The sequence below is a fragment of the Vulcanococcus limneticus LL genome (assembly GCF_943369875.1).
Lineage (GTDB): Bacteria > Cyanobacteriota > Cyanobacteriia > PCC-6307 > Cyanobiaceae > Vulcanococcus > Vulcanococcus limneticus_A.
Genome location: NZ_CALROT020000010.1, coordinates 1 through 53,502 on the forward strand (window position 1 = coordinate 1; position 53,502 = coordinate 53,502).

Below are 53,502 nucleotides of genomic sequence, written 5' to 3' on the forward strand. Positions count from 1 at the left end.
GACGCAGTGAAAGCGTCAGTTCCTAAACTTTTCGGTTGTCCAGGTGCTCCTTCCGCCCTCTCGGGCTTCCGGTTTCAGCGGCCTCGCGACCGCCTCTTGAACTTACAACACCGGTGGCTCGCGCCTCCTTCGTCGTAAGTCACCTCAGAATTCCGCTCGGGTTCCCCCGGTGGCTCCTTGGCGCTGCACGCTCGCCTCTCGGCTCCCGCGCAGTCCAAAACCATAACACCCCACTCCCCGATCCAGCAAACGGGGTGGGCGAGGTGGGCAGACAGCTGACGCAACCCCTTGCCCTGCCTAGCGTTGGCCCGAAGGCCCAGGGGTCTGGAGCCCGCCATGGCGCAGCAGTTCAGCCAGGAGCGCCTGCGGGTTCGCCCCAGTTCCCGGGAAGACGCCGTGGTGGCTCGCGCCCGGGAGTACTTCGAGCGCACCCTGATCCAGGTGGGCGGCAAGCCGGTGGGCTCCATGGCCGCCCTGAAACACCCGGGTCGGGACGGCGCCCTCAACTACGACGAGGTGTTCCTGCGGGACAACGTGCCCGTGATGCTCTACCTGCTGCTGCAGGGGCGTCACGAGATCGTGCGCCATTTCCTGGAGGTGTGCCTCGACCTGCAGAGCAGCGCCTACCAGACCCGCGGCGTGTTCCCCACCAGCTTCGTGGAACAGGACGGCAAGGTGCTCGCCGACTACGGCCAGCGCTCGATCGGCCGCATCACCTCAGTGGACGCCAGCCTGTGGTGGCCGGTGCTCTGCTGGCTCTACGTGCGCCGAAGCCGCGACTGGGAATTCGGCGTGAGTCAGAAGGTGCAGCGCGGTGTGCAGCTGCTGCTGGATCTGGTGCTGCACCCCACCTTCGAGGGCACACCGGTGCTGTTCGTGCCCGACTGCGCCTTCATGATCGATCGCCCCATGGACGTGTGGGGGGCACCGCTGGAGGTGGAGGTGCTGCTGTTCGGCTGCCTGCGCAGCTGCTGCCAGCTGATGGAGCTGGCCCAGAAGGGCAACACCAGCCGCCTTCTGGATCAGCGCCTGCTGCTGACCCGGGCCTGGCAGCACGACCTGCGCCTGTTCCTGCTCAAGCACTACTGGGTGACCAGCAAGACCCTGCAGGTGCTGCGGCGCCGACCCACGGAGCAGTACGGCGAGCATCAGTACCAGAACGAATTCAACGTGCAGCCCCAGGTGATCCCTCCCTGGCTGCAGAACTGGCTGGAGGAACGGGGCGGCTACCTGATCGGCAACATGCGCACCGGCCGACCGGACTTCCGCTTCTACAGCCTGGGCAATGCCCTGGCCTGTCTGTTCGGCCTGGTGTCGGCGCCGCAGCAGCGGGCCCTGTTCCGGCTGGTGCTCCACAACCGCGAACACCTGATGGCCCAGATGCCGATGCGGATCTGCCATCCGCCGATGGAGGGGGATGAATGGCGTGACAAGACCGGCTCCGATCCCAAGAACTGGCCCTGGAGCTACCACAACGGCGGCCACTGGCCCAGCCTGCTCTGGTTCCTCGGTGGCGCGATCCTGCTGCACGAGCAGCGCCACCCCTCAGCGGACGTGCTGCTGATGGGACAGATGAAGGCGATGCTCGAGGAGTGTTACTGGAGCCAGCTCAACCAGCTGCCGCGCCAGCAGTGGGCCGAGTACTTCGACGGACCCACCGGCACCTGGGTGGGACAGCAGGCCCGCACCTACCAGACCTGGACGATCGTGGGCTTCCTGCTGCTGCACCACCTGCTGCGGGTGAACCCCCGCGACGTGACCCTGCTGGACATCAACACCCCCTGAACGCCTCCCCGTACTGAGGCACAAAAAAACCCCTGGCCAGGGCCAGGGGTTGTGGGGATGGAGCCGAAGCGTGGATCCGCAAGGCGATCAGGCAGGACGCGCTGCGCTCAGAACAGACCCAGGGTGAGGGACTTGTCGATGGGCAGGGCAGCGCCGATGCCGAGGTAGATGGTGAACACCGTGCCGAAGAGGAAGGCGGCCATGGCCACCGGACGACGGAAGGGGTTCTGGAACTTATTGAAGCTCTCGATGAAGGGCACCAGCATCAGGCCCAGGGGAACCATCGTCTGCAGGACGATGCCGAGCAGCTTGTTGGGAACGACCCGCAGGATCTGGAACACCGGGTAGAGGTACCACTCCGGCAGGATTTCCAGGGGGGTGGCGAAGGGATCGGCCTTGTCACCCAGCATGGCGGGGTCGAGCACGGCCAGACCCACCAGGCAGCCGATCGTCCCGAGGATCACCACCGGGAAGATGTAGAGCAGGTCGTTGGGCCAGGCGGGCTCACCGTAATAGTTGTGGCCCATGCCCTTGGCCAGCTTGGCCCGCAGCTTGGGATCGCTCAGGTCGGGCTTCTTGAGGATGTGCATGGCGAAGGCCTGAAGAGGGACCGGGTTGAAGAGCCGGCGAGCCGGCGGAAACCGAGTGAAGGAAGGCTAGGAACCGGGACGGAGCTGGCGCTGGTCCCGGAGGGGAGGCGGGGCGGGGATTGCAGCATTTCGCAATCCCAGCAGATCCCCGGCAGAACCTGGATTCAGAGGGGACCGGAGATGCCCTGCTTCCGGATCATCAGGAAGTGCATGAGCATGAACACGGCCAGCAGCCAGGGCATCACGAAGGTGTGCAGGCTGTAGAAGCGCGTGAGGGTTGCCTGGCCGACGCTCTCGCCGCCGCGCAGGAGCTCCACCATGAAGTTGCCCACCACGGGCACGGCGGCAGGAACACCGCTCACGATCTTCACGGCCCAGTAGCCGACCTGGTCCCAGGGCAGGGAGTAGCCGGTGACGCCGAAGGAGACCGTGATCACGGCCATGGTGACGCCGGTGATCCAGGTGAGCTCCCGGGGACGCTTGAAGCCGCCGGTGAGGTACACGCGGAACACGTGCAGGATCAGCATCAGCACCATCATCGAGGCGCTCCAGCGGTGCACCGAGCGGATCAGCCAGCCGAAGCTGACGTCGGTCATCAGGTACTGCACCGAGGCGTAGGCCTCAGCCACGGTGGGCTTGTAATAGAAGGTCATCGCAAACCCGGTCGCAAACTGGACCAGGAAGCAGACCAGGGTGATGCCACCCAGGCAATAGAAGATGTTGACGTGAGGGGGGACGTACTTCGACGCGATGTCGTCGGCGATGTCCTGGATCTCGAGCCGCTCCTGGAACCAGTCGTAGACCGGCGAGGACTTTCCGCCAGCGGCGGGAGAGGAGTTCGCCATGCAGCGAGAGGGTTTGGTTGGCAGAGTCTACCGATCGCCCCGGACCGGACGTGAGCGCCCCGCCATCCCAGCCCCGACGCCTGCCGCCCTCGCCAGCGGGGCCCGGCCGGAGGCTGGCGCCCCTGACCAGCACGCTGGTCAGCGCGCTGCTGACGGCGGTTCTGCTGCTGCAGCCCGCCGCGGCCTGGGCCCTGAACGACGCCCAGCAGCTGGTGGTGGAGAGCTGGCGGCTCGTGAACCAGAGCTACGTGGATCCGGCCCGCTTCGAGGCGATCGGCTGGAAGCGGCTGCGCCAGAAGGCCCTGGAACGCCCGATCCAGACCAGTGGCGACGCCTACGACGCCATCGAGGCGCTGCTCGCCCCCATCGGCGACCCCTACACCCGCCTGCTGCGGCCGGCCGAATACGCCAGCCTGCGCTCCAACACCCAGGGCAGCGTCAGCGGCGTGGGACTGCAGCTGGGGCTGAGCGGCAGCGCGGCGGGGAGCGACGCCGGGATCGTGGTGATCGCCCCCCTGGAGGATTCCCCCGCCGATGAGGCCGGCATCAGCAGCGGCACGGCCGTGCTGCAGGTGGATGGCCTCGAGACGCAGGCCCTTGGCCTGGAGGGCACCGCAGCGCGGCTGCGGGGCGCGTCGGGCACGCGGGTGCTGCTGACGCTGCAGTCCCCCGGCGGGCGGCCGCGGGAGCTGGAGCTGCAGCGGCGCACGGTGGACCTGCATCCCGTGCGCAGCCGGCTGATCGAGGCCGGCGGCCACCGCCTCGGTTATCTGCGCATCAGCCAGTTCGCCGAACCCGTGCCCCAGCAGGTGCAGGACGCCCTGGAGCAGCTGCAGCGGGATGGGGCCGAAGGGCTGGTTCTGGACCTGCGCAACAACTCGGGCGGCCTGGTGGCAGCCGGCCTGGCCGTGGCCGATGCGCTGCTGGATGGCGAGCCGATCGTGGAGACCCGCAACCGTGAGGGCTTCGCCGATGCCCAGCAGGCCCACCGGGGACTGCTCTACGGGGGTCCGATGGTGACCCTGGTGAACGCGGGCACCGCCAGCGCCAGCGAGATCCTGGCCGGCGCCCTCCAGGACGACGGCCGCTCGCCCCTGCTGGGCAGCCGCACCTTCGGCAAGGGCCTGATCCAGACCCTGATCGGACTGGGCAGCGACGGCAGCGGCCTTGCGGTGACCGTGGCCCGCTACGTGACCCCCAGCGGCCGCGACATCCAGAACCTCGGCATCGAACCGGACCAGCTGCTGCCCGGCCCCGAGCCGCTGGACCCCGGTGGGGCCGACGACCACTGGCTGGAGGCGGCGGCCGCCCAGCTGGCGCACCAGCTCGATGGCCCGGCGGCAGGGCAGGCCAGGGCCGGCCAGGGGGCCAGCTGATGGGTCCGCGCACCTACCACGACCCGCTGCACGGGGCGATCCGCCTGGACCCGCGCCATCCGGCCGAGGCCCTGGCGATCGATCTGATCGACACGGCTCCCTTCCAGCGGCTGCGGCGCATCCGCCAGCTCGGCCCGGCCTTCCTCACCTTCCACGGGGCCGAATCCAGCCGCTTCACCCACTCCCTGGGGGTGCTGCACCTGGCGCGCCAGGCCCTCGATGGGCTGGCCGCCCAGGCTCCCCCGCTGGAGGAGCACCGCGGCGTGCTGCTGGCGGCGGCACTGCTGCACGACGTGGGGCACGCCCCCCTGAGCCACTCGGGCGAGGAGATGTATGGCCTGCGCCACGAGAGCTGGTCGGGGCGGCTGATCCGCGAGCACCCCGCCCTGCGGCAGCGGCTCGAGGCCTACGCCCCCGGCACGGCCGATGCGGTGGCCGACCTGCTGGAGCACGGCCGCTACGACCAGCCCGCCATCAAGGCCCTGGTGAGCAGCCAGCTGGACTGCGACCGGCTCGACTACCTGCTGCGCGACAGCTACAGCACCGGCACCCGCTACGGCCAGCTGGATCTGGAGCGGATCCTGGCGGCCCTCACCCTGGCGCCCGATGGCCAGCTGGCCCTGCACCCCAAGGGGCTGATGGCCGTGGAGCACTACCTGGTGGTGCGCAACCTGATGTACCGCAGCGTCTACAACCACCGGCTCAACGTGGTGTGCAACTGGCTGCTGAGCCAGGTGATCGCCACGGCGCGGCGGCTGGGGCCCAGCCAGCTGGAGGCCGATGCGGTGATGGCCCGCTGGCTGTGGCAGCCGGACGCCATCGACCTGGAGACCTACCTGGCCAACGACGACCTGCGCACCGGCTACCACCTGCTGCGCTGGCGGGAGCAGGGTCCGGAGCCGCTGCGGGGTCTCTGCGCCCGGCTGCTGGATCGGCGCCTGCTCAAGGCGACGGCGGTGACGGAGCTGCGCCCCGAGCGGCGGCTGGAGTTCCTGGCCCGGGCCCGGGCCCTGAGCGGCGCGGCGGGCCTGGATCCCGAGAGCTGCTGCGGGCTGCAGCAGCGGGAGAGCCGCGGCTACCACCCCTACAAAGGAGGGCTGCGCCTGTGGGACGGCCAGCGCCTGGCGGCCCTGGAGGCCAGTTCGGCCCTGGTGACCAGCCTCAGCCAGCCGGTCCAGACGGCCTGGCTGATCCACCCGGCCGAGGTGAGCCCGGTGCTGCGCGAGGAGCTGGCCCTGGCCCTGGCCGATGGCCGGTAGTGGGATGCTGGCCCAGCTGAGATGTCCGCCCCGGTGAGATGGCCGCCCTGCTGACACCGGCCCAGGCCCCTGGCCTGCCCCACCAGCTGCAGCTGCCGATCAGCCGCAGCGCCGGCAACGGCGCCCTGGCGGAGGTGCGCCACGGCCTCGGCAGCCGGCCCCCCTCCGGTCCGCTGGTGCTGCACAGCCGCGACTGGCCGCTGACCCTGCCGGACCTGCGGGCGCTGCAGCAGCTGCTGGCGGGCGTGGGCCTGACGCTGGAGCGGGTGGAGGGCAGCCGGGCCGAGACCCTGGTGGCCGCCGCGGCCCTGGGGCTGGCCACCGGGCTGCAGAGCGAACCGGAGCTGGAGGCCGGGGGGGAGCCGGATCGCCCCGCAGCGGCGCTCACCATTCACCAGGGCACCCTGCGCTCCGGCGACCACCTGCAGGCCGAGGGGTCGGTGCTGCTGCTGGGGGACGTGAACCCCGGCGCCCGCATCTCGGCCGTGGGCGATGTGCGGGTGTGGGGGCGGCTGCGGGGCGTGGCCCATGCCGGCTGCCGCGGCGATGGCAGCGCCCGGATCGTGGCCCTGCAGCTGCGGCCGCTGCAGCTGCGCATCGCCGCAGCCGTGGCCCGGGGGCCCGAGGATCAGCCCCCCGCCGGCTTCACCGAAGAGGCGGTGCTGGAGGACGGGGCGATCGCGATCCGACCGGCCGAGCCGATCTGGCCCCTCAACGGTTGATCAGCCCCAGACCGCCCAGCACCCCCGCCACCGCCATGAACCACAGGGGCGAGACGCGGGTGCGCAGCATCAGCGCGCACACCAGCAGCGACACCAGCAGGGCGGGCAGATCGTGGTCTGCGGTGCGCAGGATCTTGACCCCCACGCCGAACAGGATGCCGAGGGTGACCGGGCCCAGGCCCCGCTCGAAGGCCACGCGGATCGGCGAATCCTTGAAGCGATTCCAGCCCAGGGCCGCCGCCACCATCAGCAGGGTGGAGGGCAACAGGATGGCCGCCTCCGCCACCACGCCGCTGAGCAGGGCCCAGAACGGGCCCTCCCGCCAGGCCGCCCCCATTCCCAGCAGCCCCACGATCATCGAACTGGGCCCTGGCGCCGCTTCCGCCAGGGCGTAGATGTCGGCGAACTGGCGGGAGGTGAGCCAGCAGTACTGGTCGACGCTGAGGTGGTGGTACTCGGCCAGCAGGGTGTTGCCGCCGCCCAGGGAGAACAGCGACAGGCTGAGGAAATCCCAGAGCACCGCCGCCAGGTTGGCGAGGTCGGTGAGGCTGGCCGGCTGGCAGGCGGCCGCACTCATGGCTCAGGCCCGGCGGCAGGGGCCGGCTGGCGGGGCGAGCGCGGCCAGTAGAGGGCCATGGCGATCGGCCCCAGCACCAGCACCAGCGGGATCAGCCGCACGTGGAACACGTCCATGGCCAGGAAGCTGGCCACCGCCAGCAGCAGGGCCAGGGGGTCGCGGCGGTACTCGCCCAGGATCTTGAAGCCCATCGAGAGGGCCATGCCGGCCGCCGCGGCCACCACCCCGGCCAGCACCCGGTCCACCGCCATCACCAGGTGGAGGTAGAAGTAGGCGAGCCCGATCAGCAGCAGCACGCTGAAGGGCAGCAGCAGCATTCCGGCCAGGGCCGCCAGGGCCCCGGCCAGGCCGTGGAAGCGGGCCCCGATGTAGACGGCCATGTTGATCTGGTTGGGCCCCGGGAACAGGCGGGCCACGGTGAGGCCCGTGATGAACTCCTCGTTGCTCATCCAGCGGCGGTTCTCCACCACGATCCGCTGGCTCCAGGCCGAGAGGCCGCCGCCGAAGGAGGAGAGCGCCACCTGCTGCATGCCCAGGAACAGCCCCGCCAGCGACGGGGGCGGGGCTGGCGGGCCAGCGGGCGGTGGCGTCGCGCTGGGTGGCGGGGAGCTGGCCATGCCGCTCAGTTGTGCACGAAGTGGGGATCGGGCGGCAGCTCGCCCTCCTCGTGGAGGCTGGGATCGAGGGGATCGGGGGCCCGGTACTTGGCGGCCTGGGCCCAGTCGGCCTCGAAGGTGGCCTTGAGCCGCGCCACCACGTCGGGGGCATCGGACTCGATTCCCAGCTCGCGGCGCAGGTCGAAGGCGCTGCGGTCGATGTTCATGGAGCCGGTCTGGGCGGCGATGCCATCGATGAGGATCAGCTTGGCGTGCAGCTTGAGGTGCTTCTGGCGCCGCACCTTCACCCCGAAGCGCCCCATCAGCCGCAGGGAACTGAAGGTGTCGTAAATGTCCCAGTCGCTGATGCCGTGCTTGCCGCCGCACAGCACCCGCACCTTCACTCCACGCTCGCGGGCCGCGATGATCCGCTCGAGGATCACCGCATCCACGAACTTGGGGTGCTGGATCCAGAGGCTGCTGGTGGCCGCATCCACGATCCGGGCCATCTGACCGCGGCTGTGGAAGCTGCTCCAGACCAGCCCCACGCCGAGATCGGGCTCAAAGAAGTGGCGGTGCCAGTCGGCCTCGAAGCCGGCGATCACCTGGGCCACCACCTCGGGGGCGTAGGTCACCACGCCGTAGTCCCGGGTCAGGGTGAAGTATTTGTCCGCCAGGTTGAAGGTGGAGATCAGGGCCAGTTCCCGGTCCACCACCAGCGACTTCTCGTGGGTCACCGGGAAGGCCTCGCTGGTCCAGGCCACCTCGATCTGCCAGCTCTGCAGGAGGGCGAAGGCCTCGTCGTTCCAGCGGTCGCCGGCGGAAGTGTGGGGGTTGAGCATCACCCGCACCCGCACGCCCCGCTCGCGGGCGCGCCGCAGGGCCTCTTCCACCTCCCGCGACTGGAGCTTGAACTGTTTGAGCAACAGCTGCTCGCGGGCCTGGTCGATCAGCTCCACCACGGCCTGCACCCCGTCGTCGGGCATCACCAGCAGCCGCTGCCGGTGGTCGGGGGAGGGGGTCATCGCGGGCCGTGCGGGCCCCCGTGTTCTAGACCCCACGAGCGGCGCGGCAGCGACAGCCGGAACACGGACCAAATCCGGGCGTTCGTCTTAGCCTGCCCCGACGTCGAATGTTGCCGTGACCGCTCCAGGGACCCGCTACATCCTGATCTGCTCCGGCAAGGGGGGCGTCGGGAAGACCACCCTCACGGCCAACCTGGGCATCGCCCTGGCCCGGCAGGGGGTGCGCACGGCGGTGCTGGACGCGGACTTCGGCCTGCGCAACCTGGACCTGCTGCTGGGCCTGGAGAACCGCATCGTGTTCACCGCCCAGGAGGTGCTCTCGGGCAGCTGCCGCCTGGAGCAGGCCCTGGTGAAGCACAAGCAGGAGCCCAACCTGGCCCTGCTGCCGGCCGGCAATCCCCGCATGCTCGAGTGGCTGCAGCCGGAGGACATGCAGCGCATCGCCACCATGCTGGGCGAGCAGTTCGACGTCGTGCTGATCGACTGCCCGGCCGGCATCGAGGACGGCTTCAAGAACGCAGTGGCCGCGGCCCAGGAGGCGATCGTGATCACCACCCCGGAGGTGTCCGCGGTGCGGGACGCCGACCGGGTGATCGGCCTGCTCAACAGCCACGGTGTCAAGCCGATCCAGCTGGTGCTCAACCGGGTGCGGCCCAAGATGATGGCCAACCAGGAGATGCTGAGCGTCGCCGATGTGACCGACATCCTGGCCCTGCCGCTGCTGGGCCTGGTGATGGAGGACGAGCAGGTGATCGTGTCCACCAACCGGGGCGAGCCGCTCACCCTCAACGGCGCCAAGTCGCCGGCGGCCCTGGCCTACAACAACATCGCCCGGCGCCTGCGCGGCGAGGACGTGCCGCTGATGGATCCCGCCAAGGCCGGCCGGGGCCTGCGGGCCAAGCTCGGCCGCCTGATGACCACCAAGATCTTCTGAAGCGATGACCCTGCGCGACTTCATCGACAAGCTGCTCGGTCGTCAGCCCGCCAGCGCCAATGTGGCCCGCGAGCGGCTGCAGCTCGTGCTCGCCCACGACCGCAGCGACCTCAACCCCGAACTGCTGGAGCAGATGCGGCGCGAGATCCTCGAGGTGGTGAGCCGCTACGTGGAGATCGACCTGGACGAGGGCGACGTGAGCCTTGAGACCGAGGACCGGGTGACGGCCCTGGTGGCCAACCTGCCGATCAAGCGGGCCCGCCCCCTGGTGGAACCCGGCACCGCTGCCGCCGCTGAGGTCGCCGGCGGCGCGACGGCCGGCGACGGCGCCGTCGCCACGGCCTGAACACCACCAGCGGCACCCGACCGCCTGAACCGGGGTGCCTGGCGCCCGGGCACCGGAACCGCGGGAACACTGCGGACAGCGCAGCCGCCACGGCCATGGCTCCCAACCTGTTCGCGATCACCGCCGGCGAATCCCTGGTGCTGGATCAGTTGCTGCAGGGCCACAGCAACAAGGGGATCGCCGCGGCCCTGGTGCTCAGCCCGCGCACGGTGGAGGGGCACATCGGCAACCTGCTGGCCAAGACCGGCTGCCGCAACCGCACCCAGCTGCTGCTCTGGGCGCTCCGGCAGCGATAAGCTCCCTGCGGGGCAAGGCCCCGTTGCCGGCTTAGCTCAGTGGTAGAGCAGCGCTTTTGTAAAGCGAAGGCCATCGGTTCAAATCCGTTAGCCGGCTTTTCCTGCAAGCGACCACCTGGCCATCGGCCGGGTTCGGAGCAACCCGACCACCACAGTTGCAGCAGCGCCCCGCCCCACGATGGGTAGTGTTGTTGAACATGATTCGGGCCTTCCATGGACGCCCCCAAGCCCGGCGGCCGTGTCGGCGACAGGAGAGGCGGCTCCGATCGCCGCGATGCCGAGCGCCGCGCCCTTGAGACGCGCCGCAGCCCGGACAACCGGCGCCAGCAACCGCGCCATCAGGTGCCCTTCGGCGCCTGGGCCGTCACGGGCGTCATGCGCTGCCAGGATGGCCGCGCCTGGCCTGTCACCCTCTGGGACGTCAGCCGCCGTGGCGCCTGCGTGGTGGTGATCGGCGAACCGGGGCTCCAGTCCGGCGAAGCGGCGCAGTTGACCCTGCACGACAGCATGCTCGCCGACAGCCTGGTGCTGGAGGTGGAACTGTGCTGGCAGTTCTGCCAGGGGCGCCAGACCTTCCTGGGCCTGGAACTGAGCGGCAACGCCGAACTGCCCGAGGACTGCTTCCTGGCCCCCTACCTGGAGCAGACCTGGGCCGAGGGCGAGCCCACCGACGCCGGCCTCCTGTAGCGGCGACCCAGACCAGAGCCGCGCGCTCCCCCTCCCGAGGCCCACTCCCCGGGCTCAGGACGCAACCAGGCGCAGCAGGTAGACCAGCGCCACGGCGATCCCCACGCCCACCACGAGGTGGCGCAGGGCCTCGGGATCGACCCGGCCGGCCAGCCGGCCCCCCAGCGCTCCGCCCAGCAGGGCCGCCAGCGCCATCACCGCGGCCGTGACCCAGGCCACCTGGCCGGAGACCAGGAAGAACAGCGCGGCCGTGACGTTGGTGAGGAAGGCGATCGCCTGCTTGAGGCCATTGAGGCGGGTCAGGGTGTCGTCGAGGCTGAGGGCGAGCACCGCCAGCACGATCACGCTCAGCCCGCCGCCGAAATAGCCCCCGTAGACGGCCGCCAGGGCCACCGGGGCGATCGCCCACCGCTCACTGGGGTGGCGGCCACGGCGTTCGGCACGCCGCAGCACCCAGGCCCGCAGCCGCCCCTGGGCCGCCAGCAGCAGCGAGGCGAACAGGATCAGCACGGGCACCAAAGCGGCGAACAGCCTCTCGCCGGTGTTCAGCAGCAGCACCCCGCCCACCAGCCCACCGGCGGCAGCGGCGGGCAGCAGCAGCCGGAGGCGGCGGCCCTGGCCGCGCAGCTCCTGGCGCTGGGCCAGGGTGGCGCCCAGGTAGCCGGGGGCCAGGGCCACGGTGTTGGTCACGTTGGCCATCACCGCCGGCAGCCCCAGGGCGGTGAGGGCAGGGAAGCTGATCAGGGAGCCGCCGCCCGCCAGGGCGTTGATCAGGCCCGCGGCCGCGGCCGCGAGGGCCACCCAGACCAGATCCAGGCCCCCGAGTGCCGCCGCCCCCCGGGGGGCCACGGCCAGCAGGGCCTCAGGGGGCATCGCCGTACCAGTCGCTCACGTCGTCGCCCTCGAGGCCGATCGCGGCCAGCAGGCTGGTGGAGAGGTAGCGCTCGCTGCCCGAGGCGCAGATGGCCACGATGCGCTGCCCCGCCAGCTCCGGCTGCCGCGCCAGCTGCAGGGCCGCCCACACCACCGCCCCGCTGGAGACGCCGAGGGGAATGCCGTCGTGGGCGGCGCAGTAGCGCAGCACGGCGATCGCATCCTCCTCATAGGCCGAGACGATCTCGTCGATCAGACCGAGATCCACCTGGGGCGACACGAAGTTGGGCCCCATGCCCGTGAGCTGGTGCGGCCCGGGTTCACCGCCCCCGAGCACGGGGGAGCGGGCCGGCTGCACCGCCACGCAGCGCAGGCCGGGATGGAGGGGCTTCAGGGCCCGGGCCACCCCCATCAGGGTGCCGCCGGTGCCCACCCCCGCCACCACCACCGCCAGCTCGCCGCCGGTGTCGCGCCAGATCTCTGGGCCGGTGGTGCGCTCGTGGATGGCGGGATTGGCGGGGTTGCGGAACTGCTGCAGGATCACGCCGCCGGGGATGCGCCGCTGCAGTTCCTCCGCCTTGGCGATGCAGCCGAGCATGCCCTTGTCCGCCGGCGTGAGCACCACCCTCGCCCCCAGCAGCTTGGCCAGGCGGATGCGCTCGGCGCTCACCCGCTCCGGCATCACCAGGATCAGGCGCACACCGGCGGCGGCGGCCGCGAAGGCCAGGCCGATGCCGGTGTTGCCGGTGGTGGGCTCGATCAGCACGGAGTCCTGGCGCACCACACCGGCGGCGCGGGCGTCCTCCAGCAGGTTGAAGGCCGTGCGGTCCTTGACGCTGCCGAGGGGGTTCAGGTACTCGAGCTTGAGCACCACCTCCGCCTGGGCTCCGTAGTGCCGGGCCGTCTCGTGCAGCCGCACCAGCGGCGTGTTGCCGATGCGCTCGGTGAGGCGATCGAGGATGGCGGTCATGGCTGGCGTTCCAACCCCCACGGCGCGGGCGTGTGGCCGATCATCGCCGCAGGGCCCGGGGGAGCGGCGTCTCCGGCGATTCGGCGGCTGCGCGCAAGGGCCAGGTCCAGGGGGCCCCATGCCAGCGGTGGGCCGCCCCCGGCAGCGGTCAAACCGGGAACAGCCCTCGGTGACGCCAGCCACGCCAGCGACAGGCGGATCCCATCGGGCTCCGGCCCGGGCCCGGAGCGTGCAGCTGGAATCGGCCTAGCGTTTCGCCAGTGCAGGCGGCGACCGCCACCCACACCATGGCTCCCTCAGCCCTGACCCCGACCCAGCGGCACGGCGGCGGCCTGGCCCTGGCGCTCACCCTGGCCGCTCTGCCGGCGCCGGCGCCAGCGGCCCCCGCCAAGCGGCCAGCCCCGGCGGCCCCTGGCGCCACCTACACGCTGGAGGCCCGCACCGTGACGGGTCTGGGCGCCGGCGGCATGGGCAGCGCCGAGATGATGCGGATGGTGATGGGCGGTGGCGCCAGCAGCACCACCAGCAGCCGAAGCCTGGAGCTGCGCCTGCAGGGCAGCCGCGTGCCCGCCGAGGCGCCGAAGGCGGAGCACCGGATCCCAGCGGGGCTGGCCCTCGGCACCGCCCTGCCCCTGCTCAGCAGCGGACCCAGCCGGGGTACCGAGGCACCGGAGCCGCTGGAGCGCCCCAAGGGACGCCTGCTGATCTTCCGCGGCTGCGGCGAGACCGCCGGTTCCGGCCAACCGGAGGTGCTGGACCTGGCCAAGCTGGTGCCGGACGCCCAGCAACTGGCGGCGCTGCAGGGGGCCATGGGCAAGCAGGGCGGCCGGGGCGTCGCGCGCGAGCCGGCCGCCGCCGCCATCACCGGCACCTGGCCCAACGGCGACAGCCAGGGCGCCCTGGCGGCCACGGCCTCCCTGGTGGGCGACCACAGCGTGGTGAGCAACTATGCCCCCGAGCTCCGCTTCCGGGTGGAGGCCAGCCACGACTTCCTGGCACCGCTGCAGCTCAGCGCCAGCCCCGCCGGAGCTGCCTGGCGACTGTCCTGGCAGCCGGTCGCCACCGTGCTCGGCTACCAGGCCATGGCCACCAGCGCCGGCAAGGGCCCGGACGAACTGGTGATCTGGACCTCCAGCAGCAGCGGCTGGGCCGGCAGCGCCATCCCCGCCAACCTCGATCGCCGCAGCGCCGCCCAGCTGATCGCCCAGAAGGTGCTGCTGCCGCCTGAAGCCACCAGCTGCAGCATCAGCGCCCAGGCCAGTGCGGCGATGGCGATGCCGGTGCTGCAGGTCACGGCCTACGGCGATCCACTCACCGTGACCGGCCCGGCGGGCGCCACCCCCTGGCGGGTGAGCCTGCGGCGCGAGTCCACGGCCTCACGCCTGCTGATGGCCGGCATGCCCGGCGCCGATGACGCCGCGGGCGGCGAGGCCGAGCCGACGCAACCCCGGGGCTTCAAGCTGTTCCCGGGGCTGTTCTGAGGCGGTGGCCAGGGGCCCCGCCGAAGCGAGGCCTGGACCAGCAGGGCTAGCGTGAAAGCCTCTGGCTGCGGCTGGTGTGACCGTCCTCACGCGCCATCCGACCGGTGGGCTGGCCGATGATCTGAGCGGGCGGCTGCGGGGACTGCACGGCCGCATGCTGGCCATGGCGCCCGCGATCGACCGCATCGCCTGCGCGCTCTACGACCCGGCCACGGACCTGCTGAAGACGTTCGTCAACAGCACCCGCAGCGGTGAGGCGATCGCCGACTACGAATGCGAACTGGCCACGAGCAGCGCCCTGCAGGCCCTGGCCCGGGAGGGTGGTGTGCGGGTGATCCAGGACATTCCCGCCACGGTGCAGGGCACGAGTGAACACTCCCGCTGGCTGCGGCGCCAGGGCTACGGCTCGTCACTCACCGTGCCGATGCAGGACAACGGCGCCTTCATCGGCTTCATCTTCTACGACTCCCTGCAGCGCAACGCCTTCACCGCCACCGTGCAGCGGGATCTGGAGCTGTTCTCCAACCTGATCAACATCACGATCTCCAGCGTCTACGCGGCCGTGCGCTCGCTCCGGGCCTCCGCCGCCGTCGCCCAGGACTTCGTGCGACTGCGCGACTACGAGACCGGCAGCCACCTCGATCGCGTCGCCCACTACTCCCGCCTGATCGCCAAGACCCTGGCCCAGCCCCTGGGGCTGAGTGATGAGTTCATCGAGCAGCTGTTTCTCTACGCGTCCCTGCACGACATCGGCAAGATCGGCATTCCCGACGCCATCCTGCTCAAGGAGGGCAACCTCACCCCGGACGAGCGACAGGTGATCCAGACCCATGTGCCGCTGGGCCTGCAGATCCTCGAACAGGTGATCGGCAAGCACGCCCTGCGGGACCTGCCGGATTCCACCTTGATGCGCAACATCGTGGCGGGCCACCACGAACGGCTCGACGGCTCCGGCTATCCCCAGGGCCTGCGGGGAGAGGCGATTCCCCTGGAGGCGCGCATCGTGGCGGTGGCCGATGTGTTCGATGCCATCACCTGCCGCCGGCCCTATCGCCAGCCGCAGGCGATCGAAGCGGGCCTGGCGGAACTGGAGCACCAGGCGGCCGCGGGCCTGCTCGATCCCCTGGCGGTAGCCGCGCTGACCAGCCAGCGGAGCGAGGTGGAGGCGATCCGCCAGCGCTTCCACGACGACTGACCCGCGGACCAGCACAGACGAAGGCCCCCTGCCGCTTTCTGCAAACCCGGCCGAATTCCTCGACTTTTCAATCTCCACGGCCGGCGCGACGTTGGCCTGGGTTGTCGATACGTTGCGGCAAGACGGCCGGGCCACTCCGGTGCGCCAGGCAAGGCCATGCGTCCCCTCCCCACCCCCAACGGCAGGCCGGCCCTGCAGCTCCGGCGGCTGGCCGGTGGGCTGCTGGGCGCCGTGCTCGGCTACGGCCTCACCAGCCAGCTGCCGGAGGTGCCCGCCACCCTGCTGGGCGCCCTGGCCCTGGGCGGTACGGCCCAGCTGAGCGGCCGCACCGTGGATCCCCTGCGCTGGTGGGCCCTGCTGGGGGCCGCCACCGGATCGGTGCTGGGAACGGCGGTGGTGCTGGCGGCCCGGCTGCAGGCCAGCGCCCCCGCGGACCATCTCATGGGCCGGGCCCTCACGGTGGGCTGCTTTGCCCTAGCTGGCGGCCTGGCCGGCCGGCGCCTGAGCCGGGATGCCCTGCGGGGCAGTGGCCATCCGCCGCGGGAGCTGCTGCGGTCGGCCAGCGCCCTCACCACCGGCATCTTCGCGGTGCTGGTGACCCTCACCTTCCTGCATTCCGGCCTCGATCCCGCCCGGGCCTTCTCCAGCCGTCTGAGCACCGCGCTCACGATCCTCGTGACCGCGATCACGGTGCCGGGCTGGCTGATCCACCTGCTGGATCGACCGCCCCTGCGCTCCCCCCGCCCGCAGCCCGATGCCGACCGCTGACAGCGCCGAGACCCTGCTGCTGGCCGTGGCCGGCGCCACCCGCTTCCTGCTGGAGACCCTCTCGGTGGGCACGGTGCTCGTGGGCCTGCTGGCCTGCGCCCAGCAGCTGCCCCGGCCCTGGCGGCGGCGATCGCCATCCGGCCTTCCCCTGGCGGGGGTGCGGCTGCGCTTCGGCGCCTGGCTCTCGCTCGCCCTGGAGTTCCAGCTCGGCGCCGACATCGTCGCCACCACCACCACCCCCTCGGGCGCGCACCTGATCCAGCTGGGCGTGGTGGCGGTGATCCGGACCTTCCTCAACCTGTTCCTGGGCCGGGAACTGGAGGCGGAGACGCGCCTGGAGCGGGAGAACGCCCGGCCGGCCCCTGCCGCCCAGGACACCAGCGCGGAGGCCCGGCCATGGTGAACGTCACCAACGAGCTGGCCAAGGAGCGCAACCGGGCGGCCGCCGATCGCACCCTGATGGCCTGGATCCGCACCAGCCTGTCGCTGATCAGCTTCGGCTTCGGCCTCGACAAGATCATCGCCGCGATCAACGGCCGCGGCGGCGGCATCGCCAACGCCGGGCCGGGGGTGCAGGTGGTGGCGATGGGCTTCGTGACCACGGGCGTCCTCGCCCTGGCCCTCGCCACCCTGCAGCACCGGCGCTACGTGCAGCGGCTGCAGCGCAACGACATCGTCTACCGGGATCAGTTCTCGATCGCCACGGTGACCGCCGTGCTGATCACGCTGATCGGCATGGTCGCCCTGGTGCTGCTGCTGGTGGGCGCCGTCACGGCCTGAGCGCTCCCACCTTCACCCCTGTCCCTTTACCCCCCCGTCGCCATGGCCCAGGCCTCCACCCTGCTGGTGAGCGCCACCCTGTTCACGATCATGTTCGCCCTCGGCCTCGGCCTGCCGGGCGATGGGCTGCGCGTGGTGCGCCAGCGCTGGGGCCTGGTGCTGCGGGTGCTGGTCGGCTCGTGTCTGCTGGTGCCCCTGGCGGCCCTGCTGCTGCTGAAGCTGCCCGTCAGCGTCGCCTTGAGCCCGGCCGCACGCCTGGCGATCGGGCTGATGGCCGTCTGCCCCAGCGCCCCCCTGATCCTGCGCAAGGCCGGCAACCAGGGCGGCGATCGCCAGCTGGCGGCGCTGCTGCAGGGCTGTGCCGCCGTGGCCGCGATCGTGTCGGTGCCACTGATGGCCGACCTCTACAGCTCCGCCTTCGGCCTCAGCGGCTGGGACGTGGGCCCGGCGGAGGTGGCCCTGCAGGTAGGCCGGGTGCAGATCCTGCCCCTGCTGGCGGGCCTGGCCCTCCGGCGCTGGGAGCCCCAGCTGGTGGGCCGGATCCAGGGGCCGCTCGACCGGCTCGCCAACGGCCTGTTGCTGCTCTTGATCGTGCTGGTGCTGATCAAGACCGGCCCGCTGCTGCTGCCCTTCGTGGGCCGTGAACTGCTGGCCCTGGCCCTGATGGCGGTGATGGTGCTGGTGGCGCTGGCCATCGGCCTGCTGCTGGCCGGCCCCCAGCCGCGGGAGCGCACCACCGTGGCGCTGGTGACTTCCATGCGCAATCCCGGCCTGGCCCTGCTGCTGGCCACCACCTATGCCCCCAGCCAGCCGAGCGTGAAGATCGCCGTGCTCGCCTACCTGCTGGTCACCGTGCTGCTCTCGCTGCCCGTGCTGCGCTGGCAACAGGGCCAGGGGGCGGCATGACGGCAGCCGACCGCGATCCCCTGCCCTCCTGGCGGGAGGGGCCGAGCAAGGCGCGCCTGCTCGGCTTCGTGGAGGCCGTGAGCCATCCCGGCAGCGCCGAGTTCGTGGCGCCCGAGGAGCGCATCGCCGTGTTCGACAACGACGGCACGCTCTGGTCGGAGCAGCCGATGTATGGGCAGCTGGCCTTCGCCCTGGAGCGGGCCCGCACCCTGCTGCTGCAGCGGCCGGAGCTGGAACGGGATCCGCGAGTGGCCGCCGCGGCCGCCGGCGATCTGCAGACGCTGATGGGCCAGGGCATGCGCGGCCTGCTGGAGCTGGTGGGCCACACCCATGCGGGCATGACCAACGCCGCCTTCAGCGCGCTGGTGCGCCGCTGGCTGCAGGACGCCCGCCACCCGGACTTCGGGGTTCCCTACACCCGGCTCGTCTACCAGCCGATGCTGGAGCTGCTCGCCCTGCTGCGGGCCCACGACTTCCGCCTCTGGATCGTCACCGGCGGTGGCGCCGAATTCGTGCGGGTGTTCGCCGAGGAGCTCTACGGCATTCCGCCGGAGCGGGTGATCGGCTCGACGATCCGGCTGCGCTACGGCGAGGAGAACGGGGAGCCGGCCCTGTGGCGCGAGCCGACCGTCGACTTCATCGACGACGGCGACGGCAAGCCGGTGGGGATCGAGCGGGCCATCGGTCGGCGGCCGATCGCGGCCTTCGGCAATTCCGACGGTGACCTGGCGATGCTGCGCTGGACCACCGCGGCCCCGGGCCCGCGGCTGGGGCTGCTGCTTCACCACGACGACGGCGAACGGGAGGTCGCCTACGACCGCCACTCCCCCTTCGGACGGCTGGATCGGGGCCTGGAGCTGGCGGCGGTGCACGGCTGGAGCCTGGTGAGCCTGCGGCGCGACTGGCACCGGGTGTTCCCCGCCCCGCTGGACACCGCCCGGCCCGAGCCCCAGCCCTAGGCCACCCGCAGCCGGGCCGCCAGGGTCTGCCGCGGCAGCTCGCCGAACAGGCGCCGGTAATCGCGGGAGAAGTGCCCGGCGCTGAGGAAGCCGAAGCGGGCCGCCACCGCCGCCACCGTGGTCTGCTCGGGGTCGGCGGCGAGCAGCAGACGCCGCACCGCATGCAGGCGCTGCAGCTTGAGATAGGCCATCGGCCCCATCCCCAGGTGCTCGCTGAACCCCTGGATCAGGCTGCGGCGGCTGGCGTACACCTGGCGGCAGAGCTCCTCCAGGGTGATCGGCAGGTCGGGATGGCGGTGCATCCACTCCTGGGCCACCTTGACCAGCTCGATGCGGGCGGGGGCCCGGTCCAACCGGGCAGCACTGCCCTGGGCCAGGGCCTCCACCAGCAGGGGCAGCAGATCCTGCTCGATCAGACGCTCCATCCCCGGCTCAGTCAGCCGGCCTGGGCAGGCCTCCGCCAGGGCAAACAGCTGGCAGAGGTAGCTGCGCACCCGCGCGAACCGCACGGCCTCCACCTGCAGCCAGTTGGCGGCAAACCCCTGCTGTTCCAGCTCGACCCAGCCGAGGGCGCCGGCCAGCTGCAGGAAGCGGCCCTGCTCCAGCACCACCAGCACCAGATCGGTGCGGTCGGCGGTGGTGAGATGCACGTCGCCATGGCTGGTGAGGCCGAAGACCGCCGTGGACGGCAGCACCGTGCCGTGGGAGCGGCAGAGCCCGGTTTCTGGCCGCGCCGCCAGATCCATGGCCAGGATCTGATGGCCCTGGAGCTTGGGCCCCACCACGTGCAGCTGGCGCTCGAGGCGGGCCCGCAGCAGCAGCAGCGGACCGACGCGCACCAGCTGCAGGGCGCTGTCGAGGGGGCCGGGCGCGAGCTGGGTGAGCTGGAGCGATAGACCGTTGGCCGTGAGGCACTCGGCCAACTGCTCCACGCAGCCCACCGTCAACACGGCCACGACGGCGAGTGGAAATGCACTTTTCGAATGTACGGACCCCCATGGCGGCAGCACAGTGCCTTCAAACACCTATTCCACGAAGGTCCGAGCCATCCTGACGGAAGGCCTACCCCGGGGAGTCGGTGTTCCGTCTGCCCGCCTGGGCCAGCGACTCTCCCGCGGCACCTGCACCCATGCCCACCACCAAGCCCAACATCCTCATCCTCTGGGGCGATGACATCGGCCAGAGCAACCTGAGCTGCTACAGCCACGGACTGATGGGGTACGAGACCCCGAACATCGACCGCGTGGCCAAGGAAGGGGCCAAGTTCATCCACTACTACGCCGAGCAGAGCTGCACCGCCGGCCGCGCCGCCTTCATCACCGGCCAGAGCGTGTACCGCACCGGCCTCTCCAAGGTGGGCCTGCCCGGCGCAGAACAGGGCTTCAAGGCAGAAGACCCCACCATTGCCGAACTGCTCAAGCCCCAGGGCTACCGCACCGGACAGTTCGGCAAGAACCACTTCGGCGACCGCGACGAGCATCTGCCGACGATGCACGGCTTCGACGAGTTCTTCGGCAACCTCTATCACCTCAACGCCGAGGAAGAGCCGGAGCTGCGCGATTACCCCAAGGAGGACGATCCAGAGTTCCCCAACTTCCGCAAGCGCTTTGCCCCCCGCGGCGTGCTGCACTGCTGGGCCAACGGCGATGGCACCCAGCGCATCGAGAGCACGGGTCCCCTCACCCGCAAGCGGATGGAAACCGCCGACGATGAGTTCATGGTGGAGGCCAAGCGCTTCATCCGCGATGCGGTGGCGTCGGGTGAGCCCTTCTTCGTGTGGTTCAACACCACCCACATGCACTTCCGCACCTATGCACGCCCGCAGGACGTGGGCCGCAGCGGCCGCTGGCAGTCGGAATACCACGACGTGATGATCTATCACGACGAGTGCATCGGCGAGATGCTCAACCTGCTCGACGAGCTGGGCATCGCCGACAACACGATCGTGATGTATGGCACCGACAACGGGCCGCACATGAACAGCTGGCCCGATGCCGGCATGACCCCCTTCCGCAGCGAGAAGAACACCAACTGGGAGGGAGCCTTCCGGGTGCCCGCCCTGGTGCGCTGGCCAGGCCACATTCCCGCCGGCACCAACATCACCGGCCTCTGCAGCCACCTCGACTGGCTGCCCACCCTGCTGGCGGCCGCCGGTGAGCCGGAGATCAAGGAGAAGCTGCTCACGGGCTACCCAGTGGGGGACAAGACGTTCCGCATCCACCTGGATGGCTACAACATGCTCGACTACTGGACGGGCCAGACCGACAAGAGCCCCCGCAAGGAGTTCTTCTACTTCTCCGACGACGGCGACCTGGTGGGCCTGCGCTACGACAACTGGAAGTTCGTGTTCAAGGAACAGCGGGAGCAGGGCACCTGTCAGATCTGGGCCGAGCCGTTCGTGGAGCTGCGGGTGCCGAAGATCTTCAACCTGGTCACCGACCCCTACGAGCGGGCCGACATCACCTCCAACACCTACTGGGACTGGATGTTCGACCACGTGTTCATGCTCGTGCCGGCCCAGACCTACGTGGGTGAGTTCCTGAAGACCTTCGTGGAGTATCCGCCGCGCCAGAAGGCGGCCAGCTTCTCCCTGGAGCGGGTGATGGAGAAACTCGAACAGGCGGCCAGCGGCGCCGCCTGACACCGGCCCACCGCCCCATGGCCCGATCCCAGCCCCGCTCCCAACCATCCCAGCCAGCCCCGGCCTCCCGGCCGGGGCGCCCGCCGGCCCGGGACATGCTGTGGATTCCGGGGGGCACCTACCGGATGGGGTCGGACCACCACTACCCGGAGGAGGCCCCGGCCCATCCGGTGCAGGTGGAGGGGTTCTGGATGGACCGCACCCTGGTGACCAACGCCCAGTTCCAGAAGTTCGTGAAGGCCAGCGGCTACCGCACCCTGGCCGAGCGCCCCGCCGATCCGGCCCTCTACCCCGACGCCAAGCCCGAGCTGCTGGCTCCTTCCTCGATCGTGTTCGTGCCCCCCGCCGGCCCCGTCGGCAGCACGGATCCCTACCGCTGGTGGCAGTACATTCCCGGCGCCAACTGGCGCCATCCGGAAGGTCCCGGCAGCTCGATCAAGGGGCGCGAGCAGCATCCCGTGGTGCACATCGCCCATGAGGATGCCCTGGCCTATGCCCGCTGGAGCGGCAAGGCGTTGCCCAGCGAGGTGGAGTGGGAACGGGCCGCCCGCGGTGGCCTGGAGCAGGCCGAATTCGCCTGGGGGGATGACCTCTACCCCGGTGGCGTGCCGGTGGCCAACACGTTCCAGGGGGACTTCCCCCACCACAACAGCCTGCTCGACGGCTACGCGCGCACCTCGCCGGTGGGGGCCTTCCCCGCCAACGGCTACGGCCTGCTCGACATCATCGGCAACGTCTGGGAATGGACGGACACCTGGTATCAGGAGCACGGGGTGACGGTGCGCGATGGCGGCTGCTGCGGAGCCGACGCCGCCCGCACCGCCAGCATCGACCGCCACTCTCAGCACGGGGCGATGCCCCGCAAGGTGGTGAAGGGGGGCTCCTTCCTGTGCGCCCCCAGCTATTGCCGCCGCTACCGCCCGGCCGCGCGCATGGCCCAGGGCATCGACACCGCCACTTGTCACATGGGGTTCCGCTGCATCGTGCGGCCCCGATCGGATCCGCATCCATGAATCCCATCGAGATCTTCAAGCGCCAGCCCCTGCTGTTCGGCAGCGCCATCGCCATCACCGACACCGACGTGGATGCGCTGGCCCATCGCTATGCGGCCAGCATGGCCCTGCGGGAGTTTGACCAGGCCGGCCGCGACGAGCCCTTTCTCTATCGCGCCAGCACCGTGCAGATCGGCGATCTCACGGTGAGCACAGGATTCCACACGCCGATCCGCCTCTCCACCCAGGAGAGCTCCATTGCCACGGTGATGTTGATCCAGAGCGGAAGCGTGCGACTCCGGGCCGATGGTCGCGCCATCCATCTCGACCAGCCCCAGGATCTGCTCTACCTGCCCGGCTGCGCCTTCGAGGAGGAGACGGAGCACGTGCGCGGGGTGCTGTTCTCCCTGGATGCCGATCGGCTGGCCCGCACCGCCGCCGGCATGACCGGGTTCCGCGTCAGTCCCGGCAAGCTGCGGCAGCGCCTCACGAATCCGCACCGCCTGCAGCCCCACACCGGCGTGGAGCGGGAGGTGCTCCAGACCCTGCAGCACACCTTCCCGCTGCTGGATGCCCCCGGCCTGCAGCTGGAGGGCACCCTGCCCCTGCTCGCCATCGACGACCTGATCTACCGCAGCATCGCCCTGGCCCTCTGCGGCGATGTGATCCGATCGGGGCCGGCGCACCACGCCCCCCGCGGCAGCGCCAAGGCCGTGATCATCGACGAACTCGTGGACTGGATCCGGGCCAACCTCGACCGGCCCATCGCCCTCTCGGATCTGGAGCAGCGCAGCGCCTATTCAGAGCGCACCCTGCGCAACGCGTTCCAGCAGCGCTTCGGCTGCGGCCCCAGTGAGTGGATCCGCGAGCAACGGCTCACGGCAGCCCGCGAACGGCTCCTGGATCCCCGACCGGGCGACAGCGTGTCGACCATTGCGCAGGCCCTGGGCTACCGGCACCTCTCGCAGTTCAGCCGCGATTGCCACCGGGCCTTCGGCGTTCGTCCCTCGGACCTGCTGCGCCAGAGCCGTCAGGGCACCGAAAAGGGCTGAGCCGCGGGCAGGAGCTCGGATCAGGAAGCGGGTCAGGAAGGGGATCAGAAAAAGAACTTCAGCCCCAGCTCGATGCCGTTCTGGTGGCTGGTGAAGCCCGTGCTGCGGCTGGCCCCATTGGCGTAGGCCATGCCGAGATAGCGCCAGGACACGTCGATCACGGTGCTGTTGCCCACCGCGTAGCCGAGGCCGAGCTGGGCATTGCCGGTGAGGTCCTCGGCGCCGGCCAGGCCGAACCCACTCACGTCCGCGCGGGCGAAGGCCCGCAGCCGCGGCGCGAGGAAGACGGAGGCCTGAGTGCCCAGCAGGGGTTGGGCCCAGGTTCGGTTGACCTCACCCTGCCGCTGGAGCCGGATCCCCAAGGGGCCATTGCCGCGGATCTCCGCATCGACCCCGAGCTTGGCCTCCATGAGGCGGATGCCGGCATAGGGAATCAGCGTGACGGAACCGGGCCTGCCGGTGGCCGCTTCCCGCGGCCCGAAGCGGTAGCGCAGGGCGAGGTCGTAGATGCCGTTGATCGCCGTGACATCGGCGGACCCGGTGAACAGGCCACGCTCGGTGGTGGCGGACTTCTGGGCTCCCAGCTGGGTGTAGGAGATGTCGGTGAGCAGGCCGATGCGGCCGTACTCCACGGCCGCCCGTGCCGCCGCCACCGACTCCAGCTTGCTGAGGATCTGGCTGGGGTTGAGGGTGGTGTCGGCCTGGAACCCCCGCACGGTGGTGGTGCCGTTGACCCAGGGGAGGAAGCCATAGAGCTCGACGGTGCCGGCCCAGCCCGTGTCGTCTGGGGCTGCCTGGCTGACGGGAGCTCCCGTGGTGGCGGGGGTGTCCGTGGCGGCGGGGGTATCCGTGGTGGCGGCGGGAGTCGCCGAACCCGCGGCATCCACAGGCGCGACCGCACCCGCGGCAGGGACCACCGTGTCGACGCCGCCGGAAGGCGACTCACCCCCTACGCGGCTGCTGGCGCTGGCGCCCGGGGAGGCCTCCGCTGCCCTGGCCCCAGAGACCTGGCCACAGCACGCCGCGGCAAGGCTCAGAACCAGAAGGACGCGGCGGTGGGAACCGGACATGGCGATGGCAACGACGGGCCGATGGAGGGATCAGAGGTGGGATGGGACCAGCCAGCGCCGTGGCCTGGGCCCCAATCCCGAGGGATCCGGTGCAGTCTGGCAGCACTTGCTGACGACACCTCCGGGCGTCTTCAATCCAGCCGTTGCCATCAAGCGGCGCCGCCATGATCAAGCGGGTGAGCATGGACCGCATGTCCCCCCTGGCATCCTCTCCAGCTGCGATGACCCCACCCCGTCGATCCACCTGGTATGCGCGACAGCAGCAGCGCCGGGCCTCGCCCTTCTATCGCCTGCTGGATCGCTCCTTCGGCTTTCGGCTGCTGATCGCTGCGGCCGCCTCCTTTTCCCTGCTGGCGGTGGTGCATCGCTTCGAGAATTGCCGCGGATCGGATGCCAAGAGTGCGTGCATCACGAGCAACTTCTGGGACATCGTGAGCGTTGGCAATGTGGAATCCTTCAGCATCGTGGCGGCGGCGCTGATTTACATCATGGAAGCCGGCCAACGCAAGGAAAAGGAGCACCATGAGATGCTCAACCTGCTGCTCACCCAGCGGGACGCCGGCACCAGCATGAGCCTGGCCCGGATCCGGGCCCTCGAGGATCTCAGCGCCGCGGGACTGTGGCAGGACAACTTCGATCTCCATGGCGCCAATCTCGAGGGCCTGCGGAGCCCCTTCAGCCGCGGGCACGGCGCCGATTTCAGCGGCGCCGTGCTGCGCCAGGCCGATCTGCGCCAGAGCGATCTGAGCGGCGCCGTCTTCCATGGCGCCGACCTCAGCGGTGCGGATCTGCGGGGTGCCGACCTCAGCGATGCCGACTTCACGGGTGCCGATCTGAGCGACGCTGACCTCAGCGGCGCCCAGCTGCGCGGGGCCCGATTCGAGGGGGCGACCCTCAACGGTATCCGCAGCGATCGGTCCCTGCTCTCCAGCTGAGCAGGGACCGCAGCGAGAGCAACCCTTGGGACCAGAGGGGCCCATCCCTGCCGGGATGGGCCCGATAGCTCAGGCGGCGCCGAAGGCCACCTGGCAGGCCGCATTGAGCAGCTGAGCCTCCTCAGCGCTCTGGGGCTCGCGACCATCGAGCAGACCGCTGTTGCAGTCGGCGCTGAGTTGGTAGGTGTTGCCATCCGCCGTCACCGCGAAGGTCACCGCGGAGCTGCTGGAGGGCTGCACACTGCCGTAGAGCAGCTGATAGTCGGTGCTGGGCACCACGATGTAGGTCTGGTTGTCGCTGATGGCGTCGTCGACGGCGTTGTTGATGATCGCCGCCGTGGCCAGGGTGCCCACCCCCCAGGCGGCGGCCCGGGCACCCCACCAGCCCCAGGTTGGGGTGGACCAACCGCCATACCAGCCGTAGTTCCAGGGCCTGGCCACGCCCCAGCCCGGCCGGGCCCAACCGGGCCGCACGTTGACGTTGTTGAGGTTGACCTCGCGGTTCCAGTTGCGATTCACATCGCGGTTGACGTTCCGGTTGATGTCGCGGTTGAAATCGCGGTTCACGTCGCGGTTGACGTTCCGGTTCAGATCGCGGTTGATGTCCCGGTTGGCGCCCAGGTCACGGTTGGCACCGAGATCGCGATTCGCACCGAGATCGCGGTTGGTGCCGAGATCGCGGGTGCCGGCTCCCGGTCGGTTGCTGACCGGGGTGCGGGTCGTGGAGCCGAGGCTGCCACTGGGACGGGCCAGATCACGGGTGCCGCCTGAGGGACGGGAAAAATCCCGCCCGCCGCTGGGGCGATCCAGCGAGGGCCGGGAGGCGCTGCCACCACCCACGTTGCTGCTCCAGCCACCGGACGGCCGGCTGCTGCCCCGGTTCAGGCCGCCGCCGGCGCCACTGAAGCCACTGCTGACCCGGCTGCCACCGCCGCGGGAACCGCCGCCCCCGCGGGAGCCTCCACCGCCGCGCCCTCCGCCGCCGCCTCGACCACCGCCGCCGCCGCCACGGGCGATCAGCTCAGCCGCGTCAGCCTGGGCGCCGTTGTGCAGGGATCGGGCCTGCAGCGAAGCCCCGGGGGCCAGGGCCTGGGCCGGCAGCATGGGGGCCGCCACGGCACCGACGAGTAACAGTGCCAGTCCTGAAGTCGTCTTCATTTCTTCACCAGATCGCAGCCGGAGTCGTAGCAGCTGGCGGTCACACGGCCGGTGGAATCAAACAGCACCTTGACCAGGTCACGACCAGCAAAGGCGTTGGGGTTGTCCTCCCGCACGCTGTTGAGGTAGTTGGGATTGACGGCGCAGAGATTGCGGCCGTTGAAGCAGACCGTGTTGGTCGAGAAGCGGGCCTCGGCACGCTCCAGCGGCTGCCACTGCTTGAGCTCCGCGTTCCAGCGCTGCATCCGCACCGGAGCCTCCAGGATGCGCACGGTCTCGAGCGTCGATCCGATGCGATGCCGATAGAGCGTGGCCGTGCCGTCGTTCTCGACCTCGATGGTGCAGGCCTGGGCCGGGGCACCCCGGAGTGCACAGCGCGTATCGAGCTTGTAGAGCACCTCACTGCGGGCCGCCGTCGGACTGCAGAGCAGCGCTGCACCAAGGGCCGTCAGCGCGAGGGCGCAGCGGGGAACGGGCCGGGGAGAAGACATGAATCGGGAGACAATCGGGAGGAGCAGGAAAGGCATCCGATGCGGGACACCGTGCTGCTGACACCATGGCCATGGGGCGCGATGGATCGCAACCTGGCCAACGACATCGTTACATGGGTGGGCATCAAGATGCCTGGGGGACACCATGGGCGAGCAACCCATGATCCGAGTGGATCAAGATGTGCCGAATTCCACAACCCTCCCGCTCAGGCGTCCTGCGCGACCAGGGTGAGGGCCGATGCCCCCGATCACACATTGATGCCCCATTCACGTCTCTCTGACGCCGCACATCGCGCCCCATGACACCATGGCGACCCCGTCCTGACAGCCGAGCGGCACTGGCCAAGGCTGAGCCACCAGAGGCCACAGCGGCCGCCGGCAGGGTGCCCCTGGCGCCTGGGCTCACCGGCCGGCGGGCCCGGCGACCGCTCGCCTGGCGGGCCCTGACCGCCGTGCTGCTGCTGGGGCTGACGGCCCTGCTGGCCATCGCCCCCCCGGGCGCCCTCGGCGCCCCCAGCAAGGCCTGGACTCCCCCCGGCTGTGCCGAACAGGGCGCCTGGATCACCCTGGAGGGGGCGAAGGTGGTGGAACTGCGCTGGGCCGTGGGGGGCCGGGATCCCGCCGCCGCCGCCGCCGAAGGCAGCACCGGGCTCAGCGGCCTGGCCCGCAACCCCCTGGTGGCGCCCGACTCGATCGTGGTGCGGGATGGTGACGTCTACAGCTACATCGGCATCGAGACACCAGACGGCGGTGGCTTCCGGCGCCTGCTGAGCCTGGATGACCGGGCTGGCCAGTGCTTCGGCGTGTCGCGCGCCACCCTGGCCCGGCGCTACCGCGACCAGGTCCGCGCCGCGATCCGCGCCTACCGCGAGGAGCACAGCCTGCACTCCTGGCTCACGGGGTCGGCCCTGGCGGTGCTGGTGCTGACGATCTACCTGATCTGGATCCGCTGGCAATCGCGGCTGAAGCAGCGGCTGGCCAGGGCCATCCAGACCCGCAGGTCGCTGCGGATCAGCGGACTGGGGCGGGCGGGCAACCAGCTGCTCGAGGAGGCGCAGGTCGGCGGCCTGTTGCAGGGCCTGCTGACGGTGGCCCACTGGGCCCTGCTGGCCGTGGTCAGCTACCTGCTGGTGCCGATGCTGCTGGGCTTCTTCCCACCCACCAAGGTGATGGCGGCCGGCCTGCGCAGCCAGCTGCTGGCGGTGGTGCAGGCCGGCCTTGCCCAGGTGGTTTCGGCGATTCCCAACCTGCTCACGATCCTGCTGATCCTGGCGATCACGGTCGGCGCAGTCCGGCTCAGCCAGGGGCTGTTCCGGGCCCTGGGCCGGGGTCGGCTGCGCTTCAGCTGGTTCTACCCCGAATGGGCCGAGCCCACCGCGCGGATCGCCACCGCCCTGATCGTGCTGGCGGGCGGCGTGATCGCCTTCCCCTACGTGCCGGGCTCCACCAGCAAGGTGTTCCAGGGGGCGGGCCTGTTCCTCGGCGTGCTGGCCGCCCTCGGCTCCAGCGCCATCGCCACCAACGTGATCAGCGGCCTGATGTTGATCTACACCCGGGCGTTCCAGGAGGGCGACCGGGTCGAGATCGGGGGTGTGGTGGGCGTGGTGCAGGAACGGGCCCTGCTGGTGACGCGCCTGCGCACCCCCCGCAACGAACTGGTGAGCGTGCCCAATGCCACGGTGATCGCCACCTCCGTGACCAATTTCAGTTTCTCGCGGCGCGAGATCGCACGGCCCGTGGCCCTGGCCACCACGGTAACCATCGGCTACGACGTGCCCTGGCGCCAGGTGCACGGACTGCTGCTCAGCGCCGCCGGGAGTGTGGAGGCAATCAGCGACGAACTCGCCCCCTTCGTGCTGCAGACCTCCCTGAACGACTTCCACATCAGCTATGAGCTGACCGTGTTCGTTCGGGACGTGGAGCGCTACCGCGAGACCCTCTCCCAGCTCCTGGCCGCGGTGCAGGACGCCTTCGCCGACGACGACGTGGAAATCCTCTCCCCCGCCTATCACGCCATCCGCAACGGCAACGCCAGCACAGTGCCCAAACCCCCTCAGACCTGAGGGGTCGAGGCCTGGCCGGACAGTTCACGTAGAGTTCCACCCCCAGCTGGCGGAAGTAAGCACTGCCCCTTCGTTCGTTCCTCAAAAGCCTGGCCGGAGATCGGCGCAGCACCTCCGAGCGCCGGGGCGATGACCGACCCGATCAGGCCCCGCGGCGCGAGCAGGCGGCGCGGCGCAACCACGACCGCCGAGTGATCTACACCAACGCCCCCAGTGGCGACCTCACCCTGCTGGATGGGACCAGGCTGCTGGCCACCCTCTGGGACATCAGTCAGGGCGGTGCCTGCGTGCTGGTGCAGGGCGACGTGACCCACCTCAACGCCAACGACCTCTGCACCCTCACCCTCAAGGAAAAGGGCGGCCGGGAGGACCTGGCGCTCAAGACCAAGGTGGCCTGGAGCTCCTTTGAGGATGCGGGCACCTACGTGGGCCTGAAATTGCGCACGGGCGGCAAGATTCCGCCGGGCACCTTCCTGGATCGCCTGCAGCGCAACCGCTAGCGGCGACACCGGCCTGCCCCACATCGGCACGGGCGAGCCCCCCCGCTCAGGGGGTGTTCTGGGCAGCGCTGCCGGAGGGGTAGAACAGCTCCCGCAGGCTCCCGGCCTGGGCGGGACAGAGCTGGGGGGCGTAGTAGCGCACCGCGGCACCCTCCACCTGCTCGGCGGTCACGCCCACAAAGCGCAGGCCGGCCTGCTCGAACTGGGCCTGGAGCTGCTGCTGCAGGGTTGGAACCGTCAACGGGCGGCCGACGCTCCCACAGAGGAGCTGGGCATAGAGGCGGGCCCCACAGCCGGTTTCGCCGTAGCGGGACACGCAGGGACTGGCCGGTGGCGGCAGCGGCGGGGGTGGCGCCAGGGCGGGTGCCGACTGGCCCCAGGCGGGGGGCAGGCCCAACGACAGCAGGGCAAGGACGGGCAGGAGCAGCGCCCGCCTCACCGAAAGGCCTCCGGGCTGCAATCGGCAAAGCGGACCACGGCCTGCTCCTCGAGGCGAGGCGACGCGTCGGCGGTGAGCAGGGCGGGATTGAGGGCCCGCAGCTCCCGGGCGATCGCCGCTAGGCGTGCCTCGGAGCCCGCCAGCAACCGGCCGTGCTCGGCAGCCCAGGCCCCGGAACGGGCCGCTTCCTTGGTCTGCCAGGCCTGCACGGCTTGAGCGTAGCGCTCCTGATCGAGCTCCTGGTCGTAGATGGGCAGCTTGCTCAGGGCGGCGGGATCCGGGGGCTGGGGCTTGGCCGTGGGCCGGTAGACCTCGGCGCGGAGCCGGTCGCGATCGGCCTGTTCCCGCCGGAATTCGGCCACCAGCTGGGAGGCCTGGGGCCGCGTCCGCCGGCAGAACGCCAGGCGCTGGGCCTGGGCCGCGGCCTGACGCCGGGCGGCGACGGCACGCTCCTGGGCGAGGCGCTGCTCAATCGTGTCCAGACAGCGGTTGTAGGTGTACCAGCGCTTGATCACACCGCCCTCGCGCTCGGCCCGGCTCTCGCAGCGCGCCTTGCCCTGGTCACTGACCCGCTGGGCCGCACCCCAGCCGCAACTGCCCAGCAGCCCACAGATCAGCAGGACAAGGGCAGTCTTCGCCTGGCGCGTCGCAGCGGGTTTGAAGCAGAAACCCAGCACAGGGATGCAGGCAACGGGCGACCAACATCCATGATCCCAGACCCGCCGGCGCCCCACCAGCCAAGGCCTGGAGGCCAACCTCCTGCGGGGGTCTTGGCCATACGCCTAGGGCATGCGCACGCAGCCCTCAGGCTGATGTCTTCGAGCGCAGACGGAACCGCCAACCGCACACCACAGATTGTGCGCGCCGGCCGCCGATGCCCCCCAGACCCCAGGAAACGGGGGGATGGATCGGGACACACCATCGCGGTGGCGCCAGGGTAATCAGCCCGGCTGCGATCGCAGGAGCGGCGCAGGCCCGCGACGCGCTCTTGCGCTGTAGCCAGCCCCAGCGATCCAGCAGAACCACGCGGTGCAATGAGCGCCACTGGCACTCTGCAATGCGTGGCGGCGGGTTGTGCATCGCAGTGATAGGTTTGTGATGCACAGGGGGACACACCATGCTCACGGGTACCGATCTGCTGACCAAGGTCAAGGAGTTGGGCGATGCGTCCAAGTCCGATCTGGTGCGCAGCTGCGGCTATGTCAGCACCAAGAAGGATGGCAGCGAGCGTCTGAACTTCACGGCCTTCTACGAGGCCCTGCTCGAGGCCAAGGGCATCAGCCTGGGTGAAACCGGTGGCAAGGGCGTCGGCAAGGGCGGCCGCAAGCTCAGCTACGTGGCCACGGTGCAGGGCAATGGCAACCTGCTGGTGGGCAAGGCCTACACCGCCATGCTCGATCTCCAGCCCGGCGATGAGTTTGAGATCAAGCTCGGCCGCAAGCAGATCCGCCTGATCCCCGCCGGCAGCACCGACGAAGAGGAGTGATCCCAGGCCGGGGTACGCCGCCCCGCGCCACAGCTCTCCTGCAAGGCCCCGGCTCCGGTCGGGGCTTTCTGCTGGGGCCCTGCAGGGGCGTGTTGGGCCGGAGTCTTCTGCTGAGGTCTTGTGCTGACGTCTTGTGCTGCGGATCCAGCCAGCCGGAGGTCAAACAGCGCACCCGCCATCAGCATGGCAGGGTCGGCCCGGATCCCATGACGGATCGCAGGCCGGACCGCAGCCCGCAACGCAGGCCCCAATGCAGGCCGAAACCCAGGACAAAGGAAAGGAGGGAACGCATGCACGAGCACGCCCACGCCGATGTCCATCCGGCGGTGCAGATCCAGCGCCTGCCGCATCCCCACCAGCACCAGCACCGCATCGGCTCGCCCGCCGCCTTCCGCTGGAGCGTGATCCTCAACAGTGCCCTCTCCGGGCTGCAGCTGGTGATCGGCTTCGGCTTCGGCTCCCTGGCCCTGGTGGGCGACGCCATCCACAACCTGGGCGATGTGGCCGGCCTGCTGTTCGGCTGGGGGGCTGAACGGCTCAGCGCCAGACCCGCCACCCCGCGCTTCACCTACGGCTTCGGCCGCAGCACCCAGCTGGCCTCCTTGATCAACGCGGTGCTGATCCTGATGGCCGCCGCGGTGGTGATCGTGGAGGGCATTCAGCGGCTGGGCAGCCCGGTGGAGATCATGGGCCTGCCGGTGGCCGTGGCCGCCGCCCTCGGCGTGGTGGTGAATCTGCTCTCGGCCCGCCTGTTCAGTGGCGGCGGCCACCTGCACGATCTCAACCGCCGGGCCGCGATGGTGCACCTGCTCACCGATGCGGCCGTCTCGGCGGCGGTGTTGGTGAGTGCGCTGCTGGTGATGCTCACGGGCTGGAACTGGCTGGATTCAGCCACCGCCATCGGCGTGGGTCTGGCGGTGGCCTGGAGCGGCGCGGAGCTGCTGAAGGACTCGCTGGTGGTGTTGCTGGATGCGGTGCCGCCTGGCATCGATCTGGAGGCGGTGGAGCAGGCCCTGCGCGCGGTCCCCGGCGTGGTGGATGTGCACCACCTGCACGTGTGGGGCATGAGCACCTCCCAGAGCGCACTCACCGCCCATCTGCAGCGCAGCCCCGGCGGCCTGAGCGACATGGCCCTGCTGCACGAGGCCAAGGAGGAGCTGGCCAGGCTCGGCATCGCCCACAGCACCCTCCAGCTCGAACCGGCGCCGGAGGAGTAGGCCAACCGCGCCGCGCTGCCTAGGTTGGCCCCATGCCCGAGGAGCGCTCCATGCCCCACCCCCGCTGCGACCGCCGCCAGCCCGGCCCCCGCCGCGCCCGGCTTGCCCCTGTTGCCCTGGGCCTGGCCGGGCTGGCGGCGGGGCTGCTGGGTGCCCCGGGCCAGGCGGCCGAGCAGGTGGTGTTCGTGAGCGGGGCCTTCCGCCGCTCGATCCCCGTGGCCGACCTGGAACACCTGGCCAGCACCGGCCAGGCCCGCGGGCTGCTGGCCGATGCAATCCGCCTGGGGCGCCAGAAGCCGGAGGCCGTCGCCCGGCTGCTCAACAAGCAGATCACCCTGCCCCTGGTGGCCACCAGCCGGGTGCTGAACACCCGCATCGGCGGCGTGGCCCTGGAGCGGGTGTCCCGCATCCTCTACCCGCTGCGGGCCCCGGCGGCCGGCGTTCCCGCCCTGCGCAGCGCCACGATCCTGGCGCTGAATGCCGGCAACGGCACCCTCTCGCCGGTGGGCTTCCTACGGGCGTATCCCAGCCGGGATCTGGCCGTGAACCTGCCGGTGCTGCAGCGGGCCGTGAATCAGATCAGCTCGCTCTCCGGCGTGGTGAGCACCTTCCTGGAAACGGATCTGGGCGGCAATCTCGACAAGCCCGACAACGGTGACAGCTCAGGCACCACCAGTCCCCGGGCCCAGTAGCCCCCGTAGGCTGAAATCCAGTCCATCCTGAGGACGTCACGACGTCGCCCCGGCCTGGTCTGAACCGCGCCATGCCACCGACCACGCCACCGACCGGCATTCGCGCCATCCCGGGGCCCCTGCTGGTGCTGTGGGCGGTGCTCCTGCCGCTGGCTGGAGCGGCGGCGGCGCTCCAAGCTCAAGGGTCGGAGCGGAGGGCGGTGGCCGCGGCCGAGGCCTTGCAGACCGAGCGCCAGGGCGGCACGGCCCTGCGGGACACCGGGATCGCCGGCGCCAACCGGATCAGCGACGCCGAGGAACACGCGCTGAAGCGCCAGGGGCTGCCCCTGCTGGAGGCCGTGGTCGGGGCCGGCGGTCTGCTGCTGCTCTGGAGTGCCAGCCTGCGGATCCAGGTGCGCCGGCGCACCCGGGAACTGGCCGAGGCCAAGGACGTGCTCAGCAGCACGATCGAGGCCATGCCCGACCCCCTGATCGAGCTCTCCGCCGATGGGCAGATCCTGGCCGTCCACAGCCCGCGCCGCGACCTGCTGACGCGGCCGGCGGAGGACCAGGTGAACCGCCACGTGCGCGAGGTGCTGCCGGAGCGGGCGGCCACCGTGGTGCTGGAGGCCCTGGCGGAGGCGGCGCAGCAGGGCTACGCCAGCGGCCAGGAGATCGAGGTGCCGGTGCCGGGTGGAACGGCCTGGTTTGAGCTGTCGGTGACGCGACGCACGTTGCCCTCCCAGGGCCAGGACCGCTTCCTGCTGCTCAGCCGCGACATCACCGGCCGCAGGCGCGACGCCCTGCGGATCCAGCGCCTCAATCGGCTCTACACGGCGCTGTGCCGCTCCAACCAGGCGATCGCCCGCCAGGAGGAGTCCACCGCCCTGCTGCAGGAGATCTGCCAGATCGCCGTCAGCTCCGCCGAGATGACGATGGCCTGGGCGGGCCTGATCGATCCCCTCAGCCAGCACGTCCAGGCGGTGGCCTGGGCCGGCGCTGGCACCGAGTATCTGCAGGGCCTGAGCATCACCACCGACGGCGACGATCCCCTGGGCCGGGGCCCCGTGGGAACGGCCCTGCGGGAGCAGCACCCCGTGTGGTGCCAGGACTTCCAGAACGATCCCAGCAGCGCCCCCTGGCACGAGCGCGCCCGCCTCTACGGCTGGGGCTCCGTGGCGGCCCTGCCCCTGCATCGCGAGGGGGTTGTGATCGGCGGCATCGCGCTCTACTGCGCCGAGGCGAACGCCTTCGACGCGCAGAGCCAGGAGCTGCTGATCGAGATGGTGCGCGACATCGAGTTGGCCCTCGATCGTCTCAGCGCCCTGGCGACCCAGCGCCGCCTGGAGCAGGACGTGGCGGCCAGTGAGGCGAAGTACCGCGAACTCACCGAGTCGATCCACGACGTGATCTGGACCCTGGATCCCGAGACGTTCCGCTACCTCTATGTGAGCCGGTCGGTGCAGCGGCTGCGGGGCTACACGCCGGAGGAGGTGATCGCCCAGCCGTTTGCGGCCTCGCTGCTGCCGGAGGGCGCGCGCCGCATGGAGGAGCAGATCCGGGCCGAACTGGAGGAGTTCAAGCAGGGCCTGCGCAGCAGCGAGATCGTGACGGTGGATGAGGTGGAGCAGCCCTGCCGCGATGGCTCGAGGGTGTGGACGGAGGTGGTGACGAACCTGATCCGCAACCCCAGCACCGGCCGCATCGAGCTGCGCGGCGTGACGCGTGACATCACCGAGCGCAAGTTCGCCCATGAGCAGATCAAGCGCCTGGCCTACTCCGACCAGCTCACCGGCCTGGCCAACCGGGTGCTGCTGCGCGACCGCTTCCGCAACGCCCTGGGGCTGGCCCGCAAGCAAGGGCGCCACCTGGCCCTGCTCAACCTGGACCTGGACCACTTCAAGACCATCAACGACAGCCTCGGCCACTCGGTGGGTGATCGGCTGCTGATCGAGGTGGCCCGGCGCCTGGAGGCCCAGCTGCGCCCCGGCGACACCCTGTCGCGCTCCGCCGGCGATGAGTTTCTGCTGCTGCTGCCCGACACCGACGCCGAGGCGGCACTGGAGCTGGTGCGGCGCCTGATCCAGACGGTGGCGAGTCCCTATCAGGTGAGCGATGAGCCGCTGTTTCTCACCGCCTCGATCGGCATCGCCATCTACCCGGAGGACGGCACCACGATCGAAACCCTGATGAGCAACGCCGATGCGGCGATGCATCAGGTGAAGCAGGAGAGCCGCAACAGCTTCCAGTTCTTCACCCCCAGCGTGCAGCAGCGCAGCTCACGGCGCCTGCGCCTCTCCAACGCCCTGCACCAGGCCCTGGAGCGCGGCGAATTCGAGCTGCTCTACCAGCCCCAATCCGAGCTGAGCAGCAACCGGATCATCGGGGCCGAGGCGCTGCTGCGCTGGACCTCGCCGGAGCTGGGGCCGGTGTCGCCGGCGGAGTTCATCCCCATCGCCGAGGCCAATGGCCTGATCCTTCCCATCGGCGACTGGGTGCTGCGCCAGGCCCTGCGCGATGCCGCCAGCTGGACCCGGCCCGCGGGGCCGGGGCAGGCGCCACCCCTCACGGTGTCGGTGAACATCTCGGCGGTGCAGTTCCGCGACAGCGACCTGCCCAGCCGGGTGCTGCGGCTGCTGGCCGAGGAACGGCTGCCCCCCGCGCGCCTGGAGCTGGAACTCACCGAATCGGTGACGCTGGACAATCCCGAGCGGGCGGTGCTGCTGATGGATCGCCTGTTCAACGAGGGCATCCAGCTGGCGATCGACGACTTCGGCACGGGCTATTCGTCGCTGAGCTATCTCAAGCGCATCCGCGCCCACAAGCTCAAGATCGACCAGTCGTTCGTGCGCGGCCTGGAGAGCGACGCGGATGACCGGGCGATCGTGCTCACGATCATCAACCTGGCCCGCACGATGGGCATGCGCACGCTCGCCGAGGGGGTGGAGACGCCCCAGCAGTTGGAGCTGCTGCGCCGGGCCGGCTGCGATGAGATCCAGGGCTACTGGATCGGCAGGGCGATGACCAACGAGGCCTTCCTGCAGCTGCCCCTCTGAAGCCGGGATTCCCTCGCCAGGGACCGTGGCTAGCTTGAAGGTCCCCTGCGGGCCTGCGTACACCCAGCCGAGGCCGTAACGCCCATGACCCTCCAGCCCATGGGCACCCCGGCGACCCAGCCCACCCCAGGCCAGCGGCAGCCCCGCCGCGGGGGCTGAGATGGGGCCAGCAGCACGGGCTCCCGGGCGACCACCTCCCCGCCGGCGTGCGGCAGGAGTGCCACGGCTGCTGCTGCTCGGATTCCTGGCCCTGGCCGGCGGGGAGGTGGGCCGGAAGGTCCTGCCCGGCCCAGGCCTGGCCGCCGAGGCCGTTCCCGCCCAGTCCCTGCCCAGCCAGCGCCGCGATCCAGCCGGCGCGCTCCCCCTGAGCGTCGGCCTGGCGCTGCTCGCTGCCGGCCTGCTCGGCTGGAACGTGCAGCTGCGGCGCCGCCTGCACCGACGCGACCAGGCGCTGCAGCGCAGCGAAGCGCAGGCCCTCGCCACCCTGCAGGCCATCCCCGACCTGCTGTTCGAGATGGATCGCCAGGGGCGCTACCTGGCCGTGCAGGCCCAGGACCCCGAGCAACTGGTGGCCCAGCGGGAGCTGCTGCTCGGCCGCAGCGTGCACGAGGTGATGCCGCCCGCCGCCGCCGCCACCTGCCTGGAGGCCCTGGCCGAGGCCGATCGGCGGGGCAGCGCCAGGGGCCACCAGATCCTGTTGCCGCTGCCGGAGGGGGAGCGCTGGTTTGAAGTGTCCGTGGCCAGAAAGCCCGGCGGTCCCGGCACTCCAGACACCTATGTGGTGCTCTCCCGCGACATTCACGAGCGCAAGATCGCCCTGGAGGAACTGCAGCGCCAGATCCGCTTCTACGCCATCCTCAGCCGCTGCAACGACGCCATCCTCGCCAGCCGCAGCGAGGCCGAGCTGATGCAGCGCATCTGCGACGAGGCGATCAGCAGCGGGGTGCTGCGCATGGCCTGGATCGGCCTGGTGGATCCGGCCAGCGGGCAGGTGAAACCCCAGGCCTGGGCCGGCGTGGGCACCGACTATCTCACCGACATCCAGATCTCGATCGCGGCCGACAGCCCCTACGGCCAGGGTCCCACCGGCCTCTCGATCCGTGAGGACCGGCCCTTCTGGTGCCAGGACTACCAGCACGATCCGGCCACCGCCCCCTGGCATGGCCGGGGTGAGCAGTTCGGCTGGAAGGCCTCGGCCTCCCTGCCACTGCACCGGGGGGGAACCGGCATCGGAGCCCTCACCCTCTATGCGTCGGAGGCCAACGCCTTCACCGCCAGCGTGCAGCGGCTGCTGCTCGACATGGCCACGGACCTGGAACTGGCCCTGGATCGCTTCGCCTTCGAGGCCGAACAGGAGCAGCTGCGCGCGGCGGTGCTGCAGAGCGAGCGCCAGTACCGGGAACTCACCGAAACCATCAACGACGTGGTCTGGCGGATCGAGGCGCCGAGCCTGAGGCCGCTCTACTTCAGCCCCTCGGTGCAGCAGCTCTGGGGCTATGGGCCCGAGGCGGTGCTGCGGGAGCTGCCGCTGCGGGCCTACGGCCCCCGGTTCCGGCTCTGGCGGCAGCAGCGCCAGCTCGACTACCGCCGCTGGCAGGAGCGGGGCCGCGGAGCCAGCCCGATCAGCCTGCCGCTCGAGGAGATGCAGCTGCGCCGCCGCGATGGCCGCACCGTGTGGGTGGAGAGCTCGATCAGCCTGGTGCCGCAGGGCTCCAGCGGCCGGCCGGAATTCCACGGCGTCTCCCGCGACATCACCTCCCGCAAACAGGCGGAACGGGAAGTGGAGCGCCTCGCCCACTTCGACCAGCTCACGGGCCTGGCCAACCGCGACCTGCTCAACCAGGAGTTCCAGTTCGTGCTCAACAGCTGCCTGCGGGAGCAGGAGCCGGTGGCGGTGATGCTGCTCAACCTGGATCACTTCCAGGTGATCAACGACTCCCTGGGCAGCGAGGCCGGCGACCGGCTGCTGGTGGAGACGGCCCAGCGGCTGCGCCGCAGCCTGCGCAACTCCGATGTGATCGCCCGGGTGGGGGGCGATGAATTCCTGATCGTGCTGCCGAAGCTCAAGGCGCGCGACGCGGCGATCCTGGCCACCACGCTGCAGGGCGCCGTGGCCGAGGCCTGGCACGACGACGGCCATGAGGTGGTCGTGACCGCCTCGGTGGGGATCGCCATGGCCCCGGACGACGGCCGCGACCGCGACCTGCTGGCCCGCAAGGCGAGCCTGGCCCTCCACGACGTGAAGCAGGGGCAGCCCAACGGCTACCGCTTCTTCACCGACGAGCTGCAGGCCCGCACGGCCCGCACCATGCAGCTCTCCAACGCCCTGCGCTTCGCCCTGGAGCGCGGCGAATTCCGGGTGGTGTACCAACCCCAGGTCGACACCGCCACGGGGGTGGTGCTCGGGGCGGAGGCCCTGCTGCGCTGGCAGCATCCGGAGCTGGGCCCGATCTCGCCGGCGGAGTTCATCCCCGTGGCGGAGCGCAACGGGCTGATCCTGCCGATCGGCCGCTGGGTGCTGGAGGAGGCGATCCACCAGCTGCAGCAGTGGATCGACGCGGGCCAGGCGCCGCCCCGCATCGCCGTGAATCTCTCGGCGCTGCAGTTCCGCCAGGCAGATCTGGCCGAGCAGACCGTCGCCCTGCTGGCCGGGGCCGGCGTGCCCGCCGATCTGCTGGAGCTCGAACTCACCGAGACGGCCACGATGGAAAACCCGGCAGGCGCCCGGCGCACCATCCACCAGCTCGACCAGCTCGGCATCCGCTTCGCCATCGACGACTTCGGCACGGGGTATTCCTCGCTGAGCAACCTGCGCCAGCTCAAGGTCTACAAGCTCAAGATCGACGCCTCCTTCATCCGCGACCTGAACGTGAACGCCGATGCCCGCGCCATCGTGACGGGGATCGTCAACATGGCGCGGGGCATGGGCATCCGCACCCTGGCCGAGGGGGTGGAATGCCTCACGGAGCGGCGTTTCCTGGAGCGGCAGGGCTGCGATGAGATCCAGGGCTATCTGTTCGCCAAGCCCCTGTCCCCCGAGGCGTTCATCGCCTACGTCGCGCGCACGCGAGACGATGCCGCGGCGGCGGGGCAACGGCAGCAGGCGCCCACGGCCTAGGCCCCGGGCCCCTCGTCGCTCCAGTGGTTGTCGAGGTAGGCGTCGAGGAAGGTGGCCGCGGGCAGCTGGGCGCTGCCGCTGAAGCAGAGGCCGAGGAAGGCATCGTGGCTCTTGCTGCCCAGCCAGCGGATCTCCACCGCCAGACTCACGCTCTCGGGGCCCACCGGGTCGTAGAGCAACACCTGGCCGCAGGCACCGCAGCTGGCCGAGAGGTGCCCCTGCACCGCCAGGCAGAGGCCGCCCTCACTGAGGTCCCAGAGGCTGCCGCACAACTCCTGGCCATCCTCGAGCACCAGCACACCGCGCACCGCAGCGGCTCCGATCGGGGCCAGCCGCCGCCGGTGGGCACGCCGGTTCGGCTCGCTGCGGCGGGAGGAACCGTCCCGCTGCGAGGGCCCCTCCAGCAGGGTCTGGTCCTCGCAGGACTGCTGCCGCTGCCGCCGCTCGCCGCCGCGGCGCCGCTCGCCGAGCAGGTCCCTCAGCAGCCGGCGAGTCATCGCAGCGCACACAAGCTCCGCCCGCTGTAGCGCAGCTGGCACGGCTGCGCAGCCCCGCCGGGGCACCGCGACACAGAGTGCAAGGGGGATGCCGGGGCCACGGCCATGAAAAAACCCCGCCGCAGCGGGGTTCTCAACATGGGCTCGGGGTCAGGGAAGGCCTGCAGGCTGGACTCAGCCCACGCTCCAGACGCCACCGGCGATCTTCACCAGGGGAGCCACCACCGAGGTGCCGGCCAGGAACCAGGCGAAGGCGGCGCCGCCGGTGCCACCCAGCCAGAAGCCGCTGGCGAACTCGGCCCAGCCGGCCTTGGTGAACAGGTCGGCCGGGGGGTTGTCGATGGTGGCGTCAGCGGGCTGGACGCTGGGGCCGGTGCCGGCGGTGCCGTAGAGGGACAGCGCCACGGTGAGGATCGACACCAGGCCGATGGCGGCGAGCAGGCCGGCGGTGCTGGCGTAGTCGGTGTTGCGGAGGGGGCCGGTGATGGCGAAGGGCCCGTAGATGAAGAAGCCGTGGGCGGCACCGATCTCCAGGCCGCGGCGGTTGGGCGACAGGCTGGGGCGGTAGGCCGGCAGGGCGTTCAGGAACGCCTTGGAGAAGTAGCTGCTGTTGACGGGGGTGGCCAGATTGCCGACGGTCGGGTCGGCGACGGGGGTCACGGTCATCGGTGGAGGAAAGTCGGTTGGCTGGGGCTGGACGCGCGGCGGATCAGTCGCGGGCTTCAACCACGTTGAACAGCAGGGCCATGGCCACCGCGGGGCCGAGCAACCCAACGAGGGGCACGAACACCGAGGGCAACCAGGCGGCGGCGAAATCTCCGGTCATCAGCGTGGGCCAATACAGCTACCGTCGGCACTGTACGGATCACCTCCAGAGCTGCTCTTGGGCGGCTTGGGTGGCGACATAAAAGTTCAATCCGCGATCCGGCCGCGGGCCAATCCGCGCTCCCACCGCATCCCATTCACCCCATCCCCGCGTCCCGGTATTCGCCATGTCCCAGGCCCTCGGTGGCGCCGTCGTCTCCGCTGTGCTGGTGGCCGCCTGGCTGCTGGGCCGGCGCCGGCCGGCACTGATCCACTCCACCGACGCCGCGGCCGTGGCCGCCCTGAACCGCACCCAGATGGCCCTGGTCGCGGGGGGCGGCAGCGGGGCGGCCAGCGCCGACGCCGGGGCTGACGCCGGCGGCGCGGCCGCAGCGGGTCCGGCCGCGCCGAAGGACGGCCCTTCGGGTCCAGAGCTCGCCCTGGCCTGGCCCCTGGATCGGCCGAGCCTGCAGCAGCTGGGCGCGGAGCAGCTGCACCTGCAGCCCCCCCACGACGCCCGCAGCCGCGCCGCCCTGCTGCACCAGCTCCAGGCCGACTACGCCGCCGCGGGCGTGGCCCGCCGCCGCGCCCTGGCCCGCTGCGTCGCCTGGGGCGATCGGGCCACCCTGCCGCTGGTGCAGCGGGGCCTGCGGGATGCCGATCCGGTGGTGGCGGGGCTGGCGGCCCGGGCCATGGAGGCCTTCCGCGGCCGCAGCCAGGCGCCGGCGGCGGGTGCTCAGCCGCCGAGGCTGCCCCGCAACGTCTCGCGCACCCTGTAGATCGGCCGGCCCTGGCTCTCGTGGTAGGTGCGCATCTGCAGCTCCGCCAGCAGACCGAAGCAGAACAGCTGCACCCCGGCGATCAGGGCCAGCACCGCCACCATCAACAGGGGGCGGTTGCCGATGTCGGCGTCGGCGAACAGCTTCTCGGCCACGAGGTAGAGGCTGAGCACCAGCCCGAAGGCGATCGACGCCAGCCCCCAGAAGCCGAAGACGTGCATCGGCCGGGTCAGGAAGCGCTTCATGAACCACACCGTGAGCAGGTCCATCAGCACCCGGAAGGTGCGATCGAGGCCGTACTTGCTCTGGCCGAACTGGCGGGCGTTGTGGTTCACCTTCACCTCGCTGATCCGCGCCCCCTCGATGAAGGCCAGGGCCGGCAGGAAGCGGTGCAGCTCGCCGTAGAGGTTCATGTCCTCCACCAGCTCGCGGCGGTAGGCCTTGAGCGAGCAGCCGTAGTCGTGCAGGCGCACGCCGGTGACGCGGGCGATCAGGCGGTTGGCGACCTTGGAGGGCAGAAGGCGGCTCACGGCGTTGTCCTGGCGCTGGTGGCGCCAGCCGCTCACCAGGTCGAAGCCCCGCTCCAGTTCGGCCAGCAGCATCGGGATGTCGGCCGGATCGTTCTGCAGGTCGCCGTCGAGGGTCACGATCACGGCGCCGCGGCTGGCGTCGAAGCCAGCCGCCATGGCCGGGGTCTGGCCGTAGTTGCGGCGCAGCAGCACCGCCACCAGCTCGGGGGTGGCCGGCGCCAGCTGCTTCAGCACCGCGGCCGTGCCGTCGCTGGAGCCGTCGTCGACGAGCACCAGCTCGTAGCTGCGGCCCAGGGGCCGCAGGGCCGCCAGCAGCTTCTCCACCAGCAGCGGCAGGCTCTCGGCCTCGTTGTAGAGGGGCACCACCACCGAGAGCTCCGGCGCGGTGTCGGCCAGGGTGGCGGGGCTGGGCGGGTGCGGGGGAGGCTCAGTCATCGGGGGCGGCCGGATCGGAGCCACTGCCGCAGCAACTTAGGGAAGGGGGGTGCCGTCATGGCAACGGACCACCCGCCCGGCGCCCCGCAGCTCCTGCCGGTAGTGCACCGACACCGGATCGGTCACCTGGGGATCGAGGCTGTCGACGCCCAGGCCGTCACGCCCGTGCTCGCGGCCGGAGCTGTGCAGATAGCGGCCCTGGCCCAGGTAGAGGCCCACATGGCTGCAGCGCTGGGGCTTGCCGAAGAAGATCAGGTCGCCGGGCCGCAGCAGGGCGTAGTGGCCGGGCCGCACCGCCACGGGCTGGCAGAAGCGCTCCTGCTGGTAGGCATCGCGGGGGATCCACACACCGGCGGCCGCGTAGGCCGTCTGGAGCAGGCCGGAGCAGTCGAAGTCGGGCCCGAGGCTGCCGCCCCAGAGGTAGCGGTTGGGCCGCTGCCGGGCCGCCGCGGCGAAGGCCAGCACCCGGGGCAGCCGCGCGGTGATGGCGGGCGCCGCCAGCAGGCGGGGGCGGTGGGGGCCGGTGGCAAAGGCGATGCCGAGCAGCTCCTCGGGCCCCAGCCAGCCGGGATAGCCGTCCTCCAGCAGGCGCACCCGCAGGCGGCCCGGGGCCAGGGAGCCGCCGGAGCCCCCGGGGGCCTCCAGCACCTGCAGGCTGCGCCCCGCCGCGGCCTGGGTGGCCAGCCCTGGGCCCCGGGGACTGCTGCGCAGGTCCACCGGAGCGACCAGGCGCCAGCGGCTGCCGGGGCGCAGCAGCTCGGGGGCGGCCGGCTGGCCGAGCTCAGCCAGGGCCGGGTTGCCTAATCTCGCCATTGCCAGCAGGGGCCGCGATGGGGTTCTACAGCCCGGATGGGGCCATGCAGCGGATCCTCGCCGATCAGATCGGCGCCCTCGAGGCCCAGGGCCGCCCGGGCCTGGGCCGGCAGCTCTCGGTGACCTGGCTGCGCTACGACGGCTCCCTGCGTCAGAGCGCCGCCGGCGCCAGCAGCGGTTTCGATGCCGCTGGCTTCTGGCGGCGGCCCGTGGCCGGGGCCGCCTGGAACGGCGATCGGCCCCGCTATCCCGCCAGCGTGGTGAAGCTGCTATACCTGGTGGCCGCGGAGGCCTGGCTGCAGCGCCAGCTGATCGAGGAGGGCCCGGAGCTGCGCCGCGCCCTGGCCGACATGATCCGCGACTCCAGCAACGACGCCACCGGCCTGGTGGTGGACCTGCTCAGCGGCACCAGCAGCGGCCCGGAGCTGCCGCCCGCCGCCTTCGCCCAGTGGAGTGCGCAGCGCCAGCTGATGAACCGGTGGTTCGAGGGTCTGGGCTGGCCCGAGTGGGACGGCTGCAACGCCTGCCAGAAGACCTGGGGCGACGGCCCCTACGGCCGCGAGCGCCAGTCCTATGGGGAGGAACTGCAGAACCGCAACCGCCTCAGCACCGACCTCACCGCCCGGGTGCTGCACGGGGTGATGGCGGGGGCGCTGGTATCGCCGCCGGCCTGCGTCCGCATGCAGGAGCTGCTGGCCCGCTCCCTGGATCCGGAGGAGCGGGCCGCCGATCCCGAGAACCAGGTGGATGGCTTCATCGGCGGCGGCCTGCCGCTGGAGGCGCGGCTGTGGAGCAAGGCCGGCTGGATGACCCAGGCCCACCACGACGCCGCCTACGTGGAACTGGCGGGCCATCGGCCCTTCCTGCTGGTGATCTTCAGCGAGGGCGCCGAGCGCGCCCAGGACGAGACCCTGTTGCCGGACCTGACCCGGGCCCTGGCCGCCACCTGCCGGCTTGAGGCCCCTGCGGTGGAGCCCTACGGACCAGCGGGCGAGGCTGGCGCGCCGGCTCCGGCGGGGGAATGAAGCCCTGAGTTCAGGGCTGGAACGGAGAGGGAGGGATTCGAACCCTCGACAGAAGTTGCCTCCTGTAACTCCTTAGCAGGGAGCCGCTTTCAACCACTCAGCCACCTCTCCAGCGGCCCGCAAAGCCTATCAGCCCTCGGCCCCGTCCACCGCCAGGCGCGGCAGCCGGTGCTTGAAGCCGCAGAGGATCTCCCAGGGAATGGTGCCGCAGGTCTCGCTCCAGACCTCGGGGCCGATGGCGTCCGCCCCCTCCTCCCCCAGCAGCGTCACGACGCCGCCCACATCCAGCTCCGGCACGTCGGTGGCATCGAGCACCAGCTGGTCCATGGTGATCGCCCCCACCTGGCGCAGCCGCCGCCCGCCGAACAGCACCTCCAGCCGGTCGGAGAGCAGGCGCGGCACGCCGTCGGCGTAGCCGATGCCCACCACCGCCAGGCGGCTGGGCCGGCGGGTAATGAAGCGATGGCCATAGCTGACCCCCACCCCGGCGGGCACCTCGCGGATCAGGCTCACCCGCGCCCTCACCCGCATTGCCGGCTGCAGGGGCAGGGCGCCGCCCAGGTGGGCGCCGGGGCGGTGGCCGTAGAGGGCCAGGCCCACCCGCACCAGATCAAAGTGGAGGGCGGGGCTGCGCAGGGTGCCCGCCGAGTTGGCCAGGTGGCGCGCTCCGGGGGCCAGGCCCCGGTCCGCCAGGGCCCGGAGCACCTCCTCATAGCGCTGCTGCTGCAGGCGGGTGAGGCCATCGTCGCCCTCCGGGGCATCGGCGGCGGCCAGGTGGGAGTAGGTGCCGGCCAGCTGCACCGCGTCGAGGCCGGCGATGGCCTCCACCAGGCGGGGCCCCTGCTGCCAGTCCGCACCGAGCCGGGCCATGCCGGTGTCGAGCTTGAGGTGGACGGCCATGGCGCGGCCGCTGCCGGCGGCGATGTTCTGGCAGAGCAGGGCCTCGCGCATGCCGCTGAGGGTGGGCATCAGCTGCCCGTGCAGGCAGGCCCGCAGCTCCTCGGGCTGGGTGAGGTTGCCGAGCACCAGCACGGGTGCCTCGATGCCGGCCTGGCGCAGCTCCAGGCCCTCCTGAAGGGTGGCCACCCCGAAGCAGCGGGCCCCGCCGGCCAGGGCGGCGCGGGCGACGGGCAGGGCCCCATGGCCGTAGCCGTCGGCCTTGACCACCGCCATCAGCTCCGTGCCCGGCGCCAGGGTGGCCCGCAGGGCGCGGGCATTGGCCGTGATCGCCGCCTCGTCCACCTCCACCCAGGCGCGCTGGCGGGGATGGGCCCAGAGGTCGGGCAAGCGGCCGGGAAGGCGCGGCGCGGCCGGGGTGAGCGAGCCGGCGGCGGCGGATGGGGGCGTGGGGAAGGGTTCGGACATCCGGGCAGGCAGCGCAGGCAGGCCGTCAGGGGCGGACGCGCCGGCTCCACCCCGATAGCATGCCGTGGAACCAGGGGGCTGGCATGGGCCACGTTCTCGTTCTGAATGCGTCCTACGAGCCGCTGAACATCACCACCTGGCGCCGCGCCACGGTGATGCTGCTCAAGGGCAAGGCCGAGGGGCTGGAACACCACCCCAGCCGCAGCCTGCGGCCCGGCCTGCGCCAGCCCACGGTGATCCGGCTGCGCCAGTTCGTGCGGGTGCCCTACCGGCCGCTGCCGCTCACCCGCCGCAACGTGTTCCACCGCGACGGCCACCGCTGCCAGTACTGCGGCCGCAGCGGCGAGCCCCTGTCGATCGACCACGTGATCCCCCGCAGCCGCGGCGGCCAGGACGTGTGGGAGAACGTGACCACGGCCTGCCTGCGCTGCAATGTGCACAAGGGCAGCCGCACGCCGCGGGAGGCCGGCATGGTGCTGGCCTGCACCCCGCACCGCCCCAGCAGCAGCCTGGTGTTCGAGGCCACCCGCCAGATGGAGGCGGGCCAGCACGGCGACTGGGAGAAGTACATGCTGGGGGCGGCCTGAGGCGCCCAGCCGCCCCCGCCTCAGGCCCGCTCAGCCGCCGGCGCCGGCGGCCTGTTCGGCCAGCTCCTCCAGCTGGCGTTGCTGGTCCGCCGCCACGCAGGCGCCGATCAGCTCGGCAAGCTGGCCCTGCAGCACCGGCTCGAGCGAGAAGTTGCGGCCCAGCCGGTGGTCAGTGGTGCGGTTGTCCTTGACGTTGTAGGTGCGGATCTTCTCGCTGCGGTCGCCGCTGCCCACCTGGGCCAGGCGGGCCGAGCGCTGCTGGGCGTTGGCCGCCGCCAGCTCCCGCTCGTAGAGCTTGGCCCGCAGGATCTCCATCGCCCGCTCCCGGTTCTGCAGCTGGGAGCGCTCCTGGGTGCAGAAGACGCGGATGCCGGTGGGCTTGTGCAACAGGTCCACCGCCGTCTCCACCTTGTTGACGTTCTGGCCGCCGGCGCCGCCGGAGCGGGCGGTGCTGATCTCCAGGTCGGTGGGGTCGATCTGCACCTCCACCGGATCGGCCTCCGGCATCACCGCCACCGTGGCGGTGGAGGTGTGCACCCGGCCCTGGGATTCGGTGACCGGCACCCGCTGCACCCGGTGCACGCCCGCCTCGTACTTCAGCTGGCTGTAGACGCCCTCCCCCCGGATGGCCAGGATCAGCTCCTTGTAGCCGCCCAGCTCGGCCTCCGAGGCGCTGACGGGCTGCACGTTCCAGCCCACGCTCTGGGCATAGCGCTCGTACATGCGGGCCAGGTCCCCGGCCCAGAGGGCGGCCTCATCGCCGCCGGCGCCGGCGCGGATCTCCAGCATCACGCTGCGCTCGTCGCGGGGATCGCGGGGCAGCAGGGCCAGGGTGAGCTGCTCGGTGAGGGCGGCGCTGCGTTCGGCCAGCTCGGCCAGCTCGGCCTGGGCCAGGGCCTCCATCTCCAGCTCGCCGCGGTGGTCCCGGAGCAACTGGCGCACCTCCAGCTCCTGGCGCTGCAGCTCCTGGAGGTCGCGGTAGCCAAGTACCAGGGGCTCGAGCCGGGAGCGCTCCCGGGCCAGGGGCTCCAGCTGGGCCGGATCGGCCGCCACGGCGGGATCGGCCAGCTGGCGCTCCAGGGTCTCGAAGGTGCGGCAAGCGGTATCCAGCCGGTCGCGCAGGAACGTGGCATCCATGGCGGAGTGGCGGGTGACAGCAAAAAGCCGGATGCCCGTGAGCACCCGGCCGAAGGGCTGGAAAACAGCTGCAGAAGGGGATCAGGCCTCGGCCTTGGCCGCGTCCTGCTTGGCTTCGGGCTTGGCCTCGGCCGCCTTGGCATCGCTGGCGCCGGCCATGCCGTACTTGCGCATGAAGCGGTCCACCCGACCCTCGGTGTCCAGGATCTTCTGGGTACCGGTATAGAAGGGGTGGTTGCCGCTCCACACGTCGACGTGCAGCTCGGGGCTGGTGGAGCCGGTGGTCATCACCACCTCTCCGTTGCAGATCACCTTGGCATCGGGATACCAGGTGGGATGGATGTCGGCCTTCGGCATGGCGGGGTACGGCTGAATATGGAGCTGATAACGGAGAAGACCGGCAATCAGCGCTTGGAGAACTGGGGAGCCTTGCGGGCTTTCTTCAGGCCGTACTTGCGACGCTCCTTGGCGCGCGGGTCACGGCTGAGGTGCCCTTCGGTCTTGAGTGGCTTGCGGTTCTCAGGCGAGAGGTCGCACAGGGCCCGGGCGGCGCCCTGCTTGATGGCATCGGCCTGGCCGGTGAGGCCGCCGCCGCGCACGTTCACCAGCAGGTCGTACTCGGCCTCGAGACCCAGGGTCTGCAGGGGGGCTTTGACGGCCGCCAGGTAGACGGGGTTGTAGTTGAGGTAGTTGTCACCGGGGCGACCGTTGATGGTCACGGTGCCGGTGCCGGGAACAACGCGGACACGGGCGACGGCGGTCTTGCGGCGGCCGGTTCCCCAGTAGACGACTTTGTTGGTGCTCATTGGGCGGAGGCGGCGGGATCGAGGGCGAGAACCTGGGGCTGCTGGGCGGCGTGGGGATGCTCGGCGCCCTTGTAGACCTTGAGCTTGCGGAACAGCTGACGGCCGAGGGCGTTGTGGGGGAGCATGCCCTTGACGGCCTTCTCGATGATCCGCTCCGGCAGGCGGGCCTGCAGGTGGGCGAAGGTCTCGGTCTTCATGCCGCCGGGCCGGCCGGAGTGGCGGCGATACACCTTCTGGGTGTTCTTGTTGCCGCTCACCCGCACCTTGTCGGCGTTGATCACCACGACGAAGTCACCCGCGTCGATGTGGGGGGCGTAGTTGGGGTTGTTCTTGCCCCGCAGCACGGAGGCCACTTCACTGGCGAGGCGACCGAGGGTCTGATCCGCCGCATCCACCAGATACCACTGGCGGGAGGCGGGATCCTGAGGGGGAACGAGAGTCTTGTTCATCGCGCCGGCGGGCCGGATCGGGTAGCGCGCCGTGGCTGGACGGATCTGCGCTGGAAACCAGGCGGATCGGGGTCCCGGCCGACGGGGCTGGACAGGGGAACGGCAGGGGCACCCGATCGCTCGGGTGTCAGAAGCTCGTGAAACGACCTTACCTCTTCGGTGGCGAGCACCTGGAGAAGGGGCGACGAGGCCGGCCGGGATCGCGATCCTGGCCGGGTTCTGGGGAGAAACTGCCCGCAGCGGTCAGCAGGGGCAGGGTGCTCTGGCCTCCCGGCGCCGGAGCCTTCAGCCTTGCGGCTGGGGCGCTCCGGCGGCTGGAGGATCAGAGCACTCCAGCAAATACCGCGGTTGACCATCGTACCAGGCGGTTCGAGGGAACACCGCGCGGGGATAGCCCACCCGCAGCAGGCAGAGGCCCTGGGGCGGTGCCGCCTCCTTCACCTCCGAGCGGGCGCGGCTGCGCCAGCGCCGCTCGAAGTCCACCAGGGCCAGGCGCCCCTCCCCCAGGGCCACCAGCTGCCCCATCACCAGCCGCACCATCCCGTAGAGGAAGCCGCTGGCCTGGAGTTCCACCGTGATCAGATCGCCGCAGCGCTCCACGCTCACCTCCTGCAGGGTGGTGCGCGAGTGGGAGCGGCTGCTGCCGGCCCGCTCGAAGGCGGCGAAGTCGTGCTCGCCCAGCATCCCCTCCAGGGCCCGGCGCATCAGGCCCTCATCCAGGCGCACCTGGTAGCGGTGCCAGCTCCAGGGGGCCAGGAACAGGTTGGGCACCCGGGCGTTGTGGAGGGTGTAGCGGTAGCGGCGGTAGGTGGCCGAGAAGCAGGCATGCCAGTCGGAGGGCACAGCGGCGGCGGCCCGCACCCGGATGCTGGCGGGCAGGCGGCCGTTCAGGGCCGCCGCCCAGCGCTGGGCGGGGATCGGGCCGGCCGCCTCGAAGTGCACCACCTGGCCGGCGGCATGGACGCCGCTGTCGGTGCGGCCGGCCGCCACGGCCAGCACCGGCCGCTGCGGATCCAGCTGGGCGATCGCCGCCTCGAGGGTCTCCTGCACGCTGGGGTCGCGGGGCTGGCGCTGCCATCCGCAGTAGGCGGCGCCGTCGTACTGGAGGCAGAGGGCCACCCGGCGCAGGGGGCCACCCCCAGGAGCCGGAGCGGCCGAGGCGGGGTCCAGGGACGGCATGGACGGCGGGGCGAAGGGCCAGGGGCCGCGGGGCGGCCGGCGGCCAGGGGACACCCTGGCCATAAAAAAGCCGCGATGGGCCCAAGGGCCATCGCGGCAGGGAGCGGATGGGGCGCGGGCCTCGGCCCAGCGGCTCAGACCAGCTCGATGATCGCCATCTCGGCGTTGTCGCCGCGGCGGGGCACCGTGCGGATAATGCGGGTGTAGCCGCCGTTGCGGTCGCCGTAACGCTCCTGGGCCTTGTCGAACAGGGCGTGCACCAGTTGCTTGTCGTAGATGTAGCCGATGGCGCGGCGGCGGGCGGCGAGGCTGCCCTCCTTGGCCAGGGAGATCATGCGCTCGGCCTCGTCACGCAGGGCCTTGGCGCGGGCCTTGGTGGTGGTGACGCGACCCTCGCGGATCAGCTGGGTGGTCAGACCCCGCAGCAGGGCCTTGCGTTGGTCGGCGGGGCGTCCCAGCAGGGGGACTCGGCACTGGTGGCGCATGGGAGGAAAGCGGTGAAGCGGGTATGGGGATAACGCGTGGGACGACGCGGAATCAGGCGCTGGTGCGGCTCTGGGGCAGGGAGATGCCGATGCGCTCAAGGGCCTCGATCACCTCATCAGCTGATTTGGAGCCGAAGTTCTTGATCTCCAGCAGGTCCTCGTAGCTGAAGCCCATCAGGTCGGACACGGAGTTGACCTGGGCGCGCTTCAGGCAGTTGTAGGCGCGCACGGAGAGGTTCAGTTCCTCGAGAGGAATCTGGGCCTCGGCGGAGGGCTCGGGTTCCAGGCCGGGCTCATCGACCACGGTCAGGCTGGCCAGGGGCTGGAACAGGGCGATCAGCTGGTTGGCCGCCTGGGCCATGGCGTCGTCGGGGGTGACGGAGCCATCGGTCTGGATTTCCAGGCGCAGACGCTCCCGGGCGGAACCGCCCTCGCCCACGGCGGTCTCATCCACCGTGTAGTTGGCGCGGCGCACCGGCATGAACACGGCATCGATCTGCAGCAGGTCGATGGCGCTGCTGTCCTCGTGGCGGCGATCCACGGGGCGGTAGCCGACGCCCCGCTCCACGTGCACTTCCAGTTCCAGGCTGTGGCCCTCGGCCACGGTGGCGATCGGCCGCTCGGGGTCGATCACCTGCACCTGGGAGGAGAACTGCAGGTCGCTGGCGGTCACGGTGGCGGGGCCGTTGACCACCAGACGGCCGATCTCCAGCTCGCGGCTGCGGCTGTGGACGGTGACGTCCTTGCAGTTCAGCAGGATGTCGAGCACGTCTTCACGCACGCCCGGCACGGTGGCGTACTCGTGGTTCACACCGGCGATGCGAACGGCGGTGATGGCGCTGCCCTCCAGGGCTCCCATCAGCACGCGACGCAGGGAGTTGCCGAGGGTGATGGCCTGGCCCCTTTCCAGGGGCCCGATCACGAAGACGCCCGTCTGGGAGCGGTCGTCGGCGATCTGATGCTCGACCCGATCGATCTGGTACTGCAGCACGGTCTGAAGCTCGGAAAGTATGGATAGGGCCCGGCCGGGGGATGGGCCGCGGTGCGCTGGGCGCAAGGGCGTCGGATCAGACCCTGCGACGCTTGGCGCGGCGGCAGCCGTTGTGGGGCAGCGGGGTGACGTCGCGGATCAGGGTGATCTCCAGGCCAGCCACCTGCAGGGCACGGATGGCGGTCTCACGGCCGGAACCGGGACCACGCACCAGCACTTCGATCTGGCGCATGCCCTGCTCGAGGGCACGGCGGGCGGCCGCTTCGGCGGCGGTCTGGGCGGCGAAGGGGGTGCCCTTACGGGCGCCCTTGAAGCCGCTGGCACCGGCGGAGGACCAGGAGATCACCTCGCCGGCCGTGTCGGTGATCGACACGATCGTGTTGTTGAAGGTGCTCTGGATGTGCGCCACACCGTTGGGCACATTGCGCTTCGTCTTCTTGGCGCCGGATTTCTTGGCGGGCTTGGCCATGGAGTAAGCCCTGCGAAGGCAGGGAGGTGATCGGGGGACTGACAGGGGAATCGCCCTGGTGACGCCCGGTGCCCGGAAGGCACTGCGGCGGCAGGGCGAAGGTGATGCAAGAAGGGCTTACTTCTTCTTACCGGCCACGGTCTTACGGGCTCCGCGGCGGGTGCGGGCGTTGGTGCGGGTGCGCTGGCCGCGGACGGGCAGACCGGCGCGGTGGCGACGGCCGCGAACGCAGCCGATGTCCTGCAGGCGCTTGAGGGCCATGCCCTCCTGGCGGCGCAGGTCACCCTCGAGGGTGAAGGACTCGGCGGCGCCGCGCAGCTTCTGCACGTCGGCGTCGTCGAGGTCCTTGACGCGGGTGTCGGGGTTGACGCCGGTCTTGGCGAGGATCTTCTTGGCCCGGGTCAGGCCGATCCCATACACATAGGTGAGAGCAATCTCGATCCTCTTGTCACGAGGAATGTCGACACCGGCAATCCGAGCCACGTAAAAAACGATCGGGTGGGCAGAGGGGAGGCCAACGACAAGGTTGGGCTCAGGGGAGGCTCCCGATGGGGTCGGGGCCAGGGGAGACCGCGGAAGGGGCGGGTCTCAGGGGTGGCCCGGCAGTGCCGGACCGGCGGACAAGGCTCAGCCGGGGATCAACCCTGGCGCTGCTTGTGCTTGGGGTTGGTGCAGATGACCATCACCCGGCCGTGGCGGCGAATCACCCGGCACTTGTCGCACATTTTCTTGACCGAGGCGCGCACCTTCATGGGGGCGGTCTCTCCGAATTTCCAAACGACGACCTTATCACACAGGTCAATCGCGATGGTCCCGGCGGCTCAGGCGAGCAGGGCCGCGATCCGGGTCTCGATCGCCTCCACGGTGCCGGCGGCCTCCACGGCCTGGAGCAGCTGGCGCTCGCGGTAGTAGGCGATCAGGGGCGCGGTCTGCTCGCGGTACACCTCCAGACGGTGGCGGATCACCGCCTCGTTGTCGTCGGCGCGGCCGCGGGAGAGCAGGCGCTCGATCAGCACCGCATCGTCCAGCTCCATCAGCACCACCAGCTCGATCGGCTGGCCCAGATCGTCGAGCAGCTGGCCGAGGGCCTCGGCCTGGGCCAGGTTGCGCGGGAAGCCGTCGAGCAGCCAGCCGCCGCCACCGGCCGCCTGCTGCTGCTCGAGGCGGCTGCGCACGATCGCCAGCACCAGGGCATCGCTCACCAGCTCACCGCGGGCCATCACGGCCTCCGCCTCCTGGCCGAGGGCACTGCCGGCCTGGACCTCGGCCCGCAGCAGATCGCCGGTGGAGAG

Annotated in this window: 59 protein-coding genes and 2 tRNA genes (1 of these 61 only partly in view); 30 read left to right on the forward strand and 31 right to left on the reverse strand. The window is 70.9% G+C overall.

Features of this window, described 5'->3' with window-relative positions:
- Nucleotides 1–336 precede the first annotated feature (336 nt).
- Entirely contained in the window at nt 337–1,785 is a 1,449-nt protein-coding gene (locus ACLV7J_RS11665) for a glycoside hydrolase 100 family protein (RefSeq protein ID WP_411869270.1), read from the forward strand.
- Between the two features lie 107 nt (nt 1,786–1,892).
- Here ACLV7J_RS11665 and petD read toward each other — a convergent pair whose 3' ends face one another.
- Both petD and petB read right to left on the reverse strand, forming a co-directional pair.
- Nucleotides 1,893–2,375, reverse strand: a complete 483-nt coding sequence (gene petD / locus ACLV7J_RS11670) for a cytochrome b6-f complex subunit IV (RefSeq protein ID WP_411869271.1) — start codon at nt 2,373–2,375, stop codon at nt 1,893–1,895.
- 164 nt (nt 2,376–2,539) lie between these two features.
- Nucleotides 2,540–3,220 (reverse strand): cytochrome b6, encoded by a 681-nt coding sequence (gene petB, locus ACLV7J_RS11675; protein WP_411869272.1) that lies wholly within the window; start codon nt 3,218–3,220, stop codon nt 2,540–2,542.
- 113 nt (nt 3,221–3,333) lie between these two features.
- On the opposite strand from petB, the gene ctpZ reads away from it, so the two are divergent.
- The 3 genes from ctpZ to minC are packed head-to-tail and all read left to right on the forward strand — an operon-like array spanning nt 3,334 to nt 6,577.
- Nucleotides 3,334–4,596, forward strand: a complete 1,263-nt coding sequence (ctpZ, locus tag ACLV7J_RS11680; protein WP_411869367.1) for a carboxyl-terminal processing protease CtpZ — start codon at nt 3,334–3,336, stop codon at nt 4,594–4,596.
- Nucleotides 4,596–5,855, forward strand: a complete 1,260-nt coding sequence (locus ACLV7J_RS11685) for an HD domain-containing protein (protein ID WP_411869273.1) — start codon at nt 4,596–4,598, stop codon at nt 5,853–5,855. Before ctpZ ends, ACLV7J_RS11685 begins: the two co-directional genes overlap by 1 nt.
- Before the next feature lie 38 nt (nt 5,856–5,893).
- Nucleotides 5,894–6,577 carry a septum site-determining protein MinC gene (gene minC, locus ACLV7J_RS11690; protein ID WP_411869274.1) on the forward strand — a complete coding sequence of 228 codons (684 nt, stop codon included), beginning with the start codon at nt 5,894–5,896 and terminating at the stop codon, nt 6,575–6,577.
- On the opposite strand, the gene ACLV7J_RS11695 is transcribed toward minC, so the two are convergent.
- The 3 genes from ACLV7J_RS11695 to ACLV7J_RS11705 are packed head-to-tail and all read right to left on the reverse strand — an operon-like array spanning nt 6,567 to nt 8,775.
- Complete coding sequence (locus tag ACLV7J_RS11695; RefSeq protein ID WP_411869275.1) at nt 6,567–7,154, reverse strand: chromate transporter; 588 nt, start codon at nt 7,152–7,154, stop codon at nt 6,567–6,569. The two genes, minC and ACLV7J_RS11695, sit on opposite strands and share 11 nt — an antisense overlap.
- The gene (locus ACLV7J_RS11700; RefSeq protein WP_411869276.1) at nt 7,151–7,771 is read right to left on the reverse strand and encodes a chromate transporter; all 621 of its coding nucleotides are present in this window, start codon (nt 7,769–7,771) and stop codon (nt 7,151–7,153) included. The genes ACLV7J_RS11695 and ACLV7J_RS11700 overlap by 4 nt, the downstream gene beginning before the upstream one ends.
- A 5-nt stretch (nt 7,772–7,776) precedes the next feature.
- Nucleotides 7,777–8,775, reverse strand: a complete 999-nt coding sequence (locus ACLV7J_RS11705) for a phospholipase D-like domain-containing protein (protein ID WP_411869277.1) — start codon at nt 8,773–8,775, stop codon at nt 7,777–7,779.
- A gap of 115 nt (nt 8,776–8,890) precedes the next feature.
- Between ACLV7J_RS11705 and minD the strand changes: the two genes are divergently transcribed.
- The 5 genes from minD (at nt 8,891) to ACLV7J_RS11730 (ending at nt 11,038) form a co-directional block, all read left to right on the forward strand.
- Nucleotides 8,891–9,709, forward strand: a complete 819-nt coding sequence (gene minD / locus ACLV7J_RS11710; RefSeq protein ID WP_255126167.1) for a septum site-determining protein MinD — start codon at nt 8,891–8,893, stop codon at nt 9,707–9,709.
- 4 nt (nt 9,710–9,713) lie between these two features.
- The gene (gene minE, locus ACLV7J_RS11715; RefSeq protein ID WP_411869278.1) at nt 9,714–10,055 is read left to right on the forward strand and encodes a cell division topological specificity factor MinE; all 342 of its coding nucleotides are present in this window, start codon (nt 9,714–9,716) and stop codon (nt 10,053–10,055) included.
- Between the two features lie 95 nt (nt 10,056–10,150).
- Complete coding sequence (locus tag ACLV7J_RS11720) at nt 10,151–10,351, forward strand: response regulator transcription factor (protein ID WP_255126169.1); 201 nt, start codon at nt 10,151–10,153, stop codon at nt 10,349–10,351.
- 25 nt (nt 10,352–10,376) lie between these two features.
- A tRNA-Thr gene (locus tag ACLV7J_RS11725) sits at nt 10,377–10,448 on the forward strand.
- A gap of 116 nt (nt 10,449–10,564) precedes the next feature.
- The gene (locus tag ACLV7J_RS11730; protein WP_411869279.1) at nt 10,565–11,038 is read left to right on the forward strand and encodes a PilZ domain-containing protein; all 474 of its coding nucleotides are present in this window, start codon (nt 10,565–10,567) and stop codon (nt 11,036–11,038) included.
- Nucleotides 11,039–11,092: 54 nt separating this feature from the next.
- Here ACLV7J_RS11730 and ACLV7J_RS11735 read toward each other — a convergent pair whose 3' ends face one another.
- Both ACLV7J_RS11735 and cysK read right to left on the reverse strand, forming a co-directional pair.
- A complete protein-coding gene (locus tag ACLV7J_RS11735) occupies nt 11,093–11,911 on the reverse strand; it encodes a sulfite exporter TauE/SafE family protein (RefSeq protein WP_411869280.1) in 819 nt (272 codons plus the stop codon).
- A complete protein-coding gene (gene cysK / locus ACLV7J_RS11740) occupies nt 11,901–12,881 on the reverse strand; it encodes a cysteine synthase A (RefSeq protein WP_411869281.1) in 981 nt (326 codons plus the stop codon). The genes ACLV7J_RS11735 and cysK overlap by 11 nt, the downstream gene beginning before the upstream one ends.
- Nucleotides 12,882–13,168: 287 nt before the next feature.
- Here cysK and ACLV7J_RS11745 point away from each other — a divergent pair, with 287 nt between their 5' ends.
- From ACLV7J_RS11745 to ACLV7J_RS11775, 7 genes are all read left to right on the forward strand, one after another.
- Entirely contained in the window at nt 13,169–14,362 is a 1,194-nt protein-coding gene (locus tag ACLV7J_RS11745) for a hypothetical protein (protein ID WP_411869282.1), read from the forward strand.
- 76 nt (nt 14,363–14,438) lie between these two features.
- Nucleotides 14,439–15,557, forward strand: a complete 1,119-nt coding sequence (locus tag ACLV7J_RS11750) for an HD-GYP domain-containing protein (RefSeq protein WP_411869283.1) — start codon at nt 14,439–14,441, stop codon at nt 15,555–15,557.
- 156 nt (nt 15,558–15,713) lie between these two features.
- Nucleotides 15,714–16,325 (forward strand): hypothetical protein, encoded by a 612-nt coding sequence (locus ACLV7J_RS11755; protein WP_411869284.1) that lies wholly within the window; start codon nt 15,714–15,716, stop codon nt 16,323–16,325.
- Entirely contained in the window at nt 16,312–16,728 is a 417-nt protein-coding gene (locus tag ACLV7J_RS11760; protein WP_411869285.1) for a DUF1622 domain-containing protein, read from the forward strand. The genes ACLV7J_RS11755 and ACLV7J_RS11760 overlap by 14 nt, the downstream gene beginning before the upstream one ends.
- Nucleotides 16,722–17,105 carry a YidH family protein gene (locus ACLV7J_RS11765; protein WP_411869286.1) on the forward strand — a complete coding sequence of 128 codons (384 nt, stop codon included), beginning with the start codon at nt 16,722–16,724 and terminating at the stop codon, nt 17,103–17,105. Before ACLV7J_RS11760 ends, ACLV7J_RS11765 begins: the two co-directional genes overlap by 7 nt.
- An 18-nt stretch (nt 17,106–17,123) precedes the next feature.
- Nucleotides 17,124–18,011, forward strand: coding sequence for a bile acid:sodium symporter (locus ACLV7J_RS11770; protein ID WP_411869368.1), 888 nt, complete (start codon nt 17,124–17,126; stop codon nt 18,009–18,011).
- Entirely contained in the window at nt 18,008–18,970 is a 963-nt protein-coding gene (locus tag ACLV7J_RS11775) for an HAD family hydrolase (protein ID WP_411869287.1), read from the forward strand. Before ACLV7J_RS11770 ends, ACLV7J_RS11775 begins: the two co-directional genes overlap by 4 nt.
- Here the strand turns inward: ACLV7J_RS11775 and ACLV7J_RS11780 are convergent.
- Nucleotides 18,967–19,926, reverse strand: a complete 960-nt coding sequence (locus ACLV7J_RS11780; RefSeq protein WP_411869288.1) for a helix-turn-helix domain-containing protein — start codon at nt 19,924–19,926, stop codon at nt 18,967–18,969. The two genes, ACLV7J_RS11775 and ACLV7J_RS11780, sit on opposite strands and share 4 nt — an antisense overlap.
- Before the next feature lie 173 nt (nt 19,927–20,099).
- Between ACLV7J_RS11780 and ACLV7J_RS11785 the strand changes: the two genes are divergently transcribed.
- From ACLV7J_RS11785 to ACLV7J_RS11795, 3 genes are all read left to right on the forward strand, one after another.
- Complete coding sequence (locus ACLV7J_RS11785; protein WP_411869289.1) at nt 20,100–21,611, forward strand: arylsulfatase; 1,512 nt, start codon at nt 20,100–20,102, stop codon at nt 21,609–21,611.
- A 95-nt stretch (nt 21,612–21,706) separates the two neighbouring features.
- Nucleotides 21,707–22,624: a formylglycine-generating enzyme family protein gene (locus tag ACLV7J_RS11790; protein ID WP_411869290.1), complete on the forward strand. Its 918-nt coding sequence runs from the start codon at nt 21,707–21,709 to the stop codon at nt 22,622–22,624.
- Complete coding sequence (locus ACLV7J_RS11795; protein WP_411869291.1) at nt 22,621–23,655, forward strand: helix-turn-helix domain-containing protein; 1,035 nt, start codon at nt 22,621–22,623, stop codon at nt 23,653–23,655. The genes ACLV7J_RS11790 and ACLV7J_RS11795 overlap by 4 nt, the downstream gene beginning before the upstream one ends.
- Before the next feature lie 44 nt (nt 23,656–23,699).
- Here ACLV7J_RS11795 and ACLV7J_RS11800 read toward each other — a convergent pair whose 3' ends face one another.
- On the reverse strand, nt 23,700–24,572 hold the full coding sequence (locus ACLV7J_RS11800; protein WP_411869292.1) for a hypothetical protein: 873 nt from the start codon (nt 24,570–24,572) through the stop codon (nt 23,700–23,702).
- A gap of 374 nt (nt 24,573–24,946) precedes the next feature.
- Here ACLV7J_RS11800 and ACLV7J_RS11805 point away from each other — a divergent pair, with 374 nt between their 5' ends.
- Nucleotides 24,947–25,660, forward strand: a complete 714-nt coding sequence (locus ACLV7J_RS11805) for a pentapeptide repeat-containing protein (RefSeq protein WP_411869293.1) — start codon at nt 24,947–24,949, stop codon at nt 25,658–25,660.
- Nucleotides 25,661–25,729: 69 nt separating this feature from the next.
- Here the strand turns inward: ACLV7J_RS11805 and ACLV7J_RS11810 are convergent, their stop codons facing one another.
- Entirely contained in the window at nt 25,730–26,776 is a 1,047-nt protein-coding gene (locus ACLV7J_RS11810; RefSeq protein ID WP_411869294.1) for a hypothetical protein, read from the reverse strand.
- 38 nt (nt 26,777–26,814) lie between these two features.
- Nucleotides 26,815–27,309: a hypothetical protein gene (locus tag ACLV7J_RS11815; protein ID WP_411869295.1), complete on the reverse strand. Its 495-nt coding sequence runs from the start codon at nt 27,307–27,309 to the stop codon at nt 26,815–26,817.
- Nucleotides 27,310–27,692: 383 nt separating this feature from the next.
- Between ACLV7J_RS11815 and ACLV7J_RS11820 the strand changes: the two genes are divergently transcribed.
- Together ACLV7J_RS11820 and ACLV7J_RS11825 are read left to right on the forward strand one after the other, a co-directional pair.
- A complete protein-coding gene (locus tag ACLV7J_RS11820; RefSeq protein ID WP_411869296.1) occupies nt 27,693–29,372 on the forward strand; it encodes a mechanosensitive ion channel family protein in 1,680 nt (559 codons plus the stop codon).
- Nucleotides 29,373–29,461: 89 nt separating this feature from the next.
- On the forward strand, nt 29,462–29,872 hold the full coding sequence (locus ACLV7J_RS11825) for a PilZ domain-containing protein (RefSeq protein WP_411869369.1): 411 nt from the start codon (nt 29,462–29,464) through the stop codon (nt 29,870–29,872).
- Nucleotides 29,873–29,918: 46 nt separating this feature from the next.
- On the opposite strand, the gene ACLV7J_RS11830 is transcribed toward ACLV7J_RS11825, so the two are convergent.
- Nucleotides 29,919–30,269 (reverse strand): hypothetical protein, encoded by a 351-nt coding sequence (locus tag ACLV7J_RS11830; protein ID WP_411869297.1) that lies wholly within the window; start codon nt 30,267–30,269, stop codon nt 29,919–29,921.
- A 38-nt stretch (nt 30,270–30,307) separates the two neighbouring features.
- Nucleotides 30,308–30,988, reverse strand: a complete 681-nt coding sequence (locus ACLV7J_RS11835; protein ID WP_411869298.1) for a hypothetical protein — start codon at nt 30,986–30,988, stop codon at nt 30,308–30,310.
- 440 nt (nt 30,989–31,428) lie between these two features.
- On the opposite strand from ACLV7J_RS11835, the gene ACLV7J_RS11840 reads away from it, so the two are divergent.
- The 5 genes from ACLV7J_RS11840 (at nt 31,429) to ACLV7J_RS11860 (ending at nt 39,859) form a co-directional block, all read left to right on the forward strand.
- Nucleotides 31,429–31,797 carry an AbrB family transcriptional regulator gene (locus tag ACLV7J_RS11840; protein ID WP_094589786.1) on the forward strand — a complete coding sequence of 123 codons (369 nt, stop codon included), beginning with the start codon at nt 31,429–31,431 and terminating at the stop codon, nt 31,795–31,797.
- A gap of 290 nt (nt 31,798–32,087) precedes the next feature.
- Nucleotides 32,088–33,014 carry a cation diffusion facilitator family transporter gene (locus ACLV7J_RS11845; protein ID WP_411869299.1) on the forward strand — a complete coding sequence of 309 codons (927 nt, stop codon included), beginning with the start codon at nt 32,088–32,090 and terminating at the stop codon, nt 33,012–33,014.
- A gap of 32 nt (nt 33,015–33,046) precedes the next feature.
- Nucleotides 33,047–33,706, forward strand: coding sequence for an alpha/beta hydrolase (locus tag ACLV7J_RS11850; RefSeq protein ID WP_411869300.1), 660 nt, complete (start codon nt 33,047–33,049; stop codon nt 33,704–33,706).
- 71 nt (nt 33,707–33,777) lie between these two features.
- Nucleotides 33,778–36,741: an EAL domain-containing protein gene (locus tag ACLV7J_RS11855; RefSeq protein WP_411869301.1), complete on the forward strand. Its 2,964-nt coding sequence runs from the start codon at nt 33,778–33,780 to the stop codon at nt 36,739–36,741.
- A 217-nt stretch (nt 36,742–36,958) separates the two neighbouring features.
- Nucleotides 36,959–39,859 (forward strand): EAL domain-containing protein, encoded by a 2,901-nt coding sequence (locus ACLV7J_RS11860; RefSeq protein WP_411869302.1) that lies wholly within the window; start codon nt 36,959–36,961, stop codon nt 39,857–39,859.
- Here the strand turns inward: ACLV7J_RS11860 and ACLV7J_RS11865 are convergent.
- The 3 genes from ACLV7J_RS11865 to ACLV7J_RS11875 all read right to left on the reverse strand — a co-directional run bounded on the left by ACLV7J_RS11865 (nt 39,856) and on the right by ACLV7J_RS11875 (nt 41,182).
- A complete protein-coding gene (locus ACLV7J_RS11865; protein WP_411869303.1) occupies nt 39,856–40,356 on the reverse strand; it encodes a PilZ domain-containing protein in 501 nt (166 codons plus the stop codon). The two genes, ACLV7J_RS11860 and ACLV7J_RS11865, sit on opposite strands and share 4 nt — an antisense overlap.
- A 174-nt stretch (nt 40,357–40,530) precedes the next feature.
- Nucleotides 40,531–41,022, reverse strand: coding sequence for a photosystem I reaction center subunit XI (locus ACLV7J_RS11870; RefSeq protein ID WP_411869304.1), 492 nt, complete (start codon nt 41,020–41,022; stop codon nt 40,531–40,533).
- Nucleotides 41,023–41,065: 43 nt separating this feature from the next.
- A complete protein-coding gene (locus ACLV7J_RS11875) occupies nt 41,066–41,182 on the reverse strand; it encodes a photosystem I reaction center subunit VIII (RefSeq protein ID WP_255126206.1) in 117 nt (38 codons plus the stop codon).
- A gap of 166 nt (nt 41,183–41,348) precedes the next feature.
- Between ACLV7J_RS11875 and ACLV7J_RS11880 the strand changes: the two genes are divergently transcribed.
- Nucleotides 41,349–41,939: a hypothetical protein gene (locus ACLV7J_RS11880; protein WP_411869305.1), complete on the forward strand. Its 591-nt coding sequence runs from the start codon at nt 41,349–41,351 to the stop codon at nt 41,937–41,939.
- Here the strand turns inward: ACLV7J_RS11880 and ACLV7J_RS11885 are convergent.
- A complete protein-coding gene (locus ACLV7J_RS11885; RefSeq protein ID WP_411869306.1) occupies nt 41,897–42,904 on the reverse strand; it encodes a glycosyltransferase family 2 protein in 1,008 nt (335 codons plus the stop codon). The two genes, ACLV7J_RS11880 and ACLV7J_RS11885, sit on opposite strands and share 43 nt — an antisense overlap.
- Before the next feature lie 36 nt (nt 42,905–42,940).
- Nucleotides 42,941–43,717, reverse strand: a complete 777-nt coding sequence (locus ACLV7J_RS11890; protein WP_411869307.1) for a C40 family peptidase — start codon at nt 43,715–43,717, stop codon at nt 42,941–42,943.
- Nucleotides 43,718–43,734: 17 nt separating this feature from the next.
- On the opposite strand from ACLV7J_RS11890, the gene ACLV7J_RS11895 reads away from it, so the two are divergent.
- Nucleotides 43,735–44,742 (forward strand): serine hydrolase, encoded by a 1,008-nt coding sequence (locus tag ACLV7J_RS11895; RefSeq protein WP_411869308.1) that lies wholly within the window; start codon nt 43,735–43,737, stop codon nt 44,740–44,742.
- 22 nt (nt 44,743–44,764) lie between these two features.
- Here the strand turns inward: ACLV7J_RS11895 and ACLV7J_RS11900 are convergent.
- Nucleotides 44,765–44,853, reverse strand: a tRNA-Ser gene (locus tag ACLV7J_RS11900).
- An 18-nt stretch (nt 44,854–44,871) separates the two neighbouring features.
- Nucleotides 44,872–46,107, reverse strand: a complete 1,236-nt coding sequence (gene alr / locus ACLV7J_RS11905) for an alanine racemase (protein ID WP_411869309.1) — start codon at nt 46,105–46,107, stop codon at nt 44,872–44,874.
- An 83-nt stretch (nt 46,108–46,190) separates the two neighbouring features.
- Here alr and ACLV7J_RS11910 point away from each other — a divergent pair, with 83 nt between their 5' ends.
- Nucleotides 46,191–46,694: an HNH endonuclease gene (locus tag ACLV7J_RS11910; RefSeq protein ID WP_411869310.1), complete on the forward strand. Its 504-nt coding sequence runs from the start codon at nt 46,191–46,193 to the stop codon at nt 46,692–46,694.
- A gap of 30 nt (nt 46,695–46,724) precedes the next feature.
- Here ACLV7J_RS11910 and prfA read toward each other — a convergent pair whose 3' ends face one another.
- The 11 genes from prfA to ACLV7J_RS11965 form a co-directional block, all read right to left on the reverse strand.
- Nucleotides 46,725–47,831 carry a peptide chain release factor 1 gene (prfA, locus tag ACLV7J_RS11915; protein ID WP_411869311.1) on the reverse strand — a complete coding sequence of 369 codons (1,107 nt, stop codon included), beginning with the start codon at nt 47,829–47,831 and terminating at the stop codon, nt 46,725–46,727.
- A gap of 81 nt (nt 47,832–47,912) precedes the next feature.
- Nucleotides 47,913–48,188, reverse strand: coding sequence for a 50S ribosomal protein L31 (rpmE, locus tag ACLV7J_RS11920; RefSeq protein ID WP_411869312.1), 276 nt, complete (start codon nt 48,186–48,188; stop codon nt 47,913–47,915).
- Between the two features lie 47 nt (nt 48,189–48,235).
- The gene (gene rpsI / locus ACLV7J_RS11925) at nt 48,236–48,637 is read right to left on the reverse strand and encodes a 30S ribosomal protein S9 (protein WP_255126220.1); all 402 of its coding nucleotides are present in this window, start codon (nt 48,635–48,637) and stop codon (nt 48,236–48,238) included.
- A complete protein-coding gene (rplM, locus tag ACLV7J_RS11930) occupies nt 48,634–49,086 on the reverse strand; it encodes a 50S ribosomal protein L13 (RefSeq protein ID WP_094589754.1) in 453 nt (150 codons plus the stop codon). Before rplM ends, rpsI begins: the two co-directional genes overlap by 4 nt.
- A gap of 285 nt (nt 49,087–49,371) precedes the next feature.
- Complete coding sequence (gene truA, locus ACLV7J_RS11935) at nt 49,372–50,265, reverse strand: tRNA pseudouridine(38-40) synthase TruA (protein WP_411869313.1); 894 nt, start codon at nt 50,263–50,265, stop codon at nt 49,372–49,374.
- Between the two features lie 134 nt (nt 50,266–50,399).
- Nucleotides 50,400–50,750, reverse strand: a complete 351-nt coding sequence (rplQ, locus tag ACLV7J_RS11940; protein ID WP_094589750.1) for a 50S ribosomal protein L17 — start codon at nt 50,748–50,750, stop codon at nt 50,400–50,402.
- Nucleotides 50,751–50,802: 52 nt separating this feature from the next.
- Nucleotides 50,803–51,741 carry a DNA-directed RNA polymerase subunit alpha gene (locus ACLV7J_RS11945; RefSeq protein WP_411869314.1) on the reverse strand — a complete coding sequence of 313 codons (939 nt, stop codon included), beginning with the start codon at nt 51,739–51,741 and terminating at the stop codon, nt 50,803–50,805.
- Nucleotides 51,742–51,817: 76 nt separating this feature from the next.
- Nucleotides 51,818–52,210 (reverse strand): 30S ribosomal protein S11, encoded by a 393-nt coding sequence (gene rpsK, locus ACLV7J_RS11950; protein WP_255126224.1) that lies wholly within the window; start codon nt 52,208–52,210, stop codon nt 51,818–51,820.
- Between the two features lie 117 nt (nt 52,211–52,327).
- On the reverse strand, nt 52,328–52,693 hold the full coding sequence (rpsM, locus tag ACLV7J_RS11955) for a 30S ribosomal protein S13 (RefSeq protein WP_255126225.1): 366 nt from the start codon (nt 52,691–52,693) through the stop codon (nt 52,328–52,330).
- A 155-nt stretch (nt 52,694–52,848) separates the two neighbouring features.
- On the reverse strand, nt 52,849–52,962 hold the full coding sequence (rpmJ, locus tag ACLV7J_RS11960) for a 50S ribosomal protein L36 (protein ID WP_006173336.1): 114 nt from the start codon (nt 52,960–52,962) through the stop codon (nt 52,849–52,851).
- A gap of 69 nt (nt 52,963–53,031) precedes the next feature.
- On the reverse strand, nt 53,032–53,502 hold the 3' portion of the coding sequence (locus ACLV7J_RS11965; protein ID WP_411869315.1) for an adenylate kinase. It continues 90 nt past the right edge of the window; 471 of the gene's 561 nt are visible here — the last part of the coding sequence; its start codon lies beyond the right edge, outside the window; it ends in the stop codon at nt 53,032–53,034.

What these genes read in the sequence shown, in the direction of transcription:
- ACLV7J_RS11815 (WP_411869295.1), bottom strand. Translation starts at nt 27,309, where the DNA reads ATGTCTTCTCCCCGGCCCGTTCCCCGCTGCGCCCTCGCGCTGACGGCC.
- ACLV7J_RS11910 (WP_411869310.1), top strand. Translation starts at nt 46,191, where the DNA reads ATGGGCCACGTTCTCGTTCTGAATGCGTCCTACGAGCCGCTGAACATC.
- ACLV7J_RS11755 (WP_411869284.1), top strand. Translation starts at nt 15,714, where the DNA reads ATGCGTCCCCTCCCCACCCCCAACGGCAGGCCGGCCCTGCAGCTCCGG.
- ACLV7J_RS11760 (WP_411869285.1), top strand. Translation starts at nt 16,312, where the DNA reads ATGCCGACCGCTGACAGCGCCGAGACCCTGCTGCTGGCCGTGGCCGGC.
- prfA (WP_411869311.1), bottom strand. Translation starts at nt 47,831, where the DNA reads ATGGATGCCACGTTCCTGCGCGACCGGCTGGATACCGCTTGCCGCACC.
- ACLV7J_RS11720 (WP_255126169.1), top strand. Translation starts at nt 10,151, where the DNA reads ATGGCTCCCAACCTGTTCGCGATCACCGCCGGCGAATCCCTGGTGCTG.
- ACLV7J_RS11695 (WP_411869275.1), bottom strand. Translation starts at nt 7,154, where the DNA reads ATGAGTGCGGCCGCCTGCCAGCCGGCCAGCCTCACCGACCTCGCCAAC.
- ACLV7J_RS11685 (WP_411869273.1), top strand. Translation starts at nt 4,596, where the DNA reads ATGGGTCCGCGCACCTACCACGACCCGCTGCACGGGGCGATCCGCCTG.
- alr (WP_411869309.1), bottom strand. Translation starts at nt 46,107, where the DNA reads ATGTCCGAACCCTTCCCCACGCCCCCATCCGCCGCCGCCGGCTCGCTC.
- ACLV7J_RS11665 (WP_411869270.1), top strand. Translation starts at nt 337, where the DNA reads ATGGCGCAGCAGTTCAGCCAGGAGCGCCTGCGGGTTCGCCCCAGTTCC.
- rpmE (WP_411869312.1), bottom strand. Translation starts at nt 48,188, where the DNA reads ATGCCGAAGGCCGACATCCATCCCACCTGGTATCCCGATGCCAAGGTG.
- ACLV7J_RS11765 (WP_411869286.1), top strand. Translation starts at nt 16,722, where the DNA reads ATGGTGAACGTCACCAACGAGCTGGCCAAGGAGCGCAACCGGGCGGCC.
- ACLV7J_RS11735 (WP_411869280.1), bottom strand. Translation starts at nt 11,911, where the DNA reads ATGCCCCCTGAGGCCCTGCTGGCCGTGGCCCCCCGGGGGGCGGCGGCA.
- rpsI (WP_255126220.1), bottom strand. Translation starts at nt 48,637, where the DNA reads ATGAGCACCAACAAAGTCGTCTACTGGGGAACCGGCCGCCGCAAGACC.
- ACLV7J_RS11700 (WP_411869276.1), bottom strand. Translation starts at nt 7,771, where the DNA reads ATGGCCAGCTCCCCGCCACCCAGCGCGACGCCACCGCCCGCTGGCCCG.
- ACLV7J_RS11870 (WP_411869304.1), bottom strand. Translation starts at nt 41,022, where the DNA reads ATGACCGTGACCCCCGTCGCCGACCCGACCGTCGGCAATCTGGCCACC.
- ACLV7J_RS11865 (WP_411869303.1), bottom strand. Translation starts at nt 40,356, where the DNA reads ATGACTCGCCGGCTGCTGAGGGACCTGCTCGGCGAGCGGCGCCGCGGC.
- truA (WP_411869313.1), bottom strand. Translation starts at nt 50,265, where the DNA reads ATGCCGTCCCTGGACCCCGCCTCGGCCGCTCCGGCTCCTGGGGGTGGC.
- rpsK (WP_255126224.1), bottom strand. Translation starts at nt 52,210, where the DNA reads ATGGCCAAGCCCGCCAAGAAATCCGGCGCCAAGAAGACGAAGCGCAAT.
- ACLV7J_RS11890 (WP_411869307.1), bottom strand. Translation starts at nt 43,717, where the DNA reads ATGGCGAGATTAGGCAACCCGGCCCTGGCTGAGCTCGGCCAGCCGGCC.
- rplM (WP_094589754.1), bottom strand. Translation starts at nt 49,086, where the DNA reads ATGAACAAGACTCTCGTTCCCCCTCAGGATCCCGCCTCCCGCCAGTGG.
- ACLV7J_RS11850 (WP_411869300.1), top strand. Translation starts at nt 33,047, where the DNA reads ATGCCCGAGGAGCGCTCCATGCCCCACCCCCGCTGCGACCGCCGCCAG.
- ACLV7J_RS11845 (WP_411869299.1), top strand. Translation starts at nt 32,088, where the DNA reads ATGCACGAGCACGCCCACGCCGATGTCCATCCGGCGGTGCAGATCCAG.
- ACLV7J_RS11880 (WP_411869305.1), top strand. Translation starts at nt 41,349, where the DNA reads ATGTCCCAGGCCCTCGGTGGCGCCGTCGTCTCCGCTGTGCTGGTGGCC.
- ACLV7J_RS11875 (WP_255126206.1), bottom strand. Translation starts at nt 41,182, where the DNA reads ATGACCGGAGATTTCGCCGCCGCCTGGTTGCCCTCGGTGTTCGTGCCC.
- ACLV7J_RS11745 (WP_411869282.1), top strand. Translation starts at nt 13,169, where the DNA reads ATGGCTCCCTCAGCCCTGACCCCGACCCAGCGGCACGGCGGCGGCCTG.
- ACLV7J_RS11855 (WP_411869301.1), top strand. Translation starts at nt 33,778, where the DNA reads ATGCCACCGACCACGCCACCGACCGGCATTCGCGCCATCCCGGGGCCC.
- minC (WP_411869274.1), top strand. Translation starts at nt 5,894, where the DNA reads ATGGCCGCCCTGCTGACACCGGCCCAGGCCCCTGGCCTGCCCCACCAG.
- cysK (WP_411869281.1), bottom strand. Translation starts at nt 12,881, where the DNA reads ATGACCGCCATCCTCGATCGCCTCACCGAGCGCATCGGCAACACGCCG.
- ACLV7J_RS11775 (WP_411869287.1), top strand. Translation starts at nt 18,008, where the DNA reads ATGACGGCAGCCGACCGCGATCCCCTGCCCTCCTGGCGGGAGGGGCCG.
- petB (WP_411869272.1), bottom strand. Translation starts at nt 3,220, where the DNA reads ATGGCGAACTCCTCTCCCGCCGCTGGCGGAAAGTCCTCGCCGGTCTAC.
- ACLV7J_RS11795 (WP_411869291.1), top strand. Translation starts at nt 22,621, where the DNA reads ATGAATCCCATCGAGATCTTCAAGCGCCAGCCCCTGCTGTTCGGCAGC.
- ACLV7J_RS11885 (WP_411869306.1), bottom strand. Translation starts at nt 42,904, where the DNA reads ATGACTGAGCCTCCCCCGCACCCGCCCAGCCCCGCCACCCTGGCCGAC.
- ACLV7J_RS11730 (WP_411869279.1), top strand. Translation starts at nt 10,565, where the DNA reads ATGGACGCCCCCAAGCCCGGCGGCCGTGTCGGCGACAGGAGAGGCGGC.
- rpmJ (WP_006173336.1), bottom strand. Translation starts at nt 52,962, where the DNA reads ATGAAGGTGCGCGCCTCGGTCAAGAAAATGTGCGACAAGTGCCGGGTG.
- ACLV7J_RS11785 (WP_411869289.1), top strand. Translation starts at nt 20,100, where the DNA reads ATGCCCACCACCAAGCCCAACATCCTCATCCTCTGGGGCGATGACATC.
- ACLV7J_RS11895 (WP_411869308.1), top strand. Translation starts at nt 43,735, where the DNA reads ATGGGGTTCTACAGCCCGGATGGGGCCATGCAGCGGATCCTCGCCGAT.
- ACLV7J_RS11705 (WP_411869277.1), bottom strand. Translation starts at nt 8,775, where the DNA reads ATGACCCCCTCCCCCGACCACCGGCAGCGGCTGCTGGTGATGCCCGAC.
- rplQ (WP_094589750.1), bottom strand. Translation starts at nt 50,750, where the DNA reads ATGCGCCACCAGTGCCGAGTCCCCCTGCTGGGACGCCCCGCCGACCAA.
- minE (WP_411869278.1), top strand. Translation starts at nt 9,714, where the DNA reads ATGACCCTGCGCGACTTCATCGACAAGCTGCTCGGTCGTCAGCCCGCC.
- ACLV7J_RS11790 (WP_411869290.1), top strand. Translation starts at nt 21,707, where the DNA reads ATGCTGTGGATTCCGGGGGGCACCTACCGGATGGGGTCGGACCACCAC.
- ACLV7J_RS11840 (WP_094589786.1), top strand. Translation starts at nt 31,429, where the DNA reads ATGCTCACGGGTACCGATCTGCTGACCAAGGTCAAGGAGTTGGGCGAT.
- petD (WP_411869271.1), bottom strand. Translation starts at nt 2,375, where the DNA reads ATGCACATCCTCAAGAAGCCCGACCTGAGCGATCCCAAGCTGCGGGCC.
- ACLV7J_RS11805 (WP_411869293.1), top strand. Translation starts at nt 24,947, where the DNA reads ATGACCCCACCCCGTCGATCCACCTGGTATGCGCGACAGCAGCAGCGC.